This is a genomic window from Mesorhizobium sp. ORS 3428 (assembly GCF_001854785.1).
GTDB lineage: Bacteria > Pseudomonadota > Alphaproteobacteria > Rhizobiales > Rhizobiaceae > Mesorhizobium.
Genome location: NZ_MDFL01000126.1, coordinates 1 through 53,381, shown reverse-complemented (window position 1 = coordinate 53,381; position 53,381 = coordinate 1). Strand labels below are relative to the sequence as shown.

General features: G+C 63.2%; 68 protein-coding genes, 2 tRNA genes and 1 riboswitch (1 of these 71 running past the window's edge). Of the genes, 40 read left to right on the top strand and 30 right to left on the bottom strand.

Annotated elements, in window-relative coordinates:
* From ORS3428_RS19165 to ORS3428_RS19155, 3 genes are all read right to left on the bottom strand, one after another.
* Positions 1-32: the 5' portion of an RNA polymerase sigma factor gene (locus ORS3428_RS19165; RefSeq protein ID WP_071099863.1), read on the bottom strand. It extends 1,261 nt beyond the left edge of the window; only the first 32 of its 1,293 coding nucleotides appear in the window; the start codon lies at positions 30-32; the stop codon falls past the left edge of the window.
* Positions 29-433 (bottom strand): YciI family protein, encoded by a 405-nt coding sequence (locus ORS3428_RS19160; RefSeq protein ID WP_071099862.1) that lies wholly within the window; start codon positions 431-433, stop codon positions 29-31. Before ORS3428_RS19160 ends, ORS3428_RS19165 begins: the two co-directional genes overlap by 4 nt.
* A 152-nt stretch (positions 434-585) precedes the next feature.
* A complete protein-coding gene (locus ORS3428_RS19155) occupies positions 586-1,179 on the bottom strand; it encodes a TetR/AcrR family transcriptional regulator (protein WP_071099861.1) in 594 nt (197 codons plus the stop codon).
* Between the two features lie 135 nt (positions 1,180-1,314).
* Between ORS3428_RS19155 and ORS3428_RS19150 the strand changes: the two genes are divergently transcribed.
* The 3 genes from ORS3428_RS19150 (at position 1,315) to ORS3428_RS19140 (ending at position 3,522) form a co-directional block, all read left to right on the top strand.
* Positions 1,315-1,845, top strand: coding sequence for a DinB family protein (locus ORS3428_RS19150; RefSeq protein WP_071100243.1), 531 nt, complete (start codon positions 1,315-1,317; stop codon positions 1,843-1,845).
* Between the two features lie 422 nt (positions 1,846-2,267).
* The gene (locus ORS3428_RS32555) at positions 2,268-2,654 is read left to right on the top strand and encodes a histone (RefSeq protein WP_108723098.1); all 387 of its coding nucleotides are present in this window, start codon (positions 2,268-2,270) and stop codon (positions 2,652-2,654) included.
* 271 nt (positions 2,655-2,925) lie between these two features.
* Positions 2,926-3,522 carry a glutathione S-transferase gene (locus ORS3428_RS19140; protein ID WP_071099859.1) on the top strand — a complete coding sequence of 199 codons (597 nt, stop codon included), beginning with the start codon at positions 2,926-2,928 and terminating at the stop codon, positions 3,520-3,522.
* 134 nt (positions 3,523-3,656) lie between these two features.
* Here ORS3428_RS19140 and ORS3428_RS19135 read toward each other — a convergent pair whose 3' ends face one another.
* Entirely contained in the window at positions 3,657-4,316 is a 660-nt protein-coding gene (locus tag ORS3428_RS19135) for a hypothetical protein (protein WP_083355209.1), read from the bottom strand.
* Between the two features lie 411 nt (positions 4,317-4,727).
* Here ORS3428_RS19135 and ORS3428_RS19130 point away from each other — a divergent pair, with 411 nt between their 5' ends.
* Both ORS3428_RS19130 and ORS3428_RS31655 read left to right on the top strand, forming a co-directional pair.
* Positions 4,728-5,111, top strand: coding sequence for a TfoX/Sxy family protein (locus ORS3428_RS19130; protein WP_071099857.1), 384 nt, complete (start codon positions 4,728-4,730; stop codon positions 5,109-5,111).
* 78 nt (positions 5,112-5,189) lie between these two features.
* Positions 5,190-5,618: a GFA family protein gene (locus ORS3428_RS31655; RefSeq protein WP_083355236.1), complete on the top strand. Its 429-nt coding sequence runs from the start codon at positions 5,190-5,192 to the stop codon at positions 5,616-5,618.
* A gap of 181 nt (positions 5,619-5,799) precedes the next feature.
* Here the strand turns inward: ORS3428_RS31655 and ORS3428_RS19125 are convergent, their stop codons facing one another.
* Positions 5,800-6,456, bottom strand: a complete 657-nt coding sequence (locus ORS3428_RS19125) for an outer membrane protein (RefSeq protein ID WP_071099856.1) — start codon at positions 6,454-6,456, stop codon at positions 5,800-5,802.
* A 411-nt stretch (positions 6,457-6,867) separates the two neighbouring features.
* Between ORS3428_RS19125 and ORS3428_RS19120 the strand changes: the two genes are divergently transcribed.
* The 10 genes from ORS3428_RS19120 to ORS3428_RS19080 all read left to right on the top strand — a co-directional run bounded on the left by ORS3428_RS19120 (position 6,868) and on the right by ORS3428_RS19080 (position 13,786).
* Entirely contained in the window at positions 6,868-7,632 is a 765-nt protein-coding gene (locus ORS3428_RS19120) for an SDR family oxidoreductase (RefSeq protein ID WP_071099855.1), read from the top strand.
* Entirely contained in the window at positions 7,629-9,728 is a 2,100-nt protein-coding gene (gene uvrC / locus ORS3428_RS19115; RefSeq protein ID WP_071099854.1) for an excinuclease ABC subunit UvrC, read from the top strand. The genes ORS3428_RS19120 and uvrC overlap by 4 nt, the downstream gene beginning before the upstream one ends.
* 280 nt (positions 9,729-10,008) lie before the next feature.
* Positions 10,009-10,605 carry a CDP-diacylglycerol--glycerol-3-phosphate 3-phosphatidyltransferase gene (pgsA, locus tag ORS3428_RS19110; protein ID WP_071099853.1) on the top strand — a complete coding sequence of 199 codons (597 nt, stop codon included), beginning with the start codon at positions 10,009-10,011 and terminating at the stop codon, positions 10,603-10,605.
* A 1-nt stretch (position 10,606) separates the two neighbouring features.
* Positions 10,607-10,864 carry a molybdopterin converting factor subunit 1 gene (gene moaD / locus ORS3428_RS19105; RefSeq protein WP_040972157.1) on the top strand — a complete coding sequence of 86 codons (258 nt, stop codon included), beginning with the start codon at positions 10,607-10,609 and terminating at the stop codon, positions 10,862-10,864.
* A 1-nt stretch (position 10,865) separates the two neighbouring features.
* Entirely contained in the window at positions 10,866-11,345 is a 480-nt protein-coding gene (locus tag ORS3428_RS19100) for a molybdenum cofactor biosynthesis protein MoaE (protein ID WP_071099852.1), read from the top strand.
* A gap of 296 nt (positions 11,346-11,641) precedes the next feature.
* Positions 11,642-11,911 (top strand): hypothetical protein, encoded by a 270-nt coding sequence (locus ORS3428_RS19095; RefSeq protein WP_071099851.1) that lies wholly within the window; start codon positions 11,642-11,644, stop codon positions 11,909-11,911.
* 239 nt (positions 11,912-12,150) lie between these two features.
* Positions 12,151-12,285: a hypothetical protein gene (locus ORS3428_RS34230; protein ID WP_274534814.1), complete on the top strand. Its 135-nt coding sequence runs from the start codon at positions 12,151-12,153 to the stop codon at positions 12,283-12,285.
* Positions 12,286-12,387: 102 nt separating this feature from the next.
* Positions 12,388-12,450, top strand: a riboswitch (Fluoride riboswitch).
* 155 nt (positions 12,451-12,605) lie between these two features.
* Positions 12,606-12,998 carry a fluoride efflux transporter CrcB gene (gene crcB, locus ORS3428_RS19090; protein WP_071099850.1) on the top strand — a complete coding sequence of 131 codons (393 nt, stop codon included), beginning with the start codon at positions 12,606-12,608 and terminating at the stop codon, positions 12,996-12,998.
* A gap of 6 nt (positions 12,999-13,004) precedes the next feature.
* A complete protein-coding gene (crcB, locus tag ORS3428_RS19085) occupies positions 13,005-13,433 on the top strand; it encodes a fluoride efflux transporter CrcB (protein WP_071099849.1) in 429 nt (142 codons plus the stop codon).
* Positions 13,434-13,447: 14 nt separating this feature from the next.
* Positions 13,448-13,786 (top strand): DUF190 domain-containing protein, encoded by a 339-nt coding sequence (locus ORS3428_RS19080; RefSeq protein WP_071100242.1) that lies wholly within the window; start codon positions 13,448-13,450, stop codon positions 13,784-13,786.
* A 200-nt stretch (positions 13,787-13,986) separates the two neighbouring features.
* On the opposite strand, the gene ORS3428_RS19075 is transcribed toward ORS3428_RS19080, so the two are convergent.
* Positions 13,987-14,193, bottom strand: a complete 207-nt coding sequence (locus tag ORS3428_RS19075) for a hypothetical protein (RefSeq protein WP_071099848.1) — start codon at positions 14,191-14,193, stop codon at positions 13,987-13,989.
* A 172-nt stretch (positions 14,194-14,365) separates the two neighbouring features.
* Positions 14,366-14,788 (bottom strand): nucleoside-diphosphate kinase, encoded by a 423-nt coding sequence (gene ndk, locus ORS3428_RS19070; RefSeq protein WP_071099847.1) that lies wholly within the window; start codon positions 14,786-14,788, stop codon positions 14,366-14,368.
* Between the two features lie 276 nt (positions 14,789-15,064).
* On the opposite strand from ndk, the gene ORS3428_RS19065 reads away from it, so the two are divergent.
* Entirely contained in the window at positions 15,065-15,295 is a 231-nt protein-coding gene (locus ORS3428_RS19065) for a hypothetical protein (protein ID WP_071099846.1), read from the top strand.
* 81 nt (positions 15,296-15,376) lie between these two features.
* On the opposite strand, the gene ORS3428_RS19060 is transcribed toward ORS3428_RS19065, so the two are convergent.
* A complete protein-coding gene (locus ORS3428_RS19060) occupies positions 15,377-15,673 on the bottom strand; it encodes a DUF1905 domain-containing protein (protein ID WP_071099845.1) in 297 nt (98 codons plus the stop codon).
* Between the two features lie 39 nt (positions 15,674-15,712).
* Positions 15,713-16,405 carry a glutathione S-transferase family protein gene (locus ORS3428_RS19055; RefSeq protein ID WP_071099844.1) on the bottom strand — a complete coding sequence of 231 codons (693 nt, stop codon included), beginning with the start codon at positions 16,403-16,405 and terminating at the stop codon, positions 15,713-15,715.
* 60 nt (positions 16,406-16,465) lie between these two features.
* Between ORS3428_RS19055 and ORS3428_RS19050 the strand changes: the two genes are divergently transcribed.
* The 3 genes from ORS3428_RS19050 to ORS3428_RS19040 all read left to right on the top strand — a co-directional run bounded on the left by ORS3428_RS19050 (position 16,466) and on the right by ORS3428_RS19040 (position 18,922).
* Complete coding sequence (locus ORS3428_RS19050; protein WP_071099843.1) at positions 16,466-16,975, top strand: DinB family protein; 510 nt, start codon at positions 16,466-16,468, stop codon at positions 16,973-16,975.
* Between the two features lie 301 nt (positions 16,976-17,276).
* A complete protein-coding gene (locus tag ORS3428_RS32545) occupies positions 17,277-17,933 on the top strand; it encodes a hypothetical protein (RefSeq protein ID WP_131802925.1) in 657 nt (218 codons plus the stop codon).
* Between the two features lie 203 nt (positions 17,934-18,136).
* Positions 18,137-18,922: a GGDEF domain-containing protein gene (locus tag ORS3428_RS19040; RefSeq protein WP_071099841.1), complete on the top strand. Its 786-nt coding sequence runs from the start codon at positions 18,137-18,139 to the stop codon at positions 18,920-18,922.
* 35 nt (positions 18,923-18,957) lie between these two features.
* Here the strand turns inward: ORS3428_RS19040 and ORS3428_RS19035 are convergent, their stop codons facing one another.
* The 6 genes from ORS3428_RS19035 to ORS3428_RS33565 all read right to left on the bottom strand — a co-directional run bounded on the left by ORS3428_RS19035 (position 18,958) and on the right by ORS3428_RS33565 (position 23,239).
* Positions 18,958-19,377: a hypothetical protein gene (locus ORS3428_RS19035; RefSeq protein ID WP_071099840.1), complete on the bottom strand. Its 420-nt coding sequence runs from the start codon at positions 19,375-19,377 to the stop codon at positions 18,958-18,960.
* 206 nt (positions 19,378-19,583) lie between these two features.
* On the bottom strand, positions 19,584-19,886 hold the full coding sequence (locus tag ORS3428_RS19030; protein ID WP_071099839.1) for a DUF982 domain-containing protein: 303 nt from the start codon (positions 19,884-19,886) through the stop codon (positions 19,584-19,586).
* Positions 19,887-20,075: 189 nt separating this feature from the next.
* Entirely contained in the window at positions 20,076-20,255 is a 180-nt protein-coding gene (locus ORS3428_RS33095) for a hypothetical protein (RefSeq protein WP_131802924.1), read from the bottom strand.
* Positions 20,256-20,400: 145 nt separating this feature from the next.
* Positions 20,401-20,676, bottom strand: a complete 276-nt coding sequence (locus ORS3428_RS19025; protein ID WP_071099838.1) for a hypothetical protein — start codon at positions 20,674-20,676, stop codon at positions 20,401-20,403.
* Between the two features lie 243 nt (positions 20,677-20,919).
* Positions 20,920-23,001: an ATP-dependent helicase gene (locus tag ORS3428_RS19020; protein ID WP_071099837.1), complete on the bottom strand. Its 2,082-nt coding sequence runs from the start codon at positions 22,999-23,001 to the stop codon at positions 20,920-20,922.
* Between the two features lie 82 nt (positions 23,002-23,083).
* Positions 23,084-23,239, bottom strand: a complete 156-nt coding sequence (locus tag ORS3428_RS33565; protein ID WP_172833705.1) for a hypothetical protein — start codon at positions 23,237-23,239, stop codon at positions 23,084-23,086.
* Positions 23,240-23,379: 140 nt separating this feature from the next.
* Here ORS3428_RS33565 and ORS3428_RS33560 point away from each other — a divergent pair, with 140 nt between their 5' ends.
* Positions 23,380-23,553, top strand: coding sequence for a hypothetical protein (locus tag ORS3428_RS33560; protein ID WP_172833704.1), 174 nt, complete (start codon positions 23,380-23,382; stop codon positions 23,551-23,553).
* A 286-nt stretch (positions 23,554-23,839) separates the two neighbouring features.
* On the opposite strand, the gene ORS3428_RS19010 is transcribed toward ORS3428_RS33560, so the two are convergent.
* A complete protein-coding gene (locus ORS3428_RS19010) occupies positions 23,840-24,808 on the bottom strand; it encodes a LysR substrate-binding domain-containing protein (protein WP_071099835.1) in 969 nt (322 codons plus the stop codon).
* 594 nt (positions 24,809-25,402) lie between these two features.
* Between ORS3428_RS19010 and ORS3428_RS19005 the strand changes: the two genes are divergently transcribed.
* Positions 25,403-25,843, top strand: a complete 441-nt coding sequence (locus ORS3428_RS19005) for a MucR family transcriptional regulator (protein ID WP_071100241.1) — start codon at positions 25,403-25,405, stop codon at positions 25,841-25,843.
* A 12-nt stretch (positions 25,844-25,855) separates the two neighbouring features.
* Positions 25,856-26,137: a hypothetical protein gene (locus tag ORS3428_RS19000; protein WP_131802923.1), complete on the top strand. Its 282-nt coding sequence runs from the start codon at positions 25,856-25,858 to the stop codon at positions 26,135-26,137.
* Between the two features lie 35 nt (positions 26,138-26,172).
* Here ORS3428_RS19000 and ORS3428_RS18995 read toward each other — a convergent pair whose 3' ends face one another.
* Both ORS3428_RS18995 and ORS3428_RS18990 read right to left on the bottom strand, forming a co-directional pair.
* The gene (locus ORS3428_RS18995) at positions 26,173-26,367 is read right to left on the bottom strand and encodes a hypothetical protein (RefSeq protein WP_071099833.1); all 195 of its coding nucleotides are present in this window, start codon (positions 26,365-26,367) and stop codon (positions 26,173-26,175) included.
* 399 nt (positions 26,368-26,766) lie between these two features.
* On the bottom strand, positions 26,767-27,069 hold the full coding sequence (locus ORS3428_RS18990; protein ID WP_131802922.1) for a hypothetical protein: 303 nt from the start codon (positions 27,067-27,069) through the stop codon (positions 26,767-26,769).
* A gap of 59 nt (positions 27,070-27,128) precedes the next feature.
* On the opposite strand from ORS3428_RS18990, the gene ORS3428_RS18985 reads away from it, so the two are divergent.
* The 5 genes from ORS3428_RS18985 (at position 27,129) to ORS3428_RS18965 (ending at position 34,436) form a co-directional block, all read left to right on the top strand.
* Positions 27,129-29,006 (top strand): ABC-F family ATP-binding cassette domain-containing protein, encoded by a 1,878-nt coding sequence (locus ORS3428_RS18985; protein ID WP_071099831.1) that lies wholly within the window; start codon positions 27,129-27,131, stop codon positions 29,004-29,006.
* Positions 29,007-29,251: 245 nt separating this feature from the next.
* Complete coding sequence (locus ORS3428_RS18980; RefSeq protein WP_071099830.1) at positions 29,252-31,357, top strand: molybdopterin-containing oxidoreductase family protein; 2,106 nt, start codon at positions 29,252-29,254, stop codon at positions 31,355-31,357.
* A 313-nt stretch (positions 31,358-31,670) separates the two neighbouring features.
* Positions 31,671-32,630, top strand: a complete 960-nt coding sequence (locus tag ORS3428_RS18975) for an ABC transporter substrate-binding protein (protein WP_071100240.1) — start codon at positions 31,671-31,673, stop codon at positions 32,628-32,630.
* Positions 32,631-32,736: 106 nt separating this feature from the next.
* Positions 32,737-33,546 (top strand): ABC transporter ATP-binding protein, encoded by an 810-nt coding sequence (locus ORS3428_RS18970; protein ID WP_071100239.1) that lies wholly within the window; start codon positions 32,737-32,739, stop codon positions 33,544-33,546.
* An 11-nt stretch (positions 33,547-33,557) separates the two neighbouring features.
* Positions 33,558-34,436 (top strand): ABC transporter permease, encoded by an 879-nt coding sequence (locus ORS3428_RS18965; RefSeq protein WP_071099829.1) that lies wholly within the window; start codon positions 33,558-33,560, stop codon positions 34,434-34,436.
* Positions 34,437-34,512: 76 nt separating this feature from the next.
* Here ORS3428_RS18965 and ORS3428_RS18960 read toward each other — a convergent pair whose 3' ends face one another.
* Together ORS3428_RS18960 and ORS3428_RS18955 are read right to left on the bottom strand one after the other, a co-directional pair.
* The gene (locus tag ORS3428_RS18960) at positions 34,513-35,880 is read right to left on the bottom strand and encodes a sensor histidine kinase (protein ID WP_071099828.1); all 1,368 of its coding nucleotides are present in this window, start codon (positions 35,878-35,880) and stop codon (positions 34,513-34,515) included.
* A gap of 5 nt (positions 35,881-35,885) precedes the next feature.
* Entirely contained in the window at positions 35,886-36,554 is a 669-nt protein-coding gene (locus tag ORS3428_RS18955) for a response regulator (RefSeq protein ID WP_071099827.1), read from the bottom strand.
* Positions 36,555-37,035: 481 nt separating this feature from the next.
* Here ORS3428_RS18955 and ORS3428_RS18950 point away from each other — a divergent pair, with 481 nt between their 5' ends.
* From ORS3428_RS18950 to ORS3428_RS18935, 4 genes are all read left to right on the top strand, one after another.
* Positions 37,036-37,296 (top strand): DUF680 domain-containing protein, encoded by a 261-nt coding sequence (locus ORS3428_RS18950; RefSeq protein ID WP_071099826.1) that lies wholly within the window; start codon positions 37,036-37,038, stop codon positions 37,294-37,296.
* Positions 37,297-37,357: 61 nt separating this feature from the next.
* On the top strand, positions 37,358-37,564 hold the full coding sequence (locus tag ORS3428_RS18945; protein WP_071099825.1) for a DUF680 domain-containing protein: 207 nt from the start codon (positions 37,358-37,360) through the stop codon (positions 37,562-37,564).
* 320 nt (positions 37,565-37,884) lie between these two features.
* Positions 37,885-38,121 (top strand): DUF680 domain-containing protein, encoded by a 237-nt coding sequence (locus ORS3428_RS18940; protein WP_071099824.1) that lies wholly within the window; start codon positions 37,885-37,887, stop codon positions 38,119-38,121.
* Between the two features lie 326 nt (positions 38,122-38,447).
* Complete coding sequence (locus ORS3428_RS18935; protein ID WP_071099823.1) at positions 38,448-38,693, top strand: DUF680 domain-containing protein; 246 nt, start codon at positions 38,448-38,450, stop codon at positions 38,691-38,693.
* Between the two features lie 275 nt (positions 38,694-38,968).
* Here the strand turns inward: ORS3428_RS18935 and ORS3428_RS18930 are convergent, their stop codons facing one another.
* From ORS3428_RS18930 to purM, 3 genes are all read right to left on the bottom strand, one after another.
* Entirely contained in the window at positions 38,969-39,478 is a 510-nt protein-coding gene (locus tag ORS3428_RS18930; protein ID WP_071100238.1) for a SixA phosphatase family protein, read from the bottom strand.
* 374 nt (positions 39,479-39,852) lie between these two features.
* Complete coding sequence (gene purN / locus ORS3428_RS18925) at positions 39,853-40,560, bottom strand: phosphoribosylglycinamide formyltransferase (protein ID WP_071099822.1); 708 nt, start codon at positions 40,558-40,560, stop codon at positions 39,853-39,855.
* Complete coding sequence (gene purM, locus ORS3428_RS18920) at positions 40,557-41,651, bottom strand: phosphoribosylformylglycinamidine cyclo-ligase (protein ID WP_071099821.1); 1,095 nt, start codon at positions 41,649-41,651, stop codon at positions 40,557-40,559. Before purM ends, purN begins: the two co-directional genes overlap by 4 nt.
* A gap of 175 nt (positions 41,652-41,826) precedes the next feature.
* Between purM and ORS3428_RS18915 the strand changes: the two genes are divergently transcribed.
* The 5 genes from ORS3428_RS18915 to ORS3428_RS33355 all read left to right on the top strand — a co-directional run bounded on the left by ORS3428_RS18915 (position 41,827) and on the right by ORS3428_RS33355 (position 44,934).
* A complete protein-coding gene (locus tag ORS3428_RS18915; RefSeq protein WP_071100237.1) occupies positions 41,827-42,414 on the top strand; it encodes a CDP-alcohol phosphatidyltransferase family protein in 588 nt (195 codons plus the stop codon).
* Positions 42,356-43,567: an AI-2E family transporter gene (locus tag ORS3428_RS18910; RefSeq protein ID WP_071099820.1), complete on the top strand. Its 1,212-nt coding sequence runs from the start codon at positions 42,356-42,358 to the stop codon at positions 43,565-43,567. The genes ORS3428_RS18915 and ORS3428_RS18910 overlap by 59 nt, the downstream gene beginning before the upstream one ends.
* Before the next feature lies 1 nt (position 43,568).
* Entirely contained in the window at positions 43,569-44,273 is a 705-nt protein-coding gene (hdaA, locus tag ORS3428_RS18905; protein ID WP_071099819.1) for a DnaA regulatory inactivator HdaA, read from the top strand.
* A 76-nt stretch (positions 44,274-44,349) separates the two neighbouring features.
* Positions 44,350-44,592: a FitA-like ribbon-helix-helix domain-containing protein gene (locus ORS3428_RS18900; RefSeq protein WP_071099818.1), complete on the top strand. Its 243-nt coding sequence runs from the start codon at positions 44,350-44,352 to the stop codon at positions 44,590-44,592.
* A 198-nt stretch (positions 44,593-44,790) separates the two neighbouring features.
* Positions 44,791-44,934 (top strand): type II toxin-antitoxin system VapC family toxin, encoded by a 144-nt coding sequence (locus ORS3428_RS33355; RefSeq protein ID WP_157895974.1) that lies wholly within the window; start codon positions 44,791-44,793, stop codon positions 44,932-44,934.
* Between the two features lie 52 nt (positions 44,935-44,986).
* On the opposite strand, the gene ORS3428_RS18895 is transcribed toward ORS3428_RS33355, so the two are convergent.
* The 3 genes from ORS3428_RS18895 to ORS3428_RS34225 form a co-directional block, all read right to left on the bottom strand.
* Positions 44,987-45,063: transfer RNA gene (locus ORS3428_RS18895), tRNA-Pro, on the bottom strand.
* Positions 45,064-45,137: 74 nt separating this feature from the next.
* Positions 45,138-46,328, bottom strand: coding sequence for a flavin-containing monooxygenase (locus ORS3428_RS18890; RefSeq protein ID WP_244508034.1), 1,191 nt, complete (start codon positions 46,326-46,328; stop codon positions 45,138-45,140).
* 287 nt (positions 46,329-46,615) lie between these two features.
* Entirely contained in the window at positions 46,616-47,587 is a 972-nt protein-coding gene (locus ORS3428_RS34225) for an NAD(P)H-dependent oxidoreductase (protein ID WP_071099816.1), read from the bottom strand.
* A 296-nt stretch (positions 47,588-47,883) separates the two neighbouring features.
* Between ORS3428_RS34225 and ORS3428_RS18880 the strand changes: the two genes are divergently transcribed.
* The 3 genes from ORS3428_RS18880 (at position 47,884) to ORS3428_RS18870 (ending at position 49,303) form a co-directional block, all read left to right on the top strand.
* The gene (locus ORS3428_RS18880; protein WP_040972219.1) at positions 47,884-48,189 is read left to right on the top strand and encodes an ETC complex I subunit; all 306 of its coding nucleotides are present in this window, start codon (positions 47,884-47,886) and stop codon (positions 48,187-48,189) included.
* A gap of 55 nt (positions 48,190-48,244) precedes the next feature.
* Positions 48,245-48,321 (top strand) — tRNA-Arg (locus ORS3428_RS18875).
* 697 nt (positions 48,322-49,018) lie between these two features.
* Positions 49,019-49,303 (top strand): hypothetical protein, encoded by a 285-nt coding sequence (locus ORS3428_RS18870; RefSeq protein ID WP_071099815.1) that lies wholly within the window; start codon positions 49,019-49,021, stop codon positions 49,301-49,303.
* 235 nt (positions 49,304-49,538) lie between these two features.
* Here ORS3428_RS18870 and ORS3428_RS18865 read toward each other — a convergent pair whose 3' ends face one another.
* The 3 genes from ORS3428_RS18865 to ORS3428_RS18860 form a co-directional block, all read right to left on the bottom strand.
* Positions 49,539-50,630: an AAA family ATPase gene (locus tag ORS3428_RS18865; RefSeq protein WP_083355235.1), complete on the bottom strand. Its 1,092-nt coding sequence runs from the start codon at positions 50,628-50,630 to the stop codon at positions 49,539-49,541.
* Positions 50,630-50,884 (bottom strand): helix-turn-helix transcriptional regulator, encoded by a 255-nt coding sequence (locus ORS3428_RS34445; protein ID WP_443136863.1) that lies wholly within the window; start codon positions 50,882-50,884, stop codon positions 50,630-50,632. Before ORS3428_RS34445 ends, ORS3428_RS18865 begins: the two co-directional genes overlap by 1 nt.
* Positions 50,885-50,978: 94 nt before the next feature.
* Entirely contained in the window at positions 50,979-51,731 is a 753-nt protein-coding gene (locus ORS3428_RS18860) for a hypothetical protein (protein WP_071099813.1), read from the bottom strand.
* A gap of 95 nt (positions 51,732-51,826) precedes the next feature.
* On the opposite strand from ORS3428_RS18860, the gene ORS3428_RS18855 reads away from it, so the two are divergent.
* Positions 51,827-52,048, top strand: a complete 222-nt coding sequence (locus ORS3428_RS18855) for a helix-turn-helix domain-containing protein (protein WP_071099812.1) — start codon at positions 51,827-51,829, stop codon at positions 52,046-52,048.
* Positions 52,049-53,089: 1,041 nt separating this feature from the next.
* On the opposite strand, the gene ORS3428_RS18845 is transcribed toward ORS3428_RS18855, so the two are convergent.
* Positions 53,090-53,381: transposase domain-containing protein (locus ORS3428_RS18845; RefSeq protein WP_131802921.1), on the bottom strand; the 292-nt coding region annotated here is incomplete at its 5' end.

The following is a 53,381-nucleotide window of genomic DNA, read 5'->3' as shown; positions in this document are numbered from 1 at the left end:
CAGACCGCTTCGACGGTCGCGGCTGCGGTCAACTCTTCAGCCGGCTGAAACCTTCGGCCGCCTTCTGGACGTCTTCGGGAAAATCGCTCATCTCCTGGACGCGGCGGACCTCGATGACGTCATTTTCTCCGGCGGGGCATCGGCGGGCCCATTCGATGGCCTCCTCGCGCGAGCGCACGTCGATCATCCAGTAGCCGCCGAGCACTTCCTTGACCTCCGCGAAGGGGCCGTCGGTGACGGTTGGCTTGCCGCCCTTGAAGCTGACCCGCGCGCCCGTGGACGGCGGATGCAACCCGTCGAGTGCCAAGAGCACGCCGGCCCGCTTCAGCTCCTCATTGTATTTCATCATCTCCGCCACCGCCTCGGCGCTYGGCATTGCGTCGGGGGCCGCGGTCGCGTAGCCACCAGGGATCATCAGCATCATGAAGCGCATCGGAATTTTTCCTTCGATTGGTTAGCTGCGATGTTACGACGAACGAAGGTCGAGGGAATCGACGGCGACTTCAAAATTAAGTTCAATCCGCCAGGACGCGATCTGCCGCTGCTACCAGGCTTGACCGCATTGACTACAGGGCACCGCCCCCATCACGCTCGCGCGCCCTGGCCGGATAGATAGGCGCAGATCAGCTCGCCGAGCTGCCTCTGCAGCTCGGGCGCGTCGAGCATGTTGCGGCGCGCCGCATTATGGATCACGCCTTCGATAGCGGAGGAGAGCACGCGCGCCACGGTCTCGGTGTCCTTGCGGCGCCGGCGGTATTGCGCGACGGCCGCCGCGTAGTGCTCAAGGTAGCGGGCCTGGAACGAGGCGTGTGCGGCGCGCGAACCGCGATCGCCCGGCGCCTCGTCGAGTAGCACCTGATGCAGCGTCGGATGGATGCTGTGCGCGGCGATCATGYCGCGCACCAGTTCGCGCGCGAATTGCCGGAGCGGCTTCTCCTCGGCCGCGGCTTCGCGGATGACCGAGAGCACATGATCGAAGTGGCGGCGCCGGATGGCGTCGACCAGAGCGAGCTTGTCGGGGAAATACTGATAGAGCGAGCCGATGCTCACACCGGCGGCCTCGGCCACCTTGTTGGTGCTGAAGCCCGCCCAGCCGACCTCGCTCAGAACGCGAGCACCTGCTTCAATGATCGCCTCGACGGTGGCGACCGATCGCGCCTGGCGCGGTTCCTTGCGCATGCGCGGAGCTGGCTTTGCAATGCGAGTAGACATCCTGGCGGGGTCTCCCGAGAATATAAACAAGATACTCACATTTCTTCGCGGAGCAATTCCGTCCGGAATTGCGTGTCACGGACACGGCAAATGGAGCCGAACATGAGTGCCTCGACCCTGCTGCGCAGCCTCCTTGTCTACCAGGCCTGGGCCAATGACGAATTGCTGGAGAAACTCACCGGCATGGATCCGCGTCGCAACCAGAAGGAACGCCGCGCCGCGTTGAGACTGATGAACCACATCCATATCGTGTCGCGGATCTTTGCGGCGCATCTCGTCGGCGTCTCCCATGGCTATACGAGCGACAACACCGGCGAAACCCCGGAGCCTGCGGAACTGCGCGCCGCCACGGCGGAGGTCGACCGCTGGTATCTCGACTATCTGGCAAGCGTTTCGGAGCAAAAGCTTGCCGAGCCRGCCGCCTTCACCTTCACCGACGGCGACAAGGGCTGCATGACCCGCCAGGAGATGCTGACCCATGTCGTCCTCCACGGCAGCTATCACCGCGGCGAAGTCGGCCGCATGCTGGCCGGGATCGCGGTCGCGCCGCCTTGGGATACCTCTGCAGTGCATCTGCACAGGGCAGAGCCGTCACGTCGCCTGCAAGTGAAGCTCGAGCCGCTGGATGCCTGAAGCTGCCACAGAATGTGAGCAAAAAGCTCGCTTTTACGCCGGCAAGGTTTGTCGAAGCGGATATACAGCGTTGCTTCGCTCTATCCTGTAGATGTTTTTACTGGACAAGATAAAGCGAGCGCTTCGAGGCGTTTTGTTTATTGTGAGCAGGGCGCTCACATTCCGCATTCTGGGCGGGGAGGGTTTGCTTGGATGATCCGGGGATAGAGAGCATCCGGAATTCTCGGCGGCGCAATTTCACTTCGACAGACAAAGATTCGCTTGCGTTTTTTGCGCCGATACCCTTGTCAGCGCCCTTCGCGTAACCAAAATTCAATAACTGAAAATCATTGTGTTGCTTCGCTGGCTAGACAGTCACGAGTCAGATATGCATGAACACGCCGGGTCACTCATGACCGTCGGCAAAACGCAAGGGGCATCGCATGGCAAAGCAGTCAACCAAGGCGCCGGCGGCGAAAGCGCCGGCAAAGAAAGCGGCACCGAAGGCTGCCGCGAAACCCGCAGCAGTGAAGAAGGCAGCAGCACCGAAGGCAGCCGCCAAGGCTCCGGCCAGGGCAGCGGCGAAGCCAGCCGCGAAGGCTGCGGCTAAGCCCGCTGCAAAGCCGGCCGCCAAGGCCGCGGCAAAGCCGGCCGCCAAGGCTCCGGCCAAGGCAGCAGCGAAGCCGGCGGCAGCTAAGGCGGCAGCGAAGCCGGCCGCCAAGGCAGCGGCAAAGCCCGCCGCCAAGGCGCCGATGAAAGCAGCCGCCGCCAAGTCGACGGCAGCCGTGAAGAAGGCGGCACCGGCAAAGAAGGCGCCTGCCAAGAAGTAATCGCGTAGCCTCGCTCGCGAACCGCGACAGGTGAGAGCGGGTGCCGTAGAGGTGCCCCTCTCGCCAGTTCGGCGTGATGGCGAGCGGAGCGGACGCTCCTTCCAAAGCTCCCGGAAATTTGCCATGCGGCAAAGCTTCCGGGAGCTTTTTGTTGCGCGGCTGCGACGGCTCCTTCTTATCCGGCTGTGGGTCGTCTGGATTGACGCCTCTGGCCGTTGCCCTCGCGAGTCCATTCGGTCAACAGTGCGCGCAAACAATCAGGAACCCGATCATGCCGAAGCTTCTCTACGCCTCCACGTCTCCCTACAGCTCGAAGGTTCGCATGGCGGCTGCCTATGCCGGCATCACCATCGACCTCGTGCCGGTCAAGACCGAGGACAAGCCGGCGGAACTGGTATCGGCCAATCCGCTGGGCAAGATCCCGGTGCTGGTGCTGGAGGACGGGCGCACGGTGCATGACAGCCGCGCCATCACCCAGCATCTCAACCGCCTGTCGAAGAATGCGCTTTTTCCGCGCAATCCCGACAAGCGGCTCGAGGCCGAAGTGCTGGAGGCGCTGGCCGACGGCATCTGCGATTGCGCCTTGTCGATGGTCTATGAGCGACGCACGCGCCCCGAGGCGATGGTCTATCAGCCCTGGCTCGACCGGCAGTGGGGCAAGATCACCGCAGCACTCGACCTTCTCAACGCCAACCCGCCAAAACTGCCGAAGAAGGTTACCACCGGCCAGATAGCACTGCGCGCCACCCTCGGTTATCTCGCGCTGCGCTTCGGCGGCCAATGGGAAAAGGGCCGCAGCCGCCTGGTGCGCTGGGCCGCACGCTTCGACGAGAAGTTCCCCGAGCTGAAGGGATGCGTGCCGGGGTGAGCATTGTCGATCGCAGACCGCGGCAGTTCAGCGATTGGTGCGATTGCTGAACTGCTCCCGCTATTAAGCAATTCCGGAAGCAAAACCGTCGCTCACCTTCCCTGGAACTGCTGTGGGTTTCCAACTCGTCCTCTTTAGGAAGGGGCAAGACTTGGGTCCGCCTTGTCCAGGCCCGGCGACGCGGGGATTGCGGCATTTCCCGAGTCGCGAAGCAGCACGAAGTTTGCGATTAGAAACGCCTGTCCAAGGACTGCTGCATAAGCGGCCAGCAGAAGGGCGCATGGAACAGCGAAGTTCAGTTGCGGCACGGCGCCAAGCACGAGAGGCATCGTCCAGGACACAAGGGAAACGACACCGCAACCGACCAAGGTGGCATGCTTGCGGGGTGTCATGCCGGCCAGAAGTTGGCCGCCGACGCGCCGGCGCACAAAAGGTATCACCAGTTTGTGGATGGCGACGCCATTAAGGGTAAGGATGGCAACGATGACAATCTTTGCCCAGATCTTCGGGTTCAACAGTTTTTCCGGTTCGACGTAATGGTACAGTACCAAGAAACCCAGCCCCGAAACCCAAAGCAAAGCGAGTCCCAGGGCGACGAACTTGCTTAACCACTCCACATTGTCGGCGAGTTCCTCCGTAACCGGTGATTTTCGGTAACGGGAAAACATGAGGTCGAGGAATACAGCGCCTCCGAAGCCCATAATCAGGCCGGTGAAATGAACCAGCCGGAGACAAGTGCGGACGTAAGAGGCCAGTGTGACCGGTGAGATGGTGAAGAGTTCAGGACTGCTCATGTTACCTGCCAAACGAGATCCGTTCGTGCTCCACAGCGCGGGCACGTTTATTGATGCAATGATTTGGCTGAAGGCTACCGAGGGGCGGCGCACCGTTGGCTAGGTGCCCCTTAGATTAACATGATTATTTAAGTCAACAATAATTTATCGCGCCGTTGAAGGGCTTCGCTGCGCCACCCTTCCTCACCGTCGCCGGGGGGCGAATGACCCAAGCTGTGATGATGTGGCGCTCCTTCGCACTCCCTTTCGTTCTGCCGGCTTTCGTTCGGAAGCCAGCCATTTTGCTTTCTGTCCACGGCGTGGACCGCTCCTCACATCCTGGGGAGATTGGCAGTTCTCCCTTACGTCCGGCTTGAACCGCCGCCCGCTTTCATGCTTGCCTGACGCAACCGCAATCGCGGAGGGCTGAGCATGGCAAAGTCAGTCACCAAGAGCAGCAGTACCCCCGACCCGATGGTTGAGCGCCTGCGCGCTGCCCTCGGCCCGCGCGCGTTCACCGAGCAGAAGATGTTCGGCGGCACCTGCTTCATGAYCAACGGCAACATGCTGATCGGCACCTCGAAGCGTGGGCTGCTGGTGCGCGTCGGCAAGGATGCGCATGCGGCGGCGGCCGCCCGTCCACATGCGAGCCCGATGGAGATGGGCGGGCGCTCGATGGAAGGCTACCTCCATGTCGCGCCGCAAGGCACCGCGAGCAAAGCCGATCTCGCCGGCTGGCTCGATCTCGCGCTGGCTTTCGTCGAGACGCTGCCGCCGAAGGTGAAATCCGCCAAGGTCGCAAAGAAGCGCGCGTGAAGAGCCGACGCAGCGCATTTTGCTCGCTATGGCCGCTTGGCCGAACCTGGTCTCGTCACGGCCTGTGAGGAGGAAGCGATGATATTAGCGGGACATTGCATGTGCGGAGCAGTCGCCTGGACATGCTCCGGAGAGGTTACACGCAACCTTGTCTGTCACTGCACGGATTGCCAGCGCGCCACATCGGCCCCGTTCACGGCCTTCCTCGGGTTGCGATCAGAACATGTGAATTGGAGCGGCGAGATCGTTCACTACGAAAGCAGCCCAGGAACGTTCCGTGGGTTCTGCCCGTCCTGCGGCACGAGGCTTTATTTCCGCTCAGACAAATGGCCCCACGAGGTCCATGTTCATGCTGCCACGCTGACCGAACCGGCCGAATACCAGCCGCACGCGCAAGTCCTCATGCGCTCCCGGGCGAAATGGCTCGACCAGTTGCAGTCGATCCCGATCCATGAGGGTTTCCAGCAGAATCCGGCGGATTGGCCTCTGCCGGGAGGTTCTGGCTAATGCATGTCGCCCAACGTGCGCAGCGGTTTTGGGGAAACGACATGCATCAAAGCAAGACTTAAAGCGCGTCGTCTGAATACGTTTCAGCGCGACGCGCTTTAGTCGGCGGCCGCTTAGGCGTGAAGCCAACAAAAAAAGCCGGGCGCGAGGCCCGGCTTTTCCGTGTCGTGGCTTGGACGACTTAGAACTTCATACCGACGCCGAAGGTGACGCGGTTGTCGGAAGACTTGACCTTGCCGACATCGGCGAAGCTCTTGCTGCCGTAATCGGTGTAGCGATACTCGACGCGGCCGAACACGTTGTCGGTGATCTTGATGTCGGAGCCGACACCGGCCGTCCAGCCCACCATCGCCCTGCTTTGGCTGGCGCCGGTGAGGTCGTCGGTGATCTTCTGGTTCTTGGCGGCGACACCGCCGGTGCCGTAGAGCAGGATTTCCGGGGTCACGGCATAGCCGAGGCGGGCACGCAGCGAGCCTTCGAGGCCCGACTTGGCCGTCACGGTAGCGCTCGAACCCTTGGTGCCGTTGTAGCCGATATCGGCTTCAGCACCGTAGACGAAATTGTCCTGCTGCCAGTTGTAGCCGCCGAAGACGCCGCCGATGAAGCCCTTGGTCTTGGCGTCTTCGCCAATATCCTTGGCCTTGGCATGGCCGCTGAAGCCGTAGCCTGCGCTGATACCGGCGTAGGGGCCGGCCCAGGAAGCAACCGGAAGTTCGGCGGCCGGGGCAGGAGCCGGCGGCTCTTCCTGGACGACGTCTGCGGCATAGGCAGTACCGCCGAGGGCGAAGAGCCCGAGCGCAACCGCGAACGGCCGCGCAAACTTGAGATTGGCTTGCATAGTTGTTTACTCCTTAAGCCACAAGACACTAGGCTTGTTATGTACATGAATGCCCCGGCCCGTCCGGGGGGATAAACGGGCCTGGCGCTGAACGGTTCCAAATGTCGTGTCGAAATGCGGCTGAACCGAACCTGAACTTGGGTCATTCCCTGGYGCGAATGAGGCCGAACCTTGACGTTGCATCTTCGCAACAGCGAATGTCAGCAGGCTGGGCACGTTGCGCTGCACGCCGCTTGGTGCAAGGGGTTCAGCGACATATATTGCACTATGACGGGCCCGAATCCGGGCCGGGCAAGCGTGCGTATGGGCCGCTTCGCCACATTCCTGCCCCAGGTGGAAATGRCATTTAACGCTTGGCCCGTCACATTGTGCCGGCTACCGGAATCGCGGCGCCGATTAAGGATTTGACAGATGACACAAGYCGCTGGCGTGGCGCTGGTGACGGGTGGGGCGAGAAGGATCGGCAAGGCGATCGTCGAGGATCTTGCCGCGCATGGCTTTGCCGTCGCCATCCACGCCAACCGTTCGGCAGCCGAGGCCGAGGCCTTGGCAGGCCGCATCAGGGAAGAGGGCGGCCGCGCCGCCGCGGTTGTCGCCGATCTCACCGACATGGCGGCCGTCGGCGATCTTATCGGCCGCGCGCAGGCAGCACTCGGGCCTGTCACGCTGCTCGTCAACAACGCCTCGCTCTTCGTCGACGACCGTATCGAGGATTTCGACTGGAAGGCCTGGGATCGCCACTTCGCCATCCATGTGAAGGCACCGGCGCTGCTCGCRCAGAATTTTGCCCGCGCCTTGCCGGAAGGCGAGGAGGGGTTGATCGTCAACATCATCGACCAGCGTGTCTGGCGGCCGACGCCGCGCTATTTCTCTTATGCGCTGTCGAAATCGGCGCTGTGGACCGAGACCCAGATGCTTGCGCAGGCGCTTGGCCCGCGGATCCGCGTCAACGCCATCGGGCCAGGTCCGACGCTGAAGAACAAGCGCCAGGACGATGACGATTTCGGCAAGCAGGTCGAGGGGCTGATCCTGAAGCGCGGCCCGCAATTGCCGGAATTCGGCGCCACTATCCGCTACCTCTGGCAAGCGCGCTCGGTGACTGGCCAGATGATCGCGCTCGATGGCGGCCAGCATCTTGCATGGCAGACGCCCGATGTGACAGGCATGGTGGAATGAGTCCCGCAGCCCATAGACACAAGCGAAACGGCGCCGCCGACGACCTGCCGCCCGATGTCGACCCCGATATCGACATCGAGGATGAGGCGGCGGAGGAGATCGTCGAGCCCGAAGCCCTCCCGGCCGGCCCCGACGTCGCCTTCACCGCGATCGACTGGACGCCGCATGCCGGCGATGCCGACGGCATGGTCGGCGCCGAGGTGATCCAGGCCTTTGTCAAGCGACTGCCCAACCAGCCAGGCGTCTATCGCATGATGAACGCGGCCGGCGACGTGCTCTATGTCGGCAAGGCGCGCAGCCTGAAGAAGCGCGTCACGAACTATGCGCAGGGGCGCTTCCACACCGCACGCATCGGCCGCATGGTGCGCGAGACGGCGACGATGGAGTTCGTCGTCACCCGCACCGAGATCGAGGCGCTGCTGCTCGAGGCCAACCTGATCAAGCGGCTCAGGCCCCGCTTCAACGTCTTGATGCGGGACGACAAGTCGTTCCCCTACATCCTGCTCACCGGCGACCATGTCTCGCCCGGCATCTACAAGCATCGCGGCGCGCGCTCGCGCAAGGGCGACTATTTCGGTCCGTTCGCGTCCGCCGGCGCGGTCGGGCGCACCATCAATTCGCTGCAGCGCGCCTTCCTGCTGCGGAGCTGCACGGACTCCTTTTACGAGAACCGCACGCGGCCCTGCCTGCTCTACCAGATCAAGCGCTGCGCCGGCCCCTGTACCGGCGAGATCTCGCATCAGGGCTATGCCGAGCTGGTGGCCGAGGCGAAGGATTTCCTCTCCGGCCGCAGCCAGAAGGTGAAGACCGAGATTTCCGCTGCCATGCAGGAGGCCGCGGAGGAGCTCGATTTCGAGCGCGCAGCCATCTATCGCGACCGGCTCGCGGCGCTCTCGCATGTGCAGGCGCATCAGGGCATCAACCCGCAGACGGTCGAGGAGGCGGACGTCTTTGCCATCCATCAGGAAGGCGGCCAGACCTGCATCCAGGTCTTCTTCTTCCGCACCGGCCAGAACTGGGGCAATCGCGCCTATTTCCCCAAGGCCGATCCAGCGATGGACCCGTCCGAGGTGCTGGGCTCGTTCCTGGCGCAGTTCTACGACGACAAGCTGCCGGCGCGGGCGCTGCTGCTCTCGCAGGCGGTGCAGGAGCAGGAGCTGCTTGCCGAGGCGCTCTCCACCCGCGTCGGCCGCAAGGTGGCGATCTCGGTGCCGCAGCGCGGCGAGAAGAAGGATTTGACCGACCACGCACTGCAGAACGCGCGCGAGGCGCTCGGCCGCAGGCTGGCGGAAACCTCAACGCAGGCGCGGCTGCTGCAGGGCTTCGCCGAGACCTTCGGCCTCGAGAAGCCGCCGGTACGCATCGAGGTCTACGACAACTCGCACATCATGGGCACAAATGCCGTTGGGGCGATGATCGTCGCCGGGCCGGAAGGCTTCGTGAAGAACCAGTACAGAAAATTCAACATCCGCTCGACCGAGATCACGCCGGGCGACGATTTCGGCATGATGCGCGAAGTGATGGAGCGACGTTTCTCGCGGCTGATCAGGGAGCACGGCGACGCCAAGTCTTCCGCTGCGGCCGCCGCTGAGGCCGAGGTCGATACGGCCGACGACCTTGTCGAAGGGAGCGGCAGCTTCCCGGCCTGGCCCGACGTCATCCTGATCGACGGCGGCCAGGGCCAGATGTCGGCGGTGCGCAAGATCCTGTCCGATCTCGGCATCGAGGACCGCGTCGCGGCGATCGGCATCGCCAAGGGTCCCGACCGCGACGCCGGCCGCGAGCGCTTCTTCGTCAAGGGCAGGGACTCCTTCATGCTGCCGGTGCGCGACCCCGTGCTCTATTTCGTCCAGCGCCTGCGCGACGAGGTGCACCGCTTCGCCATCGGCTCGCATCGCGCCCGCCGCAAGAAGGAGATGGTCAAGAGCCCGCTCGACGAGATCGCCGGCATCGGCCCCGGCCGCAAGCGCGCGCTGCTCCACCATTTCGGCACCGCCAAGGCGGTCAGCCGCGCCGCGGTCGAGGATCTGGTCAAGGTCGACGGCATCTCCGAACATATTGCGAAGCTGGTCTACAATCATTTTCACGAGAGCTGAAAGTGAGTTTCCGGCACGGAAGTTTGACAGTGCAGCGTGCTGGTTTGCCGTACGTTGGAGATTGGCCGAGACGCCCGCGGAGTCGACATCCTGGGGTCTTCGCGACGGAGCTTCGGTCCTGCGCCGCCTAACGATGCCTCGGGCCTCAGGTAATGCCGCCATCACCCCAATCTCGACACACCCGGCGCTATTTTTGCCTGGCCAATCGAATCTCGCCTGTTGACCCCCCACATCGGCTTCTGATTTGAGTACGGGAGGCGGAGAGAGTTCCCGATCAGACATGGCCCAGCGCGCTTTCAACCTTCCGAACGTCCTCACCTACGCCCGCATCCTTGCGGTCCCGCTGGTGGTGCTGTGCTTTTTCCTGGAAGGCCATCTGAAGTCGTCCGACTTCGCCCGCTGGTCGGCGCTGGCCATTTTCCTGCTGGCCTCCGTCACCGACTACTTTGACGGCTATTTTGCGCGCGCCTGGCAGCAGACCTCCAACATCGGCAAGATGCTGGACCCGATCGCCGACAAGCTTCTGGTCGCCACCTGCCTGCTGCTACTGGCTGCCGACACCGATCGTCACGGCGGCATCGCCGGCTGGTCGCTCTGGGCGGCGATCATCATCCTGTGCCGCGAGATCCTGGTCTCGGGCCTGCGCGAGTATCTGGCCGCCCTGAAGGTCTCGGTGCCGGTCACCCAGCTCGCGAAATGGAAGACGACGATCCAGATGGTCGCCATCGCCTTCCTGCTTGTCGGCCCGGCTGGTGATAAGATCTTTCCGCTGACCACTCAGATCGGCCTGGTGTTGCTATGGATCGCGGCACTTGTCACGCTCTACACCGGCTACGATTATTTCCGTGCCGGACTGAAGCACATCATGGACGAGTGAGATGTCCACCAAGCTCATCTATTTCGCCTGGGTACGCGAGCGGATCGGCAAGCCGGAAGAGCATGTCGAGCTGCCGGCCGGCATCGAGACGGTCGCCGACCTGCTGCGCTGGCTGAAGTCGCGCGGCGAGGAATACGAGAACGCGCTGCAATACCCCGATGTGATCCGCGTCGCCATCAACCAGGAACATGTCGGCCACCGCGAGAAGATCGCGGGCGCGCGCGAGATCGCGCTGTTTCCGCCGATGACCGGGGGCTGAGATGGCGAGCGCCGTCGTGCCTGCCATTCGCGTTCAGCGCGAGGATTTCGACGTCGCCGCCGAGATTGCCGCCCTGACAAGGGGCCGCGCCGATATCGGCGCCRTGGTGACTTTTTCCGGTCTCTGCCGCGACGAAGCGGGCGCGCTCGCGGCCCTCGAGCTCGAGCATTATCCCGGCATGGCCGAGGCCGAGATCGGCCGCATCGCCGCCGAGGCCATCGAGCGCTGGCCGCTGCAGGGGCTCAGTGTCATCCACCGCCACGGAAAAATCGCGCCAGGCGAAAACATCGTGCTGGTGGTGGCGGCCTCCGCGCACCGCCATGCCGCCTTCGAGGCGGCAAACTTCCTAATGGACTATCTGAAGTCGCGCGCGCCCTTCTGGAAGAAGGAGCACCGCGCCGACGGTTCCGAAGGCGGCTGGGTCGAGGCCAAGGAGGCCGACGACCAGGCGGCGGATCGCTGGAAAACGTCGGACAAATAGCTCAGAAGGCAATGCGTGGGAGCTCTCCGACGCCATTGAACGCCACCAGGTCGATCCGCTGGACGGCAAGCCGCGGACAGTCGTGCTGAAGACGGCGGCGTCCTGACGCTTCGCCCGGCACACGGCGCGGATACCGGAACTTCCCCCTGCCACGTTTGTTGGAATATTTCGGGCAGCCGAAGCGTTACCTAAGAAGTTGGCGGGCGGGCAAAGGGGGATGTTTCCCGAAATGTCCCTCGGTTGAAACCGCCAGACCGAATGCGCGGCTCGATCTGGCCACCCAAAGGAGCCCAGATATGAAAAAGCATGCGCTCATMCTTGCCGCTGCCGGTGCATCGTTGATTGCCTTCGCCGGCCTCGCCAGGGCAGACGACCATCTGTTCAATGYAACCCAGCATGGCCTCAGCACCGACAGTCAGCCGTTCCAGACCAACAAGGCCGGCCACAGCGGCGACCTCGCGCCCGGACAGGGCAGTCCGTTCACCGGTGAGGAGACCAAGACGCCGGCTACCGATACCGCGGCGGCAAACCAACATGCGAATGTAAAAGAGCGCCAGCCGAAGTAGCGAAAGCCGGGAAGTACCTCCTGATACCGGCGGGACAGCGCTCCCCTCTGGACAGAGGGGGGCGCAAAGGAACGCTATRCCTTTTCAGATTCCCAAAATGGTAGTCAAGGATCAGGCCCTCGGCGGCGGCGCTGCTGGCGTCAGGCCGTGGCAGCGCCGATCCCCACGATGGCGGCGGGACGGTCGTCCATTTCACCGACCGCGGCCGCGCGGCTTACCAGAAGATGGTCGACGTCCTCATGGACATCGAGCGCGAATGGGCCGAGGAACTCGGCGAGAAGCGCTTTTCAGGAGTTGAAGGCGCTGCTCGGCGATCTCTGGGACACGCCGCTGATCCGATGACGCCGATTGACCGCGCCGCCGCGACCGCCTAGAGCAATTCCAGGAAAAAGTGTGAAGCGGTTTTCCGTCCGGTATTGCGCCTGACAAAGAGCTAGCGCGGCTCTTCCGTGAGACGGTGAACCGCTCTAGCTTCGCCAAAAAATGGGGATGGGGTTCCCCCGAAACCGCCCTTAAGGGCTGATGACTCCTGCCAGGCGTGCTTTCGCGCGGCAGGATTGGTTTTTCTGCTCGCATCATGCCTGTCTGTAGCAAATTCCAGGAAGACTGCGCAGTGGTCTTCCGTCCGGAATTGCGACAACGAATACTTGCGCGATTCTCGCGAGGGAATCGCCTTTGGAGAGGCAATGAAGCGATGACCCTTGCGGCCTGCGCCCTGGTCCTGATTGGCGGTTTCCTTGGCGGCATTTGCCGCTTTTTCCTGTCTGGCCTGGTCGGCCGCAGAATCGGCGAGACCTTTCCCTGGGGCACGCTGCTGGTCAACGTCTCCGGCGCGCTGGCGATCGGTGCCTTCGGCGGCGCGGCGCGGGCCCTCGGCGGCGTCGTCGCCAGCGATCTGCTCCGCGATTTCATCGTCGTCGGTCTGTTCGGTGGCTACACCACGGTCTCCTCCTTTTGCCTRCAAACGCTGAACCTCGCGCTCGACGGCGAGCGGCGGCTGGCCGCCTTCAACGTCGCCGCCTCGGCGGCGCTTTGCTTATTTTCGGTCGCCCTGGGGTTCTGGGCCGCACTCCGGATGGCGGGTTGAGCGGCCATGGCACGCAACAACAAGCGCTCGGCGACGTCGCTCTATCTTGCGGTCGGCTGCGGCTCGGCGATCGGCTCGCTGGCGCGTTTCCTGTCCGGCTACGTCATCGTCTCGCTGCTCGGCTTCAGCGCGCTTTGCGCCACCGCCTTCGTCAACATCGTCGGCTGCTGGATGATCATGGCCTTCGCTACGCTGACCCGGCCGGACGGCCGTTTGATGGTCGGCTCGGCCGGCCGCAATTTTGTCATGGCCGGCCTTTGCGGCGGCCTCACCACCTTCTCGACCATGAGCTTCGACACTTTCATTCTGCTTTTCGAAGGCGACCTGCGGCTGGCCGCGATCTATCTTGTCGGTGTCGTGGCGCTGTCGCTGGCGGCCGCCTGGCTTGGCTATGTCATGGCCGCCAGGCTCAACCGCCTGCCGATCAACAGGTGACAAGGGAGGACAACATGGGACTGCCGAGCCAATGCGTACTGCTCAGGATCTTCTTCGGCGAGGACGACARGGCGGCCGACGGCAAGCCGCTGCATGAGGCGATCGTCATCGCGGCGCGCAAGGCCGGCATGGCGGGCGCGACGGTGCTTAGGGGACCGCTCGGCTTCGGTCGATCGAGYGTGCTCCACACCGCCAAGATCCTGAGGCTATCGCAGGACCTGCCCATCGTCGTCGAGATCGTCGACGCGCCGGAGAAGATCGATGCGCTCATTCCCGAGATCAAGGCGCTGACCAACAGCTGCCTGATCACCAGGGAGAAAGTCGAAGTCATCCGCTACGGCGAGGAGGACTGAGCCCGGCCGACCGCCCGATGCAATACAGAATGCTGCGCAACAGCCTTCCCTTGCCAATTGCGTAGACACAAATGGCTAATTCCAAACGCTGAAATTGCCTCGGAGCGGTTTACCGTTTCAGCGAAACGCAGACCGCTCTACCCCCCTCTGTTCTGATGCAATTCCAGGAAAAACCGCGGACCAGTTTTTCTGGAGTTGCTCTAACGGTGACGAAGACGGCGGCTGATCGAGTCTTCGTCGAAAATGCCTGCGGAAAACAGCTTCATGGCTTCGATCGCCAGTTCGGAAGCCTCGGGGCTGCCGCGGGAAATTCCCCGCTCTTCRCAGACCTGGTCATAGATACGCTTCAGCAGGACGAGATCGTCCGGATATGCTACGCCACTCTTGGAAACATGGGGGTTGATCATGTTTCCCTCCCTACTCATGGGCGGAAGCGCGATGATCGCTAGCAGCCGGCGACGCCCTTTGTCACTAGTCGCCGATGACGGGCGATCTAGAGCGAATGGTTGGACCGCCCACCCCGCTGCGACAAAAAAGGCGGCCCAGGGCCGCCTTCGTTGCAAAATCGATACTTCCGGCTCAGCCGACGATCTCGGTATCGGAGAACCAATAGCGGATTTCCTGCGAGGCGGTTTCCGGCGCGTCCGAGCCGTGCACCGAATTCTCGCCGATCGACAGCGCATGCACCTTGCGGATGGTGCCCTCGGCGGCATTGGCCGGGTTGGTGGCGCCCATCACTTCGCGGTTCTTGGCGATGGCGTTTTCGCCCTCCAGCACCTGAATGACGGTCGGACCCGACGACATGAACTCGACGAGTTCGCCGAAGAACGGACGATCCTTGTGAACGGCGTAGAAGCCTTCGGCTTCGCGGCGGCTCATCCACACGCGGCGCGACGCGATGACGCGCAGGCCCGCGTCTTCCAGCATCTTGGTGATGGCGCCGGTCAGATTGCGCTTGGTGGCATCCGGCTTGATCATGGAGAAGGTGCGTTCGATCGCCATTGGGTCGTCCTTGTTGTGGGAATGGAAATTGGAGTGGCGGGCTCTATACAAGCCGCTCGACGGCTTGCCAAGGGGAGGCGGCTTCTGGTCAAGGCCGGCTCTTTGCGTGATAATTAGACGGCTGCGAGCCTGCTTCGCTTAAAGTCCGTCGCGCTGAAACGGATTGAGGCGACGCGCTTTAAGTCTTTGTTTTGATGCAAGTCGCCCAAACCGCTGCGCACTTTTGGCCGACTTGCGTGACAGGCCCGGAGCGTCGCTGCAGCGGAGCTGGAAGCGATGAACTGGCCTCACCTCAGACCCGGTGACATCGCCGGCATCCTTTTCATGGCTGTATTGCTGTGCCTGGTTGTGCTGGGCCTGCTGCTGGTGCCGAAACAGGGGCGCAATTTCGGCCTCGGCCCGGAATGGAAGTGCGCGCCCTCGGAGCAGGGCAACCGGGTCTGCGTCAGGCTGCTCGATAAGCAGGCGCCGAGCAAGGAAGCGCCGAGCGAGGCCGCGCCGAAGTAGACGCTAAGGCGCGTCGCGTCGAATTCGGATTGAGGCGGCCTTGGGTCCGTGTAGTTCCGCTGCGCACTTTGGCGGCATGCATCAAAGCTCGACCTCTATGGCCAATGTCGGCACGTCGCCGGCCTTCAGCCCTTCGCGCTGCCGCACCGAAGCCTTGACCGGCAAAAGCAGGCTGCCGGACGCCTTGTCCGGGAAGAGTGACGTGCTCCACCTTGTCTTGCCGATCACGGCCGTCACGCCGAGCGAGCCCCAGGGCCGCGCAAGCCCCGCCATCGCCGCCTTGATCCGCGCCGCGAACTCGACCGGCAGCGTCACGAAATGCCAGCCGCCCTTGCCGGGATAGACCCATATCTCGGCCTGCATCTCATAGCGCAGCATGGCGATCCTGCCGCTCCTGGTCCCGCGGGGCCATTTCCGTCACGCCGCTGCCGCGACCTGCCGGCCGATGCCGTCATGCAGGTCGAGGCAGCGCTCGAACCACTGGGCTATGCTGTCGCTGTCCCCGAGCAGTCGGTAGGGCGAGGCGATGCGCGCCCATTGCAGCGCACCGAAGACGATGTAGTCGGCAAAGAGCGGCGAGGCTCCGCCGATGAAGGGCTGGTAGGTGAGCATCGAGCGCAGCGGCTCCAGCGAGGCGCGGAAGCCGGCGAGCCCCRCATCACGGCCGGCCACCACCTCTTCCAGCCGCTTGCCGTAGCGCCGCTCGCGGTCCTCTCGGAAGTAGCGGCCGTTCGGCTCGTCCTGCATCCCGTGCAGGTCGGTAAGCGCCACCGTTGCGACATAGGGGTGGATGGTGAGTTGCGACCAGCGCTCGATGAAGCGCGCCATCGCCTTGCCGCCTTCGCCGCCAAATAGCGTCGGCCGCTCGGGATAGGCCTCGTCGAGATAGAGCGCGATCGCGAAGGAATCGACCACCACGCGCTCGCCGTCCCGGATCACCGGCACCGTCTTCGACACGCCGCCTTCGACCTTCGGCACTTCGAGAAAGCGCGTCGGCACCTTGGTGGCGGCCAGCACCTTATGGGCCAGCGCCATCTTGGCCTTCCAGCAATGCGGGCTAAATGGGCGCTGGGTGTCGTGGCCGACGAGGTCATAGAAGAGAATGGTCATTGGCGGGTCTGTTCCTGCGGGTTACGAAGAGCCGGGATTCGTTGTGAGCCGGATGGAAGAATGAAACAGCATTTCATGATGTTTGCGGCCTACAATCAATGGGCCAACGCGCGCATCTACGATGCCGCCGCCGATCTCGACGACGAGGAACTCGGCCGCGACGTCGGCGCTTTCTTCGGCTCGATGCTTGGCACGCTCAACCACCTGCTCGCCGTCGACCGCGTCTGGATGAAGCGCTTCACCGGCGAGGGCGAYGCGCCCGCGAACACCGCGGCGATCCTCTATCGCGGCCTGCCCGGCCTGCGCCTGGCACGCGAGGCCGAGGACCAACGGATCGTCGACTGGATGAGCGGCATGAGCGACAAGGCGCTGGCCGGCCGTTTCTCTTACATGACCGTCGACATGCGCACCGTCTCGCAGCGGCTGGAGCCGGCGCTCAGCCATTTTTTCAACCACCAGACCCACCATCGCGGCCAGGCGCATATGTGCCTCACCGTGCTCGGGAGGCCCTCCGTGCCGCTCGACCTGATGCTATTCCAACGCTCCGAGGAAGGCCGCGCCTACGCCTGAGGCGCAGGCCAACGGGGACCCGTCTCCGATTGCCGTCGGAATGCCCGGCAGGTTGCAATTGTCATGTGCCGGTCAGCTCTGCGATCGTGCCTACAGCCCTCGGTCATCGATTGTTGCTGTAGCTCAAACATCAAGAAAAACTCGTATTCATTTTAGAACAACGAATTTTTCCTCTGGAAAAATGGAACCCTGACGGGCTGCGTTCGTATTTCCTCTCGTTCCCTCTCGCACAAGCATGCGCACGGACACGGCGCTCCGGCGGATGCGTGCGGAAAAAAATGTGGCTACGAAGGAGAATGCCATGAATGGTATCGTAGAAAAAATCGCCGTCACGCTGGTCGGCGGCATCGCCATTCTCGCCGTGCCGGCGAATGCTGCTGATCTCGACATCGGCTTTGGCATCGATAACGGTGGCGTGGGTGGCTCGGGTGGCCTGAGCACCGGCGCGGCTAGCTCGGTCGGCGGTTCTACCAGTCTGGGCACAGGCTTCGGCAGCAATATCGGGGGCGTCGGCGTGGGCGGCTCCGGCGGCTTGAATGCAGGCGCGGGCGGCTTCGTCGGCGGCTCCGCGGGCACAACCACCGGCACCTCGTTTGGTGGAAGCGGTGGCCTCAGCGGCGGCGTCGGCGTGGGCGGTTCCGGCAACTTGAATGCCGGCACGGGTGTCACGATTGGCGGCTCTACGGGTACCACCACTGGCTTCGGCACCTCGTTTGGTGCGACGGGCGGTATAGGTGGCAGCGGCACCGTCGGCGGCGCCGGCGGCTCGTTTGGCGGCTCCACGGGTGCGACCACTGGAACCGGCGCCACCTTTGGTGGGACCGGCGGCCTCAGCGGCAGCGGCTCGGTTGGCGGTTCCGCGGGTGCCACCACTGGTGCCGGGGCCACCTTTGGTGGGACCGGTGGCCTCAGCGGTGGCGCCGGGGTGGGCGGCTCCGGCGGTATGAGCGCCCGCTGAAGCAATTCGCGAAAGTGCTCTGGCACGCTCTCCGAGCCGCAGGTTCGGAACAAAGGCCCGCCACCCCGTGGCGGGCCTTTTCGATCGCCTCTGCATCCGCGGTCGCTGACTGCCGGTGAACCAAGCTTGCATTGGAGCGAATGGATTAGGACTTCGTTTGCCCTCGCGCTGCACAATGGGTCAGTTGCGGTGGGAGCAAAGACATGCGCATCGATTTGTCCCCCACGAGTTGGGGCAGGGTCGTGGTCGTGACCGTCGCCGGCACCGCCTTCTTCATCGCCGCCGCCTTCTTTGTCGACTCCTTCAACTTTCCCTCGCTGTCGCCTGCCGCGCTGCTCTGGGCCAAGCTCACCGACCTGTTCCTGCCGCTTGTCCTTGGCGGTTCCTTCCTGTTCTTCTTGATGTGGAAGATGCGCCAGCTGGCGATCGCCCAGAAGGAGCTCAGCATCATTGCCGCGACCGACAGCCTGACGGCCGTCTTCAACCGCGGCGCCTTCTCAATGCTGGTCGAGGCCTATCTCGAGCAGGCCCGCAGCCACGCCGTCGCCGATGCCGGCGCGCTGCTGATCATCGACGCCGACCACTTCAAGTCGATCAACGACCGCCTCGGGCACGATTGCGGCGACCAGGCGCTGAAGCTGATCGCCAGGACCATCCAAGGCCAACTCCACGGCGCCGACATTGTCGGGCGCATCGGCGGCGAGGAATTCGCGGTCTTTCTTCCGGGCGCCGACGCGACGCGCTCCTCCCTTGTCGCGGAATCGATCAGGCGGCGCATCAGCGAAGCCGAATTCGCACCCGCCGGAGCGCCATGGCCGCTCTCGGTCAGCATCGGCGGCGTCGCCTTCAGCGGACCCACCACCTATCGCCATATGTTCCAGGTTGCAGACAGGCATCTCTACAAAGCGAAGTCGAACGGACGCGACCAGGTGAGCTTTGAGGGGCCGCCGGGCGCGTTTTCGGGCGACGTCGCCGGCACGATCCACTGAAGGGCTCTTCGCCGCAGGGACTTGCCCGAGYCGCTTCACCGGTGACTGCGGTTGAGCAGCGGCCTGTGCTGGCGGATCAGCTGCCGCTCGACGTCGAGATAGGGTCGAATCCAGCCTGCCGCCGTTAATGCCGGCTCAGGCTGATGAACAACCGCCGTTAGCATGCCGTGCGCGGTGAGCAGGCCAAGCCACTTCAACGCTTCCCATTTCGGCGTCGCGCCGCTGTGTCCGGCGAGGCTCCGGTTGATGTAGGCGGGATAGGAGAGGAGCCGTTTGCCCGCCGACGCGCCGCAGGCGCCGATGCGCACCGGCTTGCCGTCGGCGGTGATCCAGGCATAGACGGCCTCGCCGAGCTCGCACGCCGTCTGGTCGGTTACGGTGACCAGGATCGACGACTTGTCCCGGCCGAGCCTCATTTCCGCCGCCGGCTTGAACTGGTCGCGATCGAGAAACATCCACCCCCCTGCTGCATGTCGGCAAACTGCATGGGCAGCGCGAATGTTCTGTGCGATGTTTCACGCAGCGCAAGAAAAGTTTCAGGGGATCCGGCAGAGGCCGCGGCATGCGTCGCAAAAGTCGGGCCTCAACGAGAACGGCCGCCCGAGAGCCGTCTCAGGCGGGATTTGTCCGGGCCTCTGGCGCCAGCGCCGGCCTGGACTAGTCAGGCGGCGAAGCCGCCATAGCCGCGCGCGACCGGCTTCACCGAGACGATCGGCTGGTCCGACGGCCAGAGAATGCCGGCGGTCACCGCGAAGTTGATCATCGCGTCGCGCGCCGATTCGGCGGAGATTTTGCCGGCGCGCGCCGCCTCGCAGGCCTTCACCGCGGCGCCGTAGCTCAGCCGCCGGCGCGACGGCGGAAACTCGGTCAGGAACTCGTGCATGTCGGACAGCGAAGCAAGCATGCGCTTGTGGCCGGCGCCGACACTGACAGCGACCGGGGTGAAGGACGTCCTGTCGTACATTTAGACCTCTCGAATTGGGGCCGAGCATGGCGGGGCTGCCACCCTCGGTCTTGGGGTAGGCCGCCACTCAACGCGTCTTGGGGTGGGAGGTTCCACGCATTTTAACTTTTCTTGAAGCAGCACGAGAGCGGCCACCGGCGCAGGGAAATTTGGCCGACGGTGAAGCTGTGTGGGAGTGGGCGGCCGCTGCTATGGCTTTGCGGTGATTGCAACGTCGGGACTGGCCGGTGCGCCCTGATAATGGCTCGAAAGCAGGAGGAACAGGATGGCGATGCCGGCAATGAGGGCGGCGACGACATTGACGAAAATCCGGCCGGCAAGTTCAGCCAGTCGCTGTCGACGGCTCGTGGCTGACGGAATGAAACGCATGCCGGCTTCCTCTCTTGATCGGTTCGACGCAATCCCGGACGAAATGCCCCGAATTTTCCAGGAATCGCTCTTGAGCGCTCAGGCTGCCGCTCCTCTCCGCAAGCGGCAGTCCGGCCACGCCCGCCCGGTCCTTGGGCTYCCCAAGCTACCAACCGTTGTTGAATCGGCAGACCTTCACCTCACGAACCACCAGATGGCCGTGGCGCCAGCGCTTCTCCACCTTCACCCRGCATTTGCGGGCATGCTTCCAATACCGCCAATGTTCGCGTTCGCGGTGATGGTAGCGCCAGTAACGGTCGTCATGGCGCATATTGTCGTCAGTGGTGATGTACACGCTGGCAGCTTGCGACGGAACAGAGGTCGCGGAAATGGCAGTAAGCGAAACTGCAGCCGCCATGGCGGCGACTATAAGCGTCTTCATAGAAAACTCCTCGCATTATGACTTGCTCACGAAATGAGTAAGGTGTCAAAAAGTTCCATAGCGTTACTGGAAATTTTCGGATGATTTTTAGTGAATGCATGGCTGTGAGGCGGATAGCTTGCAAGCCAGGCGATGAGGCCGGGATATATATAATTTAATAGAAAAGATACTTGGAAAGGGTCGGCAAGGCCTCCGATCACCCCCCGATCCTGGTTGTGGCGGCCGCCGTGCCCGGGCGGCGGGTTATTTCCACATTCCGCGCATGCGCGCGCCGAGATCGACCTTGACGCCGGGCCTTTGGCGCGGATCGTCTTTGATCGTGGCGCTTGCCCAAGACGTCTGCTCGAAGGCTGCAAGCATCGAGGCGGGGATGAAGCGGGTGCGCGAGGCATAGACATGGCGGTCGCCGCGCGCCGGCTGGTTGTGCGGATAAAAGCGCTGCGGTACCACCAGATGCAGACTGTCCTTGGCCCGCGTCATCGCCACATAGAGCAGCCGGCGCTCCTCCTCGATGTCCTCCTTGGTGCCGACGCCGAGATCGGCCGGGATGCAGCCGTCGACGGTGTTGAGCACGAACACGTTCTTCCATTCCTGGCCCTTGGCCGAGTGGATGGTGGACAGAATGAGATAGTCCTCGTCGCGATGCGGCGGGCCGGCCTGGTCGCTGGTGGCGTCGGGCGGATCGAGCGTCAGCTCGGTCAAGAATCGCTCGCGCGACGGATAGGTCGATGCGATCTGCTCGAGTTGCAGCAGGTCCGCCCGGCGTGTGATCGCGTCCTCGTGGATGCGCTCCAGGTGCGGCTCGTACCAGAGCCTGATCCGCTCCAGGTCGGCCGGCCACTTCGGGCCGGCGCGCAGCCCGCTGTAGATGTCGAGGAAGACGGGCCAATCTGCAGCCGCGCGCTGCGGCGGCCGGAAGCGGGCAAGGCCCAGCGTCTCGTCCAGTGACGTCGCCATCGCCTCGACGATCTGCGAGGCGGCCGAAGGGCCGATGCCCGGCATCAACTGCAGCACGCGGAACCCGGCGACACGGTCGCGCGGATTCTCGGCAAAGCGCAGCATCGCCAGCATGTCCTTGACATGGGCGGCGTCGAGGAACTTCAGCCCGCCGAACTTCACGAACGGGATATTGCGGCGCGTGAGCTCGACTTCCAGCGGGCCGCTGTGGTGCGAGGCGCGGAAGAGCACCGCCTGCGCCTTCAGTGCCGTGCCGGCCTCGCGTTCGGCGAGGATCGCCTGGCAGACATAGTTCGCCTGCTCGGCCTCGTCGCGCACGCTCACCAGTTGCGGCTTGTGGGAGGAACTGCGCTCGGTCCACAGGTTCTTGGTGAAGCGCTCGGTGGCCTCGCCGATCACCGCGTTGGCGGCTGCAAGGATCGTCTCGGTCGAGCGGTAGTTGCGCTCCAGCATGACGATCTCGGCGCCTTGCGCGAACTGTTTCGGGAAGTCGAGAATGTTGCGCACTTCCGCGGCGCGGAAGGAGTAGATCGACTGCGCGTCGTCGCCCACCACGGTGAGACCCGCGCCGTCCGGCTTCAGCGCAAGCAGGATCGAGGCCTGCAGCCGGTTGGTGTCCTGATACTCGTCGACCAGGACATGGTCGAAGCGGGAGGAAAGATGCGCGGCAAGCGCGGGCTCCGCCGCCATCTGCGCCCAGTAGAGCAACAGGTCGTCGTAATCGAGCACGTTCTGCGCCTGCTTGGCCTCGACGTAAGCCGAAAACAGCTCCTTGAGCTGGTCCGCCCATGCCGCGCACCAGGGAAAGGCCGAGCCCAGCACTTCGCCGAGAGGCGCCTGCGCGTTGACGGCGCGCGAATAGATCTGCAGGCAGGTGCTTTTGGTAGGAAAGCGGCTCTCGGTCTTGGAAAAGCCGAGCTCGTGCCGGGCAAGATTCATCAGGTCGGCCGAATCCTCGCGGTCATGGATGGTGAAGGCGGGATCGAGGCGGATCTGCTCGGCATAGTCGCGCAAGAGTCTGGCGCCGATGCCGTGGAAGGTGCCGGCCCAGGCGAGCGCGTCGGCAATGATTGCGGCGTCGCGCCCCAGCACCTCGCCGGCGATGCGTTCGACGCGCTTGGCCATCTCGGCGGCGGCGCGGCGCGAGAAGGTCATCAGCAGGATACGGCGCGGATCGGCGCCCTTGACGATGAGATGCGCCACGCGATGCGCCAGCGTGTTGGTCTTGCCGGATCCCGCGCCGGCGATCACCAGCAGCGGTGCGGCCACCTTGCCGTCGCCATGCACCACGGCCAGCCGCTGCTCGTCGTTCAGCCGGGCAAGATAGGCGGGCGCTTCGAAGGACGAATCACGGGCGGCGATGTTCATCGCCCATCAAGCATCGTTTCCGCTTTGTTCGCAATGGTAGAAACTGCTGATCTCCCCCACAACAAGGGAGAGATTGGCTGTATTACCTTTTCGGCTCCACGCCCATCGCCGCCGATTGGCGCCVCAGTGTTCGCCGCTCATCCGACGGCGCAGCGTTGCCGGAGATCTCATCGATGATCCTCCTGGTGACACGGTAGGCCGTGTAGGCAAACAGGCAGGTGAGAAGCAGACGGATCATGACGATGTCCTCATTGCCGGTTCGATCGATTTCAGGTTTCCAACCGACCATGGGCCGGTTGGTTCCGCAATCGGCTCGCGCAACCAAACCGCCACCGCGTCGTTTGCCCTCATGAAAGGGGCGAACGAGAGGAGGTCGTCATGAAGAAGCTTCCTATGCTGCTGGCCCTTGCGGCAGTGCTCGGTCTCGCCGCCTGCGACAACAGCGTGCAGCCCACCAAGGCGCCCGCCGACCAGAACCCGCAGGTCGACAAGAACCCGGTGCCGAAATCGACCACCGGCGGCGATCAGCCCGGCACGCCGCCGAAGCAATGACTGAACGCGCCGGACCGCATGGGGCGATGTCGGCTGGGAAATTCGGGATAAGCAATGCCGGCCACAAATCGTCGCCGCCACAGAAGAAGGCCGGCGCTGCTTGGGAGGAAGCTGGTAAGCGCCGGCCAAGCGGGAAAGATCAGGCCCGCCGCACAGTCAACAATAGCTGAGTCTCTGCCCCGCGTCATGGTGTGATCGCGCTAGCCGGCTACCGATAGCCCGGCAAACCATTCTGTATCTTTCTAGGATCGGGAAAACTCGGAGGCGGTTGCTTCCTTCGTGGCGCTCACGCCATCGCGGCGAGCGCCAGCGGCAGGCCGGCGATCTCGATGTCGAGCTGGCGCTGCGTCAGCGCAGCCTCGGCCATGATCCACTTCTTGAACAGTTCCACCTTGCGGGCGCCCATTGCCTTGATGGGGCTGACGAAATACCAGCCGGCGGTGTTGGGGTGGTGGATTTCGAACGGCGCCACCAGCCGCTCGGCGCGGATGTCGCTCGCCATATAGGCGCGGTTGGCGACGGCAAAGCCCATGCCGGCATTGGCGGCCTCGTAGGACATCATGCAGGAGTCGAAATAGATGCTCTTCGTCTCGCCAAGCACGAAGCTCGCGCCGGCAAAGCCCAGCCACGATCGCCAATTCTGAGTACAGGTATCGGAGTGGAGCAGGGTGAAATGCCTGAGGTCTTCCGGCGTCACCCTGGAGAGCGGCTTGTCGCCCAGCACCTCACGGAACAGCTCGCGGCTGCACACGGGCGTCAGATCTTCCTTGAACAGAAGCTCGGATTTGAGGCCGGGGAAATTGCCGTCGCCGTAACGGATCTCCAAGTCATATTCGGAGGTCGAGAATTCGTACGTGGCGCAGGAGGTCGAGACCCGCATTTCGATGTCGGGATATTGTCGCTGGAAGGCTGAAAGCCGCGGAAACAGCCAGCGCGCCGCGAAGGTGGGCAAAACGCAGATTCTGAGCACATGCGCCTGCGACTGGCCGGTGGCCTCCATGTTGGCTGCTACGATCCGCTGCAGCGCCTCGCGCACCCGCGCTACATAGGTTTCGCCCTCCGGCGTCAGCGATACGGCATTGCCGCCGCGCTCGAAAATCTTGAAGCGCAGCTGGTCCTCCAGGCTCTTCACCCGCTGGCTGACGGCCGAGGCGGTGATGAACTGCTCTTCGCCGGCGCGCGTGAAATTCTTGTGCCTGGCGGCGCTCTCGACGATTTTCAGCGAGTTCAGGTTGACTTGACTGAGGAGCCGCACGGGGAGGTTGACCTTAAGCTGCGCTAACGCTGGCACCAGTTTACAGGGGTAGCGCCGCTAGTCGACTGTTTGCCAAGTGTTGCCCCCATCTTCGAGAAGTAGAATGGACGCCCATACAGTCCCGAACTGCCGAAAAGGCCATCGAGCGGAGGGATTTCGGCCGCTGCGCACGCTGGAAGCGCCTGCTGGAGATCCCGGCCGATAGTGGATCGGCGAATCACAGCCGCTGCGCGCCGCGAACTGAGCGACCCGCCGGAACGAATTGGGCATGGTGGGTCATCCGGGACCGACGCTGCTCACCAGTATCGGTATTCGGCCTGAACTTCGCCTTTGCCGGAGTTGTTCGCTACAACCGAAGTGCTGACACGTCATTGTCCGTCCGCGCCGGCATTTAGCGCTGTAAAATGTTTGGTGCAGGTATTAGAATTCCTAACTTGCGTGGGCACGACCCGCAGTGAAAGCGTGCCTTCGGTATTGAGTCGCTCGTGCGTTTACTGACTCTGGACCGTCCGTTGGGGGACGGGTCCAATATGATACCTGGACCAAAGTCTTAAAAACAGCTGGTCATTTGAGWGCCAGCAGAAGGTGAAAAAATTGTCCAATATCGACGACAAAACTGCAATCGAGCTGACCGCCGACATTGTCTCGGCCTATGTCGGCAACAATCCGCTTCCGGCTTCCGGCCTGCCGGATCTGATCGCTAGCGTCAGCGCATCGGTGCGCAAGCTCGCCGGCGGCCCCGCCGTCAAGGAGAGCGCGCCGCTGACGCCGGCGGTCAATCCGAAGCGTTCGGTGTTCCCCGATCACATCGTTTGCCTCGAGGATGGAAAGAAGTTCAAGTCGTTGAAGCGGCACCTGTCGACCGACCATGGCCTGACGCCGGACGAATACCGTGCCAAATGGGGGCTGCCGGCTGATTATCCGATGGTGGCGCCCAGCTATTCGGCCACCCGCTCGGCGCTTGCCAAGTCTTCCGGCCTCGGCCGCAAGCCGGCCGCGGACACCGGCAAGGGCAAGCGCAAAACCAAGGGCTGAGGCCGGTCGGTCATGCTGCCTGCAGCGGACGGCCCCAAGCCGTCGGCAGACTCTTTGGCCGCGCTCGGCGCGTTGCGTCGCAGGGTGGCCATCCAGTCTTGCGCCGACGCAGGCGAGGGGGTCAAGGCACGGCGTGTCCTGTTCTCGCTGAACTTGCCCGCCGCCGATCTGGGTGCTGCGCTCGACGCGCTCGACAATTTCGAGCGTGCCATCGTCGAGCATGACGACCGGCTGGTCGTCGCGGCGAAGCGGCTGAAATGCCTCGCCGTTCTCGATCGTCTTATCGCCGGATAAAGTGCTGCGATAGGATTGTGAGCCGTTCCTGGTCATCAGTCCGGGGGCGGCTTGCGCGTCAGTGCGCGGCTGCGATCCTGCTCGACGGCAAGGCTGTCCGCCTCGACCGCAGTCATCTCCAGAAAATAGGCAAGCATCTGGTAGCGTGTGCGCGAAAGCATCTTCGCCAGTCCGCGCGTGATCTCCGCGACATATCTCAGCATGCGCAGATCGTTGGCCGCCCCGTCCATCGAGAGCTCCTAAAAATCGAAGTCATTGTTGTTATTGCTGATCGTTGTTGGCGCCTACACGCGACTCAGAGCGCATTCCTAAGTTCGCAGGGTCGCGACGAAAACTAAAGTCTATTTTCGGCAAGCATCGCGTCTGACCCAGAAGGTTTCTTGACTTTTTCTGGTGGCATTAGCAGCAGCTACAACAATGCAGGTGAACAAGCGACTTACGGTTGTCTTGCTCTGGCAGCTCTATCATTTCGCCGCGGAGTGCTCATCCCGATGGYCAATGAATGTCGGCCCAAAGTGCGCAGCTGTTTTGGGAGGAACGACAGCATCAAGCAAAGACTGAGACCGCGTCGCCCGAATCCGTTTCGTCGTTTTAGCGTTGGGTGCGCAAGACGGATTAGTCGCGGCCGATCAGGGTGACGGTGCGCTGGTCGCGGGCACCTCGACACACAGCGTCGTGACCTTCGGATAGCGATCGATGTTGTCGCGTGTGCCTGYGGGCTTCACGACGAGTTGCGCCGGATTGCTGGAGGGAGGCAGGGCATTCGGCCCGGTTTCGGCGAACAGAACCAGCTCTGTCGCCAGCGCAGCTGTCGTGGCGACCTGGAAGAAGATGAAGGCGAGGGCGAAATAGCGGATCACCGGCCTCAAACGCTCGCGTCGGCAACTGGTTCCAGTCCAATAGGCTTTGCCGAACGGCCTGCGGCGGCGCATGTCGGCCTCGTCAAGGGTCGCTCTTGCGAAGCGCCGACGTCCCGTGCAAAAGCCCGGCCATGCTTATCATCAACGACCTCTCGCTGCGCATGGCGGGGCGCCTGCTTCTCGACCATGCCTCGCTGACCTTGCCGGCCGGCACCAAGGCCGGACTCGTCGGCCGCAACGGCACCGGCAAGACGACGCTGTTCAAGGCGATCGCCGGCGATTTTCCCTCCGAGACCGGCTCGATCAGCCTGCCGAAGAACACTCGCATCGGCCAAGTGGCGCAAGAGGCGCCGGGCACCGAGGAGCCGCTGATCGACATCGTGCTCAAGGCCGATGTCGAGCGCACGGCATTGCTCGAAGAGGAAAAGACCGCCACCGACCCGCACCGCATCGCCGAGATCCATACACGGCTCGCCGACATCGACGCGCATTCGGCCGAATCCCGCGCCGCCACAATCCTCGCCGGCCTCGGCTTCGACGACGCCGCACAGAAGCGTCCCGCCTCGTCCTTCTCCGGCGGCTGGCGCATGCGCGTCGCGCTCGCCGCCGTGCTCTTCTCGGAGCCCGACCTTCTGCTGCTTGACGAGCCGACCAACTATCTCGACCTCGAAGGCACGCTCTGGCTCGAGAACTATGTCTCAAAGTATCCGCACACGGTGCTGCTCATCTCGCACGACCGTGATCTGCTCAACCGCGCTGTCAACTCGATCGTCCATCTCGACCAGAAGAAGCTGACCTTCTGGCGCGGCGGCTACGACCAGTTCGAGCGCCAGCTCACCGAGCAGCGCGAGCTGCAGGAAAAGAGCCGCGCCAAGCAGGAAGCGCAGCGCAAGCACATGGAATCCTTCGTCGAGCGTTTTCGCGCCAAGGCTTCCAAGRCAAGGCAGGCGCAGTCGCGGCTGAAGGCGCTGGAGAAGCTGAAGCCGATCGCGGCGGTGGTGAACGACACGGTGCGGCCGTTTTCCTTCCCCGAGCCTGTGAAGACGGTCGCCTCGCCCATCGTGGCGCTGAACGGCGTCAATGTCGGCTACACCGAGGGCAATCCGGTGCTGAAGAAGATGACGCTACGCATCGATGCCGACGACCGCATCGCGCTGCTCGGCGCCAACGGCAACGGCAAGTCGACCTTCGCCAAATTGCTCGCCGGCCGCCTCAAGGCCGAAACCGGCACCATGACGATCGCGCCGGGCTTGAAGGTGGCGATCTTCGCCCAGCACCAGCTCGACGACCTGCGTCCCGAGGAAAGCGCCTATGAGCATGTGCGTCGGCTGATGCCGGATGYGCCGGAAGCCAAGGTGCGCGCCCGCGTCGCCCAGTTCGGTCTCTCGACCGAGAAGATGAACACCGCGGCGAAAGATCTTTCCGGCGGCGAGAAGGCGCGCCTCCTGATGGGCCTCTCGGCCTTCGAGGGCCCGAACCTCTTCATCCTCGACGAGCCGACCAACCACCTCGACATCGACAGCCGTGAATCGCTGATCCATGCGCTGAATGATTTTCCGGGCGCCGTGATTCTGATCTCCCACGACCGGCATCTCCTGGAGGCGACGGCCGACCGGCTGTGGCTGGTCAAGGACGGCGCGGTCAATCCCTATGACGGCGACCTCGAGGATTATAAGACGCTGGTCACCGGCGTCTCGTCCAACCGCCGCGAGCAGCGCGAGGCGGAAAAGACGTCGAAAGCCGACCGCCGCCGCGAGGCTGCTCAGCGCCGTGCCGCGCTCGAACCGCTCGCCAAGGAAATCCGCGCCACCGAGGCGCTGATGGACCGCATCCGCAAGCGCATCGACCTGATCGAGGACGAACTCGCCAACCCGGCCGTCTACGAGAAGGACCCCTCGACCGCGACCCGCCTCGCCAAGGAGCGCTCGCAGTTGGCCCAGACACTGGCGCTGAACGAGGACAAGTGGCTGACGATGTCGGCCGAATATGAGGAGGGGATTGGGGAGTAGGGAGTGCTTAATCTCCCCCCTTGTGGGGGAGATGCCCGGCAGGGCAGAGGGAGGCGCTGTCCCGCCAACCTGTCAGTGATCAAGCCGTCGACGGCCGTTTTCTGATTTAGAGCTAGACAATTTCCAAGGCCGCGTTCCTTCGCGCCCCCTCTGTCCTGCCGGACATCTCCGCCACGAGGGGGGAGATCGACAGTTCCTACAGCTGGCCCTACAYGCCGTCCGCAAAACCCGCTACACACCCCGGCATGAACCAGCACGCCAAGCTCAGGATCGGCCATTCGGCCTGTCCGCATGACTGTCCGTCCACCTGTGCGCTTGAGGTCGAGCTGCTCGACGACAACCGCATCGGCCGCGTCCATGGCGCCAAGGCGAACAGCTACACGGCGGGTGTCGTCTGCGCCAAGGTCGCCCGCTATGCCGACCGCGTCCACCACCCCGACCGGCTGCTGAAGCCGCTGGTTCGTGCCGGCGCCAAGGGCGAGGGCGCCTGGAAGGAAGCGAGCTGGGAAGCGGCTCTCGATCTCGTCGCGGAGAAGTTCATCTCGGCCGAGGCGAAATACGGCTCGGAGACGGTCTGGCCCTATTTCTATGCCGGCACGATGGGGCTGGTGCAGCGCGACGGCATCGAGCGGCTGCGGCACGCGAAGAAATATTCGGGCTTTTTCGGCTCGATCTRCACCAACCTTGCCTGGACCGGCTGGATGATGGGGGCGGGCGCGCTGCGAGGTCCCGATCCGCGCGAGATGGCGAAGTCCGACTGCGTGGTGATCTGGGGCACCAATGCCGTGGTCACCCAGGTCAATGTCATGACCCACGCGACGAGAGCGCGCAAAGAACGCGGCGCCAAGATCGTCGTCATCGACATCTATGAGAACGCCACCATGAAGYAGGCCGATCTCGGCCTGGTGCTGAAACCCGGCACCGACGGCGCGCTCGCCTGCGCGGTCATGCATGTGCTGTTCCGCGACGGGATGGCTGACCGCGCCTATCTCGAAAAATACACTGACGATCCGCGTGGGCTGGAAGAGCATTTGAGGACGCGCACGCCGGAATGGGCGGCCGAGATCACCGGGCTCAGCGTTGCCGAGATCGAGGCCTTCGCCCATCTCGTCGGCACGACGAAGAAGACCTACTTCCGCCTCGGCTACGGCTTCTCGCGCCAGCGCAACGGCTCGGTCAACATGCACGCCGCCTCCTGCATCGCCGCCGTCATCGGCGCCTGGCAATATGAAGGCGGCGGCGCCTTCCACTCCAATTCCGGCATCTTCAAGCTGAACCAGGACGTGCTGGAGGGAACGGCGATGCGGGACCCAAGCGTCCGCTATCTCGACCATTCCCGCATCGGCCCGGTGCTGACCGGGGCCGGGGACGCGCTTTATGGYGGCCCGCCGGTGACGGCGATGCTGATCCAGAACACCAATCCGGCCAATGTMGCCCCCGAGCAGCGGCTGGTGCGGCAGGGCTTCCTGCGCGAGAACCTGTTCACCTGCGTCCACGARCAGTTCATGACCGATACGGCGAAGCTCGCCGATGTCGTGCTGCCGGCGACGATGTTTCTGGAGCATGACGACGTCTACAAGGGCGGCGGCAACCAGCACATCACGCTCGGCCCCAAGCTGATCGAGCCGCCGGAAGGGCCGCGCACCAACCACTATGTCATCGAGGAACTCGGAAAGCGGCTGGGCGTCGCCGACCGGCCGGGCTTCGGCCTGACCGAGCGGCAGCATGTCGACATCATCCTGGGCAAGCGCGGGCTCGGCAGCTTCGACAGCCTGAAGGAGCAGAAGTGGGTCGACCTGCAGCCTGATTTCGACGACGCGCATTTCATCAACGGCTTCGGCCATGCCGACAAGAAGTTCCACTTCCGGGCCAACTGGACCGGACAGTCGGCGCCCAACCGGCCGCCGAAGAGCATGGGCCTGTTCGGCCCGGTCGAGCGGCTGCCGGAATTCCCCGATCATGTCGAGCTGATCGAGGTGGCGGATAAAGAGCATCCGTTCCGGCTGACGACGTCGCCGGCGCGCAATTTCCTCAACTCGACCTTTTCCGAGACGCCGGTATCGCAGGCGAAGGAAGGCAGGCCGGAACTCCTCTTGCACCCGGAAGATGCGGCGGCGCTGGGCATCGAGGAAGGCGGCCGAGTCGAGGTCGGCAACCGGCGCGGCGAGGTGGTGCTGCACGCAAAGCTCTTCGATGGCGTGAAGCGCGGCGTGGTGGTGGCCGAAGGCATCTGGGCGAACAGCGCGCACGAGCGCGGCGAGGGCATCAACGTGCTGACCGGCGCCGACGCGCCCGCGCCCTATGGCGGCGCCGCGTTTCATGACAACAAGGTCTGGCTGCGCAGGCTTTGAGCGGCGGCGAGTTCGGCACGGCGCAGGCCTTCGAGATGAGCCGAAAATGCCCATCGCTTCGACCGCATTGTTGCCCCTTTCGACGTCGGCTGCGCAAACGCTGACAATTTGCCGCCCGAAAAAAGCTGAAAGCCAGCTGAAAGCTTGGGCATGCCATGACAGTCTTGCGGCGTTCGTCGCGCGACCGGCCCTGGAGCGGCCGGCAAGGAGGAAATGCGGCGCAGCCCGGATGGCGCGCTGCCCAGGTGGAGGAACTTACGTGACCGGTTTCATCTCTAAATGCGCCCTGCGTTCCGCAGTGCTGACGCTTGCCATGGCTGCCGCGGGCGCAACGACTGCGTCGGCCGCCGAAAAGATCTCGATCATGGTGGGCGGCTACGAAAAACAGATCTACCTGCCGGCGAAGCTCGCCGAGGCGCTCGGCTACTTCAAGGATGAGGGCCTAGACGTCGAGCTGCTCAACGAGCCGGCGGGCGTCGACGCCGAGAACGAGATGCTGGCTGGCGCCGTGCAGGGCGTAGTCGGCTTCTACGACCACAGCATCGACCTGCAGGCCAAGGGCAAGTTCGTCGAATCCGTCGTCCAGTTCAGCCAGGCGCCGGGCGAGGTCGAACTGGTCTCGGCGAAGCATCCCGAGATCAAGTCGCCAGCCGATTTCAAGGGCATGAGCCTCGGCGTTACCGGCCTCGGCTCCTCGACCAACTTCCTGACTGAGTATCTCGCGGTGAAGAACGGGCTGAAGCTCGGCGAATTCACCTCCGTGCCGGTCGGCGCCGGCAACACTTTCATCGCTGCCATGCAGCAGGACAAGATCCAGGCTGGCATGACCACCGAGCCGACCATCACAAGGCTGCTCAAGACCGGCGAGGCAAAGGTTCTCGTCGACATGCGCACCGTGGAAGGCACGAAGGCAGCGCTCGGCGGCACTTATCCGGCCGCTTCGCTCTATATGCAGACCGAATGGGTCGACGCCCACAAGGAAACGGTTCAGAAGCTCGCCAACGCCTTCGTCAAGACGCTGAAGTTCATCAGCACCCACAGCGGCGCCGAGATCGCCGATAAGATGCCTCACGACTATTATGTCGGCGACAAGGAAGGCTATGTGAAGGCGCTTGACGCCGGCAAGGCGATGTTCACGCCCGACGGCGTGATGCCCGCAGGCGGACCGGAAACGGTGCTGGCAGTGCTTTCGGCCTTCAAGAAGGAACTGCAGGGCAAGCAGATCGACCTGTCGAAGACCTACACGACCGAATTCGTGAAGAACGTGAAGTAGCGACAATCGCCGGCGCGGGTTCCAGCCCGGCGCCGGCGCCCTATCCTGTCTCTACGTCCGGCGACGCCCCCGCGCGGCGATCGCTTGCTATTGGAGTATGCTCACCATGGCTGTCGAAAAGACCGCTCCGGCGATCGAGCTGATCAATGTCAGCCGTCGCTTCCTTTCCCCCACCGGCAAGTCGCTGACGGCGATCCGCGAATTCTCCATGACGGTCGAGCGCGGCGAGTTCGTTGCCGTCGTCGGCCCCACCGGCTGCGGCAAGTCGACGACGCTCAACCTCGTCACCGGGCTCGCCAGCCCGAGCGCCGGYGAGGTCCGCGTCATGGGCGCGCCGGTCAAGGGCATCGATCCGCGTATCGGCTTCGTGTTCCAGACCGATGCGCTGTTCCCCTGGCGCACGGTGATCGAGAACGTCATGGCAGGCCCCCTGTTTCGCGGCAAGCCGAAGGCGGAAGCTCAGGCATCCGCGCGCGATTGGCTGGCGCGCGTCGGCCTGGCGCGCTTCGAGCAGCACTATCCACACCAGCTATCCGGCGGCATGCGCAAGCGCGTGGCGCTGGCCCAGACCTTCATCAACGGTCCCGAGATCCTGTTGATGGACGAGCCTTTCTCCGCGCTCGACGTGCAGACCCGCGTGCTGATGCATGAGGAACTGCTGCGGCTGTGGTCCGACGCCAAGGCGTCGGTGGTCTTCGTCACCCATGATCTCGAGGAAGCGATTGCGCTGGCCGACAAGGTCTACGTGCTTACCGCCGGGCCTGCGACGGTGAAATCCGTCTACACGATCGACCTGCCGCGCCCGCGCGTCGTCGCCGACATCCGCTATGACCAGAGCTTCATCGACTATTCGCGCACCATCTGGGCCGACCTCAAGGAAGAGGTCGAGACCAGCTATGCCCGCGCGGCAGCATGAGGGAGGCTGAGATGACAGACGCCACCATCAACATCTCCGCGGCAAACTTCAGGCCGGGAACCTCGGATGCGGAGATCGAGGCCGCCGCCRCCAAGGCCGCCGTGCATCGCCGCCGCACCGTCCTGTTCTGGAGGCTTGCCATCCTCGTCGTCTTCCTCGGCTCATGGGAGCTCGCCGGCCRCATGGCCTGGATCGACCCCTTCTTCTACGCCATGCCGAGCACGATCGCCGGGCGGCTCTATGACTGGGCGACCGAAGGAACTTCGGAAGGTCCCCTCTGGTATCACCTCTATGTTACCATGGAGGAATCGGTGCTGGGCTTCGTCACCGGTTCGGTCGCCGGCATCGTCATCGGCGTCGCGCTCGGCCGCAACCGCCTGGCCGCCGACATCTTCTCCATCTACATCAAGTTGATCAATTCGATCCCGCGCGTGGTGCTGGCGCCGATCTTCATCATGATCCTCGGCCTTGGCCTTGCCTCCAAGGTGGCGCTGGCCTTCGTCATGGTGTTCTTCGTCGTCTTCCACAACGCCTTCCAGGGCGTGCGAGAGGCCGACCGCGCGATGATCGCCAATGCCCGCATCCTCGGCGCCTCCGACTGGCAGCTGACGCGCTCTGTGATCGTGCCGTCGGCGATGAGCTGGATCTTCGCCAGCCTGCATGTCAGCTTCGGCTTCGCCATCATCGGCGCCATCGTCGGCGAGTTTGTCGGCTCGCGCTTCGGCATCGGCCTCTTGATCAACATCGCCAAAGGCTCGTTCGATGCCGCCGGCATGTATGCGGCGATCGTCATCGTCATGGTCGTGGCGCTGGGCGCCGAATACCTGATGACGCTGGTCGAGAACCGGCTGGCGAAATGGCGGCCGCAGCCGCTGCACGAGACGCAGTGAGTGCCTGAGCAACTCCAGGAAAAGTGCGTAGCGCTTTCCGTTCGGAGTTGCGTCAAAAAGGAGCGGGCCGGCGGTTCTATGAAATGCTCGCCCGCTCCAACGGCAGCCGCACCTCGACCTTGAGCCCGCCGCCGGCGGCATCGCCAAGCGCGACGCTGCCGCCGGCATTCTCAATCACCTCGCGCACGATCGCCAAGCCGAGCCCGCTGCCTTCCTCGCTCGCACCGGCAATGCGGTAGAAGCGCTCGAAGACATGCTCCCGCTCCTCCGGCGCAATGCCGGGCCCGTCATCGGTAACTGTGAGTTGCGCCTCGCTTCCGACGGCGGCGAGCTTCACCGTCACGCTGCCGCCGGGATTGGAGTAACGCAGCGCGTTGTCGACGAGGTTGACGATCATTTCGCGCAGCATCGTGCCGTCGCCGATCACCGGCACGGGTCCGGCTTCCTCGAGGCCGAGATCGATGTTGCGTTCGATCGCCCTCGGCGCATGCGTTTCCAGCACCTGGCGGGCGGCTTCGGTGAGGTCGATGCGGTCGGCGCGCGGCCGCCGGCTGCCCGGCTCCGCCCGCGAGAGCGTGAGCAGCTGTTCGGCGAGCCGCGCCAGCCGGCCGGAGCTGGCTTGCAGCGCCACCAGCGCTTCCTGGCGCTGGTCGGCGGCAGTCTCGCGCAGCGCATAGCTCGCCTGTGTCGACAGCAGCGCCAAAGGCGTGCGCAGCTGGTGCGCGGCGTTGGCGATGAAGCGGCGTTGCGCCGCCATTTGCGCCCGCACGCGCTGCATATAGGCGTTGAGCGCGTCGATCAGCGGCCTGATCTCGCTCTGCGCGCCGGGAACCTCGACCGGCTCGAGCTCGCTGCGGCTTGGCGAGCGCACCGCATCGCGCAACCGGATCAGCGGCGCCAGCCCACGGCGCAGGCCGAGCAGCACGAACAGGCCGGCGATCGCCACCAGCGCCAGCTGCTGGGCGAAGGCATTGAGCCAGAGGCGTTTCACCATCGCGTCATGCCCGGCGAGCGTGACGCCCACGGTGACCTTGATCGGTGAATCCGCGCCGGCGCCGATCACGGCCTGGCTGAGGGTCAGGAGGCGAAGCCGGTGATCGCGGTAGGACGCCTCGATGCTGTCGCGTTGAGTGGCCTTTGGCAGGTCGGGATAACCGGTCAGCAGCTGCCCGCCGGCGGTCTCGACCCGGTAATAGACGCGGTCGCGGTCGCCGGTGTCGAACATCTCGAGCGCCGCGGGCGGAATGGTCGCATAGAGCACGCCGTCGTCCATTGCCACCTGCTCGGCGATCGCGCGGGCCGATCCGACCAGCATGCGGTCGGTAACCAGGTCGGCGGTAGCAAGCGCATTGCCATGGCTGGTCCACAGATTGACGGTGGCGAGCCCGGCCAGCGGCAGCACCACCCAGGCCAGCAATTGCAGGCGGAGGCTGCTAATCCTCATGGCGCCTAGTCTTCATGGCGCAGCAAATAGCCGAGGCCGCGCAGAGTGGCGATCTGGACGCGCGAGCCTTCCAGCTTCTTGCGCAGGCGATGCACATAGATCTCGATGGCGCTGGGATCGGCGTCGGTCTCGAAATCGTAGATCGCCGCCGACAGTGCTGCCTTGCTCACCGTGCGCCCGGCCTTGACCACCAACTGCTCCAGCACCGCATGCTCGCGCGGTGTCAGCGACAGCGTCTCGCCGGCGAGCGAGAACAGCCTGGTGTTGGTGTCGAAGACGAGGTCGCCGCAGGAGATGACGGGCGCCCTTCGGTCGTTGGCACGACGCAGCTGCACGCGGATGCGCGCCTCGAGCTCCTCGATCTGGAAGGGTTTTGCGAGATAGTCGTCGGCGCCTTCGTTGAGGCCTTTGACCCGACCGTCGAGACTGGCATTGGCGGTGAGCACGATAACCRGCACCGGGTTGCCGCGTCCCCTCAACCGCTTCAGCACCTCCATGCCGCCCAWGCGCGGCAGGGCGAGGTCGAGGATGATGAGCGCATGGTCGCCGGCGGCCAGCGCGTGCTCGACATCCTCGCCGTCATGCACGACATCGACGACATAGCTTGCCTGGCGCAGCGTCTTGCTCAGCCAATCGGCCAGTTCGCGATTGTCTTCGACAAGCAAGAGCCGCATCGTTGATCGCTGTCCAGGAATGTCTCCGTCCGRGCAGCCTGCCTTACGCAGGCGGGGCAGGTTGCCCGGACGGACAGTTGAAGACAATCGATAGTATCGATCCGCCGGCAAGGCAAACGCCGGCTAAGACCCGCGTCAGCGGCGGCTCCAAGGTGAGGGTCGGGCGCTACCGCCGATAAAACCGAACGGTTCGGTTCAAATTATGTTGACGGATCGTGCATCACGGGGTGAACGCCGGCTCGGCAAGTCGTGGCCGGCGTTTTGCGATTATTTCAGATAAGCTATTGATAAAAAAGAAAAAAATAATCGCACTAGAATCCCTTTGCCTGATTTCAAGAGGTCGATTCAGCGCGCCGGCGGAACATCTTCGTGATTGGAAATGGCAGCAAGACAGACCCACTTGCACGGTGTCCGAGCGACGCGATTTCCATTACGGCACGCCACTTGACGGACACGACTTTTGAAATCTGGAGTATCTGAGATGAACAAGATTGCTCTTACCGCCGCGGCCCTGCTCGTTRCCACGGGCAGCGCCTTTGCAGGCAGCGACCATTATGGTTCGAACAACGTCAGCCAGYCGACCGCCAATCAGTCGGCCGTGACACAGTCTGGCGACAACATCGACCGCAGCTACACGGCTTCRATCCGCAGGCCGGTCGAGCGCCGCGTCGAGCATCGTGCGTTCCAGCTGACGCCCGAATCGGTCCAGCCGGAATCCGGCCAGGGCATCTGGGGCCGCTAAGCCCGGCCCATCCCGAACCGAACCAAGCCAACCATCAACTTTCAAATCTGGAGTACCCAAAATGACTAAGATCGCTCTTACTGCCGCTGCCCTTCTGGTTGCCACCGGTGCCGCTTTTGCCGGCTCCGACAATTACGGCTCGGCCAATGCCAACCAGCCGGCCGCTTCGGTCGACACCTCGTACACTGCTTCGATCAAGAAGTCGGATGCGGATGTCCAGAAGCCGGTGACCCAGGGCGCCGACCGCGACCTGTTCGGCAACCACTAAAGGTCTCATCCTCGATAGACCTCAAAGCGGCGGGCTTGTCCCGCCGCTTTGCTTTGTGGAGCCGGCTATCCGTTGGGCCGGCTTCTCCATGCCTTCGGTCGAGCCATCATCACGAAGGGGTGATGCCTGTAACGAGGCCCCGCGTGCCGTCGAAGTGAGAGCAAGGGCCGACGAGCGGGGCCGATGCAAGGAAATCCAGGAGAGTGGAACGAGCGGGCAGCACCCGGGCGACGTCCGGAGCGTGCGTGTCGGTTCGCAAAGCCATCGTGTCGCCAATCGCGCCTGATCGACAGGACAACCCTAGAACCAGGAGCAATGACATGACCAAGATCGCCCTTACCGCAGCCGCCATCCTCGTCGCCACGGGTACCGCTTTCGCCAGCAGCGACTACTACGGCTCGAACAACGCCAACCAGCCTGCCGTTACCGCGTCCGCCGCCAATGTGGACACCACCTTCACGGCTTCGATCCGCAAGCCGGTCGAGCACTATGGCGCCGTCAAGACGACGTCTGATACTGTCCAGCCCGAATCCGGTCAGGGCATATGGGGCCACTAGAGCCGTGCGGACGTGAGCGGAAGCTGCTGAGCCAAGGCGGGGACTGCAACTTCGGTCGGGTCCTGAAAACCTCAAGGCGGCGGGCTTGTCCCGCCGCTCTGATTCTGGAGCCGGCTATGCGTCGGCTTGAATCAGTCAGGCAGCCGCCCGTTCCAACCCATTGTTCGAAATTGGCTTTCCGGGCGACGTCTCGACTGCAGCCGCGAAGAGGTCGGCTAAGAAGAAATTTCGCCCGGGAATAAATCCGGGCTGTTCCGGGTCTTGTCGGCAGCGGGGCCATCCTCCCAAGGCGCCGCCGATGAAACGACAGGACAAGGAACGCTCAAATGACCAGGATCGCATTCGTCGCGGCCGCCATGCTCGTCGCTGCCATGGGCAGCGCCTCAGCCGGCAGCGACCACTACGGCGCCGACAACGCCAACCAGCCGACCGCCGGCGTCGATCGCGGCCTCACCGCTTCGGTGCGCAAGCACGAGGCCGCCAAGCCAGCCAATGTCGACACCTCGACGACCACCGGAGCAGCGCCGTCGCAGGCCTGGCCGGATCCGGGCCAGGGCATCTGGGGCAATTGATTTCGCGGCAGGCTCGCCCTGCCGCCTAGGTCGTTGTTTGGCTAGGCTGGCATTCCTTCGCACCCCCCTCTGGCCTGCCGGCCATCTCCCCCGCAAGGGGCGAGATCGGATGTCGCGCCCGCTTTCGCCAATCGCCGAGGTTGGCGGAGAAGTGCCGTCGACGAAACTGCCAATCTCCCCCCTTGCGGGGGAGATGTCCGGCAGGACAGAGGGGGGTGCTGTCCCGCCGACCTGCCTAGTGGTGACGATAGGTCCAGCCGCCTATATACGCGCGCCTATCCCAAATCCTTCGGCCTCACGAAATCCGTCAGTCGGGCACCACCGAACTCGAGGTTCGCCCAGCCCTCGTCCACCGTGAACCGTGCCAGCGCCGCCGTCGGAAACTTCGCTTCGATCTTCTTGAACGCACCGGCGTCCGATCCGGCGCCGGCGAGCCTAAGCACGAAATTCTGCAGGCCGGGATTGTGGCCGATCACGATCAGGCTGGTCGCCTTGGCCTCCCGCACGCGCGCCAGGATTGCGGCGGCCGTCGCCTCGTAGAGCTCCTCCGCGAATTCCGCCGGCACATGCCTCGCCAGTTCCTGTGCGGCCAGCCGCCAGGTGTCGCGGGTGCGCAGCGCCGGCGAGACCAGCGCGAGGTCTGGTACCCAACCGCGCCGCGAAAGCTCGCGCCCCATCCGCGGCGCCGTCTTCAGCCCGCGCGGGGCGAGAGGACGGTCGAAATCCTCAAGCTTGGGATCGTCCCAGCTCGACTTGGCGTGGCGCAGGACAAAGAGTTGTCTCATCGGCATTGTTCAGGACCAGGGAATCTCAGCGTTGAAATCCTTGCCATATCGACCACCATACTTCGCGCCTGTGGCTGCATCAAAGGCCGCGGTCAGGACGTCGCAGACAAAGAGCCCAACGCGCTGTTCGGCACTGTCCCACCTGATGGCGACATCTGCCTCGGTGATAGCCCAGGCGCCCGATCGAATATGGATTATGCTGATGATCGAGCCGGCTGTGTCGTTCAGCGTTTCGTACAGGTAAAAATATGCGGTCGCTATCTGCGGCCCATTGGTCTCGTCATATTCGAAGATACCTGCGAGATCGCTCTGGTCCGGACCGCGCTTTTGAAGATATCCAAGCCTGTAAGGTCCTGACCAGCGCTCTCAAAGAGCTACGGCGTAATCCGCGCCAGCTGTTCGAGGTCGCGCTCCTCGCGCAGCGGGTCCGGCGCCATCACCACCGAGGTGGCGTTTTCGGCGTCGTCGGCGAAATGGGCAAAGACGGTGTGACCATTCTCCATGCGCGCCTTGCCTTCGGCGACAAGCCCCAGCGCCAGCGGGTAGAGCCGGTGCTCAGCCTTCAGCACACGCGCGGCGAGCGTGTCCTCATTGTCGCCGACCATCACCGGCACGGCGGCCTGGGCGATCACCGGGCCGTCGTCCATTTCGCGGGTGACGAAATGCACCGAGCAGCCGTGGATGCGCACGCCGGCGCGGATGGCCCGGGCATGCGTGTCCAGGCCTTTGAAGGCAGGCAGCAGGGCAGGGTGGATGTTGACCATGCGGCCCTGCCACTTCTCGACGAAGCCGCGGCCGAGGATGCGCATATAGYCGGCTAAAGCCACGATCTCGGCGCCGAAGCCGGTCAGTGCCGCATCGATCGCTTCGTCATGCGCGTCCTTGTCTGCATAGTCGGCGCGCTGGATGAGCTTGGTGGCGATGCCGCGCGCCTGTGCGATGCCGAGGCCGGCCGCGTTCGCGCGGTCGGAGATGACGCCGACGATCTCGGCCGGATAGGCCGGGTCGCCGGCGGCAGCGATCAGCGCCGTCATGTTGGAGCCGCGTCCCGAGATCAGGACAACCGTGCGTTTCCTGCTCATAGCCCGATCGAGCCCCGATAGATCACGCCGGCGTCGCGGCGGGGCACGATGCGGCCGATCGACGTCACAGTCTCGCCGGCCTCCTGCAGCACCGCCGCAACCTGCGCCGCCTGGCCGGAGGCGACGGCCAGGATCATGCCGATGCCGCAGTTGAAGGTGCGCATCATTTCTTCCGGCGCGACGCCGCCGGTCTTGGCGAGCCACGAGAACACCGGCGGCACATCGATCGCCTCGAGGTCCAACTCGGCCGAAAAATCCTTGGGCAGCACGCGCGGGATGTTTTCCGGAAAACCGCCGCCGGTGATGTGGGCTAGCGCCTTGATGCCATGGGTGTTGCGGATGGCCTTGAGGATCGACTTCACATAGATGCGCGTCGGTTCGAGCAGCGCCTCGGCGAGGCTGACCTCCTCGTTGAACGGCGCCGGATCGTTCCAGCCGAGCCCGCTGCCGGCCACGATGCGGCGCACCAGCGAAAAGCCGTTGGAGTGGAGGCCCGAGGAGGAGAGACCAAGCAGCACGTCGCCCTCGACGATGTCGTCGGTCGGAAGCAACTGGCCGCGCTCTGCCGCGCCCACGGCGAAGCCGGCGAGGTCGTAGTCCTTGCCGTGATACATGCCGGGCATTTCGGCGGTCTCGCCGCCGATCAGCGCGCAGCCGGCCTGCCGGCAGCCTTGCGCGATGCCGCCCACGATTGCCGCCCCCTGGTCGGGGTCGAGCTTGCCGGTGGCGAAATAGTCGAGGAAGAACAATGGCTCCGCGCCCTGCACGACGATGTCGTTGACGCACATGGCGACGAGGTCGATGCCGATCGTGTCGTGCTTGCCGGACTCGATGGCGATCTTGAGCTTTGTGCCGACGCCGTCATTGGCCGCGACCAGCACCGGATCGGTGAAGCCGGCGGCCTTCAAGTCGAAAAGGCCGCCGAAGCCGCCGATCTCGCCGTCGGCGCCCGGCCGGCGCGTGGCGCGCACCAGCGGCTTGATCTTCTCGACCATGAGGTTGCCGGCATCGATGTCGACGCCCGCCTCGGCATAGGTGAGCCCGTTCTTGCGCTTGGCCGCATCGCGCTTGCCGGTGTCGCGCTTGGTCATGTCTGGCTCGTCACTGTTTCCATTGCGGGCTCTTCGCATGAATGGTTTCGAGGAGCAAGGCGATTAGCCGATCTACCCCCTTGTGGGGGAGGTCAGCAGCTTCACCGCCTCGCTCTTGCGCCCATTCTTCATCTCAATCATCTATCTCCCGACAAAATCCACGACGGGACATCGCGTGACCATACCCAACATGATCACGATCATGCGCCTCCTGCTGGTGCCCGCGGTGGTGCTGGCCATGCTGCAGGCGCGTTGGGAATGGGCGTTTGCCGGGTTTCTCGTCSCCGGGGTTTCCGATGGCGTCGACGGCTTCATCGCCCGCCGCTATCTGTTGTTCTCGCGGCTTGGCGCCTATCTCGATCCGATGGCGGACAAGCTTCTGCTGGTCTCGGTCTTCGTCGTCATGGGTTATGCGGGCGAGTTGCCCCTCTGGCTGGTGGTGACCACGGTCTCGCGCGATGCGCTGATCGTCTGCGCCGTGCTTTTGTCCAGCGTGATGGCGAATCCGGTCGAGATGAGGCCGCTCTTTGTGTCCAAGATGAACACCGCCGTGCAGATCATGCTGGCGGCGCTGGTGCTGGGAGAGCTTGCCTTTTCCATCCATCTCGATCCGCTGCGGCCGGCGTTCATATTGCTGTCCGGGGTCTTGACCGTGGCTTCGGCCGCGGCCTATCTCGTGGCCTGGCTAAGGCATATGAGCGGCAATGGCGAAGGCTCCCAGACGAGCAGCACCAAGTCGGGCAGTTCCAAGACGGGCACCTGAAAGCGAAGCCTGGACGGCCGCGGCATCGACCGCGTTGCGCCGCCAGATCGCGTTCTGGCTGATCGCCGCCGTGCTCCTGGCGCTGTTCCTCTATGTCTTCTCGGGCATCCTGTTGCCCTTCGTCGCCGGCATGGTGCTTGCCTATTTCCTCGATCCGGTCGCCGACTGGCTGCARCGGCTGGGCCTCTCCCGGCTGATGGCGACGGTTGTGATCTTGATCGCCTTCATCGTGGTCGTGGTGCTCGCCTTCGTCATCCTGGTGCCGGTGCTGGCGACACAGATGGCCGATTTCACCCGCAAGCTGCCGGACTACCTCACCCGCCTGCAGTCGCTGATCACCAGCTTCGACCCGAAATGGCTGGAGCAGCGCTTCGGCGTCAACGCCGCCAGCCTGCGCGATGGGCTGAACTCGCTGCTCACCACCGGCTTCGGGCTGCTCACCACCGTCTTCACCTCGATCTGGAGCTCGGGCGTGGCCCTGGTCTCGGTGGTGAGCCTCTTCGTCGTCACTCCGGTCGTCGCCTTCTACATGCTGCTCGACTGGGACCGCATGGTGGCCGTGGTCGACAGTTGGGTGYCGCGCGATTATGTCGAGACGGTGCGCATGCTCGCCCGCGACATCAACACCGCCACCGCGGGTTTCGTGCGGGGGCAGGGCACGCTCTGCCTGGTGCTGGGCGCCATGTATGCCACCGGCCTCACGCTGACAGGGCTCAACTTCGCCATCCTCATCGGCTTCTTCGCCGGACTGATCTCCTTCATCCCTTATGTCGGCTCGCTGACCGGGCTGGTGCTCGCCGTCGGCGTCGCCTTCGTCCAGTTCTGGCCGGACTGGACCATGGTGGTGCTGGTGGCTTGCGTGTTCTTCGTCGGTCAGTTCATCGAGGGCAACATCCTGCAGCCGAGGCTGGTCGGCAAAAGCGTCGGCCTGCATCCGGTCTGGCTGATGTTCGCGCTGTTCGCCTTCGGCGCGCTGTTCGGCTTCGTCGGCCTGCTGATCGCAGTGCCTGCTTCCGCGGCGATCGCCGTGCTGGTGCGCTTTGCGATTGCCCGCTACCTCGAATCGCCGCTCTACAAGGGCCGTACCACCGAACCAGCGCCGCCGCTGCCTGCGGATCGCGGCGGCGGCCACAGCTCGCAACAGCGTGACTGAGATGACCTCGCAGCGATCCGATCCGCCGCGCCAACTGCCGCTCGATCTCGGTCACGRCACCGGCTATTCGCGCGACGAACTCGTCGTCTCCGGCACCAACGCGCAAGCGGCGGCACTTGTCGACCGCTGGCCGGACTGGCCCTCGCCGGTGGTGGTGCTGGCCGGCCCTCCGGGCTCGGGCAAGACGCACCTTGCCCGGATCTGGCAGACGCAGGCGCACGCCGTCGCCATCGATCCCGGCAGGATCGGCGAGCACATCGCCGTGCTTGGCGCGAGGCCCGCGCTCATCGACGACATCGACAAGGCCCCGATCGACGAGCAGGGCCTGTTCCACCTTATCAACACGGTGCGCGGCGCCGGCTCCACGCTGCTTCTGACCGCGCGGCGCTTTCCCTCCGCCTGGCGCGTCRCTTTGCCCGACCTCATCTCGCGGCTGAAGGCGGCGGCGACGATCGAGATCCACGAGCCGGACGACCTGTTGCTTGCCGGCGTCATCACGAAGCTCTTCGCCGACCGCCAGGTCGAGGTCGAGCAGCATGTCGTGCAATATCTGGTGCGGCGCATCGAACGCTCGCTGGCAACCGCCATGCGCGTCGTCGAACGCCTCGACCGTGCGGCGCTGGAACGCAAGACGCCGATCACCCGCGCGCTCGCCGCCGAGACCGTCAGCGCCATGGACGAGGGACAGGGCGAGTTCGATATTTAGCGTTGGCCGGCGTGGCTCCTGAAATCATCCGGATCGGAGCACAATCGCAAAATCGCTAACGAGTGATGGAGGCCAGATGCCGGCCGTTACCATCCCAGACTTGGCGGACGAAATTCACCGCGCCCTGCGCGCGCCGGCCGCCATGCATGGCCGCAGCATCGAGGCGGAAGTTGGGATCATCCTCGAAGAGGCCGTTCGGTGCGAACGATATGTTAAATTGGGCTCTCTACTGTCCGGTATCGCGCGGCGCGCCGGTGTGACCAACGAAGACGTCGAGATTCTGGAACAGAAGCTGGCAGATTCTCGAACTGCCCCTTGAGATGCAAAAGCTGGCCGGCCGTCGCCTGTCCCATTTCGGGACCGCGCCGCTGGCATCCATCTTGCAACGCAGGAAACGCCGGTTGACCCCGGTCCCGATCGCGTTTCAGATCGGGTTGTAGGCTCGCCGGGCTCGAGGTTGTTGGGGACTCGCCCGGCGGGTTTACGTCACTTCACACTCAGCAGATGGTTTGGCGACATGGACCAGATCGTGGTCCATCGGGAGCAACCACGCAAGATATCGCTGACAGACTGCTTCGCCTATGCGCTGGCGAGGGACTGCGCCTGCCGGCTGCTCTATGTCGGCCATGATTTTTCGCTGACCGATGTCGAAGGCGCGTGAGGGTCCGCAATCCACCGGTCTGCACTCGGCCCACCCAGACATCGAGGAAAACTGGTCGGAGTGGCGTGATTCGAACACGCGACCCCCTGATCCCAAATCAGGTGCGCTACCAGGCTGCGCTACACTCCGACGCTCGCGGCGTATAGGGTTCCGAGCCTAAGAAGGCAACCAAAAACGCAAGCTTCGCTTGTGGAAATGGCGCTTCAGCGCTTGCGCCCGGCCACCTTGCCRGCGATCGCCGCACCCTGGATGCGGGCATTGGCGAAGCAGCCGCGAATGCTCGGCCGCATGCCGGTGAACCACAGGCCTGGCAGCTTCGGGTCGCCGGCCGCGCCGTTGAAGAGCGGCACGCCCTTGGCGTCGAGCACGCCCAGGCTGCCCACCATCGTTTCCAGCCCGGTGCGGTAGCCGGTGGCGGCAATGACGACGTCCGGCGAAATCGCCTGGCCGTTGTCGAGGATGACGCTGTCGTGCCTGAATTCCTTGACCTGCGGCACGACGATGATGCGGCCAGCCTTGATTGCATCGACCGCGCCGTCGTCGGCGGCGATCGCCGTGTAGTCCGAGCCGAGGCGGCTTGCGCCACCCGAGGGGGCACGCGGCAGGCCGAATTTCTTGAGGTCGCCGAAGGCAAGCCGCTGCGTCGCCGCCATCACCGCATCCGCCAGCCCGACCGGCAGGCGCGCCATCAGAGGCGAGAAACGATGCACGGCGATCTTGCCGATGCGCTTGGGCAGCAGCGATGGTCCATTGCGGGCCGAGAGCCACATCTGCCCGGTCTCGACGCCGGAAAGATGGTTGAGCGCGTCGAAGCCGGAATTGCCGGCGCCGACCACCAGCACCCTTTTCCCGGCATAGTCCGTCGCCCGGCCGAAATCCGCCGAGTGGATGATCCGGCCCGAAAACTCCTCCATGCCCTTCCAGTTGGGAATGAAGGGGTGCCGGTCGCGCCCGGTGGCGACCACCACATGGCGCGCCGCCCGAGATCCAATCGTGGTCTTCACCAGCCAGTGGTCGCCGCGGAATGCGATTTCCCTGACGATGACGCCGAAGGCGATCGGCAGCCGGTGCGTCGCGGCGAAATCGTTGAACAGGCGGATCACCGCGCTGCGATGCGGAAAGGCGGGCGTGCCCTTCGGAAACGAAACGCCGGGCAGCGTCGAGAGGTCGCGATGGGTGTTGAGATGCAGATTCTCATGGCGATGGTGCCAGGGCTCGGCCAGCCGTCCCTCGCGCTCGAGGATCTCGGTGGCGATCCCGGCCTCGATCAGCGCATGCGCCGCCGCCAGCCCCGCCGCACCGGCGCCGATCACGATTGCACCTTCGAGGATCGCCGGCTCGCCGGTCCAATCCGACGAGATTTCCGCTTCCATGCCCACTCTTGTCTTTAGCATCGTCATGCCCCTCAAGTGGCATGGTCGTGTATCCGACATATGCCGCGCGAGAGGCAATTGGAATAGGCCGTGGTTGCAAAGAGCCCCGGCATTGTGTCGCGGATTTGGATTGAGCGGCCAAGGGCGTGTTGAGATTCACTCTGAGACCGAGCCGGTTGGCGCGACAGGTGCGAAGCGACCGGAATGGCGAATCCCGAGAGCTGGAGCAGGGCGTGGTGAAGTGCGGGAAACCGCAGAGGCGCGAATCTGCGCCTTGCAGGCCGGCATCACCTGACGCTCGACACTTCCTAGTGATGAGCCGGGTCGGCGTGGCGGTGCACCAGCTTGAAGGACCCGTCCTCCAGCCGGAACACCTCCGTCACCCGCAAGGTCATCTCGGCGGGCTGGCCGTTCTTGCCCATGCGCGCCTTCGCATGCTRCAGCCCGGTCCAGAAGGCGAGGTCGCCGCTCGCCGAGGCCTGCAGCACCTCCAGATCGGTGCTGCCGCCCTCATGGAAGCTGGCGGYGTCGCGCTCGTAGCGGCCGGCGACGGCATCGGCGCCTTCGAGATGGTCGCCGCGCGGTGAGAAGAAGGTGGCCGGCTCGCTATGCGTCACGATCGCCTTCAGCGATGTGGCGTTGCCGTTGACATAATCCTCGGCGATCTTCTCGCGCTGCTTCATGAAGGCATCGAAGGACGAGCCGCCCGGCCGCACGGTCCGGATCCAGGTCTCCAGCGTCTCGATGAAATCTTTCAGGAAGGCGGCGGTGTCGCTGTTCTTCACCGCGCCATTGTCGTCGAGAAGCTCGGCGACATTGCCGATATAGGCCTCCGGCTGCTGCATCACCGGCATGTCGAGGAAGACGAAGGTCTGCCTGAGCGCTTGGTTGGAACCGAAGCCCCCGATCTTGCTCGGGCTGACGGAAACGACGCCGGCGGGCAGGCCCTTGAAGACGCTCTTGCCATAGGGACGCGAGCCGACATCGAGCGCGTTCTTCAGGCAGCCGGGGATCGAGCGGTTGTATTCCGGCGTCACGAACAGCACCGCGTCGCACTCTCTGATGGCGGCGCGGAACGTCGACCAGGCGGCGGGCGGCGTGTCGCCGTCGAGATCCTCGTTGTATAAAGGCAAGTCGCCGATCTCGATGAAGCGGCAACGCAGCGAGTCCGGCGCGCGGGCGGCCAGTGCCTTGGCGATCTTGCGGCTGAAGGATTGGGCGCGCAGGCTGCCGACAACCACGGCCAGCTGCAGGACGGGATGTTCGGTTGTCATGGTCATGGCGGACTGTCCAGGCTTGTTGACGGGGATGGCGACGCTTCACGGGGAGCACATGGCCGCCTTGCAAGCCTTCGATCAACGGCTGGAGCGGCCGGGCGGTCGCCTGACATTCAGTTAATGTCCGGGCCGGCGCGAGGTTCCGCCTCCGCCGGACGGACTGTGGCTGCGTACGGCCTTGCCGCCGGCGCCGTTGCACAGTATTGACGAACTGGCGTGCGCCCTCGGGCTCCGATGYGGGGTTTCGGACGGGCGCCGCGAAGAGAGATGCCCGGTCGTCGGGCGGTAAAGAGGTGGCCATGTCCGCGCGCATTTTCAGCCCAGCCAAAACCGCGATGCAGTCCGGCACGGCCAAGACCGGCCACTGGGTGCTGGAATTCGATCCGGCCGAGCGCAAGAAGATCGACCCGCTGATGGGCTACACCTCGTCCGGCGACATGCTGAGCCAAGTGCGGCTCACCTTCGATACCAGGGAAGAGGCGGTCGCCTATGCCGAGAAGCAGGGCATTGCCTATCGCGTCGAGGAGCCGAAGGAGCCGAAGCGCCGGCAGATTTCCTATTCGGACAATTTCCGCTATGACCGCAGGACGCCCTGGACGCACTGACCTTCTGGTCGAGCGTCCCTCGCGTAGTGGCATCAGCCGGCCCCGGCCGGCCAGCGGTCCCGTAGCTCAGCTGGATAGAGCACCGGCCTTCTAAGCCGATGGTCGCAGGTTCGAATCCTGCCGGGATCGCCAATTAATTCRAGCGCTTATGGTTGTCGTATCGTCTCTCTGGAATGGGATTTTTCCCATTCCGGGTAACGGRCAGGGTAACGAGCGGCTTTTCGGACGCCATACCAGTCGACAGAAGGGACGGGCTTTGGATTCGCCATCTGCATTCCGGCAGCTGTCCCTCCCGCCACGTCAAAATCAGCCGATCTGTTACCCGACAGTTACCCGAGGCGATAATCGGGTGCAATTTAACGAGAAATTATCATTAAAAATCAACGAGCAACAAAAAATGAGCAACTGACTGGTACGCACATGCTCGCAGATTCGTTTGTCTGTGAGCATCGATTGACGCCCAAAATGGGATCGGCCCCGATGTGCTGTGCGGTTGGGCAATAAAAAAATGGTCTGATCGATGTCCAGATTATTGGCTTATGCCTCCGAGAAGCGGACCTCGGCAGCCGCCCATACCGGGGGAGGTTCCCCCAAGCCGGGGGTTCTGGGTTCTTCGGCGACGTGGGTGGTGGCGGTGTGGGCTCAAAAGCACTCTAGACATCCGGAGCGTTCGAAAAAGGAGAGGAGAGCCAAAGCTCTCTCCTCTCCGCCCTGATCTTTGAGCGGCCGATGAATTAGAGGAGTGAGTGTCAACCTGTGTACTTTGACAGGTAGCCAGCGACTCGGCGTCACCGGTAGTCTTCGGGTGACCCCAGAGGAGAGATTTGATATGGCCGGCACGAAGAGGCTCATGAAGGCGAGCGAAATCCCTGCCTTCGTGGACAAGGTGATCGAGGCAGGGTGCCACATCTGTGCCGTAGGTCATTTCGGCTATGTGTTTGGCGACACCGAGGAGCACCTGGATGCGCGTGAAGAGATCGAGCGCATAAAGGAAGAATTCGGCGACCGTGATCTCTTACTGCCCGAAATTGTGAACTACCTGAGGTCGCACGGCCGGTACATCGATCCGGGATCACCAGTCGCGCATTGGTCTGAAAACCAGAAATTGCAGTAAGGCTGAGCGCGGGCTATTCGGGCTGTTTCGTGCCAGTCCATCCCACCGGGGGAGGTTCCCCCAAGTCCCTCTGTAGGCGCCTGCCGTCAACGTGGGGGCCCCCATCGGATCGAGGAACAAAAGGTTAAAGATTTTCTCTTTCCCGATGTCCTTGCGCCCCTTCGCTGTCCCACTGTCCCACCCCCTTTAAAAAGGGGGTTTGGGACATCGGTGGATACAGCAGCGGAAGGATTTTTTAATGGGACGTGACATTACCTCGCACAATTGTCCCAGCGTCTGCCGTGTCCATTGCGGAGTCTACATCTATGGGGCCGAGCTCATGGGCCTCCTTCAACAAGCGTCCAACTTCAGATTTTGATATGCCGGTCAGTTCTTGTATTTCCCGATACGATTTTCCGCCTGCGGCCAAATCCCTGACCTGATCCATTTTGGCCCTTTTGCCGACTGGTCTCGTCTCCCAGGAGCCGACGCCTTCATTCTCGGAGAACCTTGCCTCAAAAGGCTCAGCCTCATCACCGAGGAACCCGCGCTGTTTTTCGAAGCTGATCACAAAGCGTGCTCCCTCGTTTGGCTGGTAGCCGTCCGGGTTGCCCAGTTTGATGACGGTATCGAGAGCATCTTCGCGCTTGGAAGTCCCACGCTGCTTCCCGCCCTTGCCGRCATGATGGACGAACAGCACGGCCACCCCGTGGCGACGGAGCCTTAGCAGCCAGTCCTGCATGAACGCCCATGCCTCGTCTGAGCTTTCGGACCCCGTCTTCGTAAGGGTCGATAGATTATCGAGAACCAAGAGGTCCGTTTGGTCCGGTTCCCCTAATCTGAGGGCATTCTCGACAGCGATCCGGCCATCAGGTGCTTCTGAGGCGAGGTCAGGGATCCCATGGCGCTGCAGGTCGGCAGCAAAAAGGCGCAAGTAGTCTTTTTCGGGCGGAGCGTCGAGCCCCGCCACCATCCATTTTGCTCTTTCCTGCAAGTCGATGAAAGGCATCTCTCCGTCTACATAGAGTACCCGGCGCGGCCTGGGGACCGTCCAACGCAAGAAGTCAGTGCCRGTCGCAACGGCGATCGCAATTCCCAGGCTCAGGAAGGTTTTCCCAACGCCTCTTGGCGCATAGATTTCTATCAATCCTCTTTCCGGAATGATCGGAACCATCAGCTTTTCGCGAGGAGGTTCTACCCTGGTTGCCCACTGATCCCAGTCAAGAATGACAAAGTCTGAAGCGTTTTCGTTAGTCGCAGCTGGGAGAACGGGCTGGCGTAACAGCTTGGTGGAGTTGAGCTTCTCAGATTCGCTGTTCTTCGGAACGCCCGGATTAGCCTTACTCATCACCATTCACTCCGTTGGCTAGGTCCAGCATTTTCCCGCCGCGAGCGTTCCCACTCGAACAACTCGCTTTCAAGCCAATAGCGCCTTTTTCCGATGTAGATTGGTTTGGGGAAGCCAATCTTGTTGCTTTGAAGCCAACGCCATACCGTCATCGGGGTGATCGAGTAGCGGTCGGCAACCATTGGTGCGGTGAGGAAGTGGGTGCGTGAAGTTGGATTCTCCGGAGTGCGGGCGTCGCCCGCCTGGGCCGCCATTCAGCCAAGGACGATGCGCTGCATAAACGCAGGCACCGACATCTCCATAGGAAGTGAGGTCATAGTTTTCTCCTTTGTGCTGAGCACCGGTGTGCTAAGCAAAATGGTGGACAGTTCGATGGCTGTTAGATGGGAAGTGTGAAACATTATTCAACGGGAGAAAGTAATAATTCTTCAAACCTCGTTTAAACGCGCGCATCAGAATATAGATGGCTCTGATGCAAGAAGGCCAATCGTCAATCTGATGCGCAACGGTCTCTTGGAATGCCAAGGTCTCTGCCTCATACGGCCCGGGCATAAGGGGACGACTTCCAGTGAGATGCAGCTTCAACCCGTCAGCGTCTTCAAACACCCTAATTGGCCCGTAAAGGAAATGCCGGTTGATGTAGCGCCGCGTAAGTGCCCCGTTTGACAGGGTATCGCCGATGTCAAACAGGAAACCTCGTGCCCATTGTGAGATTTCGTCTTTGAACAGTACCAAGGCGGCAACGAGGAACAATCCGACTTGAGTTTGTCGGGGGAGTGACCATTCGAAGGCGTAGGAGGCTGCGAGCACAACGGCGACGCCGATCAAAAGTCTATGCAATTGCCGAATTAGAACCACGGGAAGCATGACAATTTGGATCAATAAGCCAACTGCCCAGCTAAACATGACCAGGACGGCGTTTACACGCCATCTTTCGCTTTGCCCCTGAGCCCACAGGGCAAMCATCACTGCTTCAATCGCTGCCTTTTGGTCCGGCGTTTGCTTCGCGATGCCACTGGCAGAAACGGCGCGCTTGAAATCGGTGGATTGGATTTTCTCTCCGAACTTGTCCGGTTTCCCAAGCGGCCAATCGGTGGACATCCCAGTAACCTTCCGTTCTACGGATGGGGCGAGGTACTCCCATTTTGTTTAGTATATCGAGGTGTATATTTTGAGCAACTGAGTTCGCTTCCCRCATGGATTTGYGGGACCTGCTGGCTGCTAATTTACGTCGACTGAGACATGCAAAAGGGCTGTCTCAGGACGATCTCGCATATGAAGCGAAGGTGAGCCGGAGCTATCTCAGTCAGATCGAGAAGGGCGAATTTTACGCGAGCCTCAGGATCATCGAAAAGCTTGCGATTAAGCTCGATGTCGAGCCTTGGGAGCTTCTAAAGCCACCGGCCAGAGGCGGTTAGATTAGCCGGAATGAAGAGAGCACAACGCAGGGCGGGGAATTCGCGCGAACCAGTTATCACGTCCCCCGCCGAAGCTGCTGTGTCCCAAATTCTGGGAGTCCTTCCATCTCCAGTTATGGCACTGTGACCCCAGAAGACCACTTCAGGCCTTAGGCATCTTGCCTATGCTATTGAACTGTTCACCAGTGGCACGCATTGGACCTCGCCAGCACTGCCCCGAGGCGTCAATGATTACGCATGCTTCGTGCCCGCCACCAACAGACCCTGCAATACTCAGCGGAAGGACAGGCTTTGGGCTGAGCTTTCCCGCATATATAGGTCCACCACTAGTTCCATCGATAAACGCGACATGACCGTCGGCGTCCACCGCCACAAAAATACCGTCCGTTCCGGCTACAACACTCGCCATTATTTCCCCTCCAAAATGTTGATGGCTTTAGGCCAAGGTCTCTATCCAAACTCTATTATGAATTCTTGATATTCCTCAACGTCGAGGAAGTGTCTCCATGGTAAATAATTCGTGATGCGTCTGGCGGTGCTCGCTCTCTCAGTCTCGCGCGCAAAAATATTGCAAAAGGGGAGCGATCTTGCGATCATGCCCCGCGCGAGCCGCAATCCGGCTGCGCAACGCTGATGGCGTCGATCTAAAGCCGCGCACTGAACTGTCCTAATCGCGCTCTCGCAGACCTAAATCTGCGCTCGGGCCAACGCCAATACATCGGTGCAGTTACCCTCGCCCTCGCTGTACCCATCCGGTGAAGACCGCAGGAGTGCGTATCCGGCCGTGAGCACCTGAGCACCGCCGTGCTTGGTCAAGCTTTCGATGGGGGGACGCGATGATATTCATCGAGGAGGAGTTTGACCTCCTCGATGCCTTCATCGGTGAAGGCCAATCGTCATCGTTGGCGCCGTAAACCCAGATGACGCCGTCCTCGGACTCGAGACCGAGGGTAAGGTCCTGGATGAGCGCTTCGCTGACGCCGAGGTCCCTGGCGACACGTTCGACGGTGGAGACGTGATGCACCTTATTGCGTYGCATGATCAGGCCGCCGCTGGTTKGGTCAGCAGTTTTGCGGACCTCCAATTCCACGGCAGCAAATCGTCGATCCGCTGTGCTGGGTGGGCTGCGATGCGCGCCAGGATATCGGCGAGCCAGGCCTGAGGGTCGATGTCATTCAACTTGGCGCTGGCGATCAGGCTGTAGAGAACGGCAGCGCGCTGTCCGCCGCGATCGGAACCGCAGAACAGCCAGGACTTTCTGCCGAGAGCGATGCCGCGCAGGGCTCGTTCGGCTGCATTGTTCGACAGGCAAATGCGGCCATCGTCGAGGAAG

What these genes read in the sequence shown, in the direction of transcription:
- ORS3428_RS18870 (WP_071099815.1), top strand. Translation starts at nt 49,019, where the DNA reads ATGGCCGGCACGAAGAGGCTCATGAAGGCGAGCGAAATCCCTGCCTTC.
- ORS3428_RS34445 (WP_443136863.1), bottom strand. Translation starts at nt 50,884, where the DNA reads ATGGCGGCCCAGGCGGGCGACGCCCGCACTCCGGAGAATCCAACTTCA.
- pgsA (WP_071099853.1), top strand. Translation starts at nt 10,009, where the DNA reads ATGGCCCAGCGCGCTTTCAACCTTCCGAACGTCCTCACCTACGCCCGC.
- ORS3428_RS33560 (WP_172833704.1), top strand. Translation starts at nt 23,380, where the DNA reads ATGAAGAAGCTTCCTATGCTGCTGGCCCTTGCGGCAGTGCTCGGTCTC.
- purM (WP_071099821.1), bottom strand. Translation starts at nt 41,651, where the DNA reads ATGACCAAGCGCGACACCGGCAAGCGCGATGCGGCCAAGCGCAAGAAC.
- ORS3428_RS33095 (WP_131802924.1), bottom strand. Translation starts at nt 20,255, where the DNA reads ATGCGTTTCATTCCGTCAGCCACGAGCCGTCGACAGCGACTGGCTGAA.
- ORS3428_RS18975 (WP_071100240.1), top strand. Translation starts at nt 31,671, where the DNA reads ATGGCTGCCGCGGGCGCAACGACTGCGTCGGCCGCCGAAAAGATCTCG.
- ORS3428_RS19135 (WP_083355209.1), bottom strand. Translation starts at nt 4,316, where the DNA reads ATGAGCAGTCCTGAACTCTTCACCATCTCACCGGTCACACTGGCCTCT.
- ORS3428_RS18940 (WP_071099824.1), top strand. Translation starts at nt 37,885, where the DNA reads ATGACCAAGATCGCCCTTACCGCAGCCGCCATCCTCGTCGCCACGGGT.
- moaD (WP_040972157.1), top strand. Translation starts at nt 10,607, where the DNA reads ATGTCCACCAAGCTCATCTATTTCGCCTGGGTACGCGAGCGGATCGGC.
- ORS3428_RS18945 (WP_071099825.1), top strand. Translation starts at nt 37,358, where the DNA reads ATGACTAAGATCGCTCTTACTGCCGCTGCCCTTCTGGTTGCCACCGGT.
- ORS3428_RS34230 (WP_274534814.1), top strand. Translation starts at nt 12,151, where the DNA reads ATGGACATCGAGCGCGAATGGGCCGAGGAACTCGGCGAGAAGCGCTTT.
- ORS3428_RS19000 (WP_131802923.1), top strand. Translation starts at nt 25,856, where the DNA reads ATGCTGCCTGCAGCGGACGGCCCCAAGCCGTCGGCAGACTCTTTGGCC.
- ORS3428_RS19140 (WP_071099859.1), top strand. Translation starts at nt 2,926, where the DNA reads ATGCCGAAGCTTCTCTACGCCTCCACGTCTCCCTACAGCTCGAAGGTT.
- ORS3428_RS19035 (WP_071099840.1), bottom strand. Translation starts at nt 19,377, where the DNA reads ATGTTTCTCGATCGCGACCAGTTCAAGCCGGCGGCGGAAATGAGGCTC.
- ORS3428_RS19125 (WP_071099856.1), bottom strand. Translation starts at nt 6,456, where the DNA reads ATGCAAGCCAATCTCAAGTTTGCGCGGCCGTTCGCGGTTGCGCTCGGG.
- ORS3428_RS19040 (WP_071099841.1), top strand. Translation starts at nt 18,137, where the DNA reads ATGCGCATCGATTTGTCCCCCACGAGTTGGGGCAGGGTCGTGGTCGTG.
- crcB (WP_071099849.1), top strand. Translation starts at nt 13,005, where the DNA reads ATGGCACGCAACAACAAGCGCTCGGCGACGTCGCTCTATCTTGCGGTC.
- ndk (WP_071099847.1), bottom strand. Translation starts at nt 14,788, where the DNA reads ATGGCGATCGAACGCACCTTCTCCATGATCAAGCCGGATGCCACCAAG.
- ORS3428_RS18900 (WP_071099818.1), top strand. Translation starts at nt 44,350, where the DNA reads ATGCCGGCCGTTACCATCCCAGACTTGGCGGACGAAATTCACCGCGCC.
- ORS3428_RS32555 (WP_108723098.1), top strand. Translation starts at nt 2,268, where the DNA reads ATGGCAAAGCAGTCAACCAAGGCGCCGGCGGCGAAAGCGCCGGCAAAG.
- ORS3428_RS18960 (WP_071099828.1), bottom strand. Translation starts at nt 35,880, where the DNA reads ATGAGGATTAGCAGCCTCCGCCTGCAATTGCTGGCCTGGGTGGTGCTG.
- ORS3428_RS18935 (WP_071099823.1), top strand. Translation starts at nt 38,448, where the DNA reads ATGACCAGGATCGCATTCGTCGCGGCCGCCATGCTCGTCGCTGCCATG.
- ORS3428_RS31655 (WP_083355236.1), top strand. Translation starts at nt 5,190, where the DNA reads ATGATATTAGCGGGACATTGCATGTGCGGAGCAGTCGCCTGGACATGC.
- ORS3428_RS19030 (WP_071099839.1), bottom strand. Translation starts at nt 19,886, where the DNA reads ATGTACGACAGGACGTCCTTCACCCCGGTCGCTGTCAGTGTCGGCGCC.
- ORS3428_RS19060 (WP_071099845.1), bottom strand. Translation starts at nt 15,673, where the DNA reads ATGCTGCGCTATGAGATGCAGGCCGAGATATGGGTCTATCCCGGCAAG.
- ORS3428_RS18880 (WP_040972219.1), top strand. Translation starts at nt 47,884, where the DNA reads ATGTCCGCGCGCATTTTCAGCCCAGCCAAAACCGCGATGCAGTCCGGC.
- ORS3428_RS19065 (WP_071099846.1), top strand. Translation starts at nt 15,065, where the DNA reads ATGAACTGGCCTCACCTCAGACCCGGTGACATCGCCGGCATCCTTTTC.
- ORS3428_RS32545 (WP_131802925.1), top strand. Translation starts at nt 17,277, where the DNA reads ATGAATGGTATCGTAGAAAAAATCGCCGTCACGCTGGTCGGCGGCATC.
- uvrC (WP_071099854.1), top strand. Translation starts at nt 7,629, where the DNA reads ATGAGTCCCGCAGCCCATAGACACAAGCGAAACGGCGCCGCCGACGAC.
- ORS3428_RS33355 (WP_157895974.1), top strand. Translation starts at nt 44,791, where the DNA reads ATGGACCAGATCGTGGTCCATCGGGAGCAACCACGCAAGATATCGCTG.
- ORS3428_RS18930 (WP_071100238.1), bottom strand. Translation starts at nt 39,478, where the DNA reads ATGAGACAACTCTTTGTCCTGCGCCACGCCAAGTCGAGCTGGGACGAT.
- ORS3428_RS19020 (WP_071099837.1), bottom strand. Translation starts at nt 23,001, where the DNA reads ATGAACATCGCCGCCCGTGATTCGTCCTTCGAAGCGCCCGCCTATCTT.
- ORS3428_RS18995 (WP_071099833.1), bottom strand. Translation starts at nt 26,367, where the DNA reads ATGGACGGGGCGGCCAACGATCTGCGCATGCTGAGATATGTCGCGGAG.